The sequence below is a fragment of the Acinetobacter sp. WU_MDCI_Abxc222 genome (assembly GCF_025514755.1).
Lineage (GTDB): Bacteria > Pseudomonadota > Gammaproteobacteria > Pseudomonadales > Moraxellaceae > Acinetobacter > Acinetobacter geminorum.
The window spans coordinates 1-51243 of sequence record NZ_JAHPVG010000015.1; the positions used below are offsets into that span (position 1 = coordinate 1).

Consider the following 51243-nt stretch of genomic DNA (forward strand, 5'->3'; position numbering starts at 1 on the left):
AACTGTTTTTCAACAAGTTTCTATCTGCATCACCGCCGATGGATGTGCATTATAGACCATTACATTCCCTTTGCAAGGGGTATTTTAGCCTTTTTCACTTGAGTGCCGTTTTTTTCTACTATTTTGCAAAAAAAGTGATATATATGGCTTTTTTTTAGGCATTTCCAATACTTTTTTATTAATTTTTATATTCAAGAATTTGGCCTATCTTACATTTTATATGTCTTCAATACAGCTTATAGACATATATAGCCCCTTGATTCCTTAGAAACCATAGAGCAAATACTCTATTCCAAGCTATATTTCTTCTTATTTTTAACTTACTTCATTTATTATTAATTATGTTTAGATGGTTCCACGTGGAACGCTTAATTGATTTTATGATCCAAAAATAAAAAAAGCAGGATTACTCCTGCTTTTTTAACTATATAATGTTCTTAGTCAGTGAAAATTACACGTGCAATTGCTTTTTTACCTGATTGAATAATGAAGCTTCCTTTTTCTTTTACAGAGAAGCTTGCATCAACGGCATTCCAGTCAACTTTTACCGCACCACGAGCTACCGCATCTTTTGCCGCAGCTGCATTCGGATTTAGCCCCGCTACACGTAAAATCGTAGCAATAAAGATTTCTCCTCCAAACTCACCAAGTGAAATAGTCACTTCTGGTGTGTCTTCAGGTACTTCACCTTCTGTAATACGGTTACCAGCACTCTTATGGGCATTAGCAGCAGCTTCTGCATCATGGAAGCGTTCAACTAGCTCAAGCGCAAGAATACGTTTTACTTCTTGCGGATTACGACCAGCAGCAATTTCATCCAATAGAGCTTTGATCTCATCAAGAGATTTAAAGCTTAATAAATCAAAATAGCGTTCAATTAAAGAGTCTGGCATTGATAAAACTTTTTGGTACATTGCCCCTGGTGTATCAAATACACCAATATAGTTACCTAAAGATTTAGACATTTTATTTACACCATCTAGACCTTCTAGAATCGGCACAGTGATACACACTTGAGATTCTTGGCCATAACGGCTTTGTAAAGTACGACCCATAAGTAAGTTAAAGGTTTGGTCTGTACCGCCTAACTCAACGTCAGCTTCAAGCGCAATTGAGTCATAACCTTGAACTAAAGGATATAAAAACTCATGAATTGCAATCGGCTGATGATTGCTATAACGCTTTGTAAAATCATCACGCTCTAACATACGTGATACGGTTTGCTGGCTTGCTAATTGGATAAGGTCAGCAGCAGACTTTTGATTAAACCATTCTGAGTTAAAACGTACTTTTGTTTTATTCGGGTCTAATATCTTGAATACTTGTTCTTGATAAGTTTTAGCGTTAGCTTCTACTTGTTCACGTGACAACGGCGGACGAGTTGCGCTTTTACCAGTTGGGTCACCAATCATCGCTGTATAGTCACCAATTAAGAAGGTAACTTCATGGCCCAAATCTTGGAAAGTTTTTAATTTATTAATAAGAACCGTATGTCCTAAATGTAAATCTGGTGCTGTAGGGTCAAAACCAGCTTTAATTTTAAGAGGGCGATTCTCTTTAAGCTTTTTCAGTAAATCTTCTTCTGAAATAATTTCGTGCGTGCCTCGTTGGATGAGGGCAAGCTGTTCTTCGGCGGGCAAGAAATTTGACATCACAAAACCTAAACACATCAGTTATTCAATTTGTGCGATATACTAACATTTTTTCAGCGTCTTGCAGGGGAAGTTGCATATGAGCGCAATCTATATCGGCGTAATGACTGGCACTAGTATGGATGGTGTAGATATTGTAGCGGCTTCATTTGAGCCACTACAGCTTCATGCCACTCTTACAGTTCCATTCGAACCCGAGTTACGTGATGAGCTTATGGCATTAACTTTACCTGATGATAATGAAATTGACCGCATGGGTAAAGCTGATGTTGCTCTAGCCCAAATGATTGGTCATGGGATTAATACTCTCATTGAAAAGCACCAATTAGACCGTAGCCAAATTAAAGCAATTGGGTCGCATGGGCAAACTATTCGTCATCGTCCAGAACATGGATTTACGTTACAAATTGGCGATCCCAACATCATTACTGAAATCACTCAGATTCCGGTTGTTTCAGATTTCCGTCGTAGAGATATGGCAGCAGGCGGTCAGGGCGCGCCATTGGTTCCGGCTTTCCATCAAGCATTATTTCAACATCCAAGTATTCATCGTGTAATTTTGAATTTGGGTGGTATTGCTAATGTGAGTATGCTGCCTGCCAATAACAGTGACGGTGTATTTGGTTTTGATACAGGTCCTGCAAATATTTTGATGGATGCGTGGTGCCATCGCCATACAGGTCATCCATATGATGAAAATGGTGATTGGGCTGCCTATGGTCACCCTATTCGCTCTTTACTCGACCGTCTCCATGCACATGAATATTTTTCTAAAGAACCGCCTAAGAGCACAGGACGTGAAGACTTTAATATTGATTGGTTGGATGATCAGTTAATCGATTGGCGAAATGATTTAACTTATGATGAGTTAGAAGATACACCTGAAAACATCCAAGCAACCCTATTAAAACTCACTGTGCGTGCAATTCAAAAAGCAATTTATCGCTCTGAGATGGAAACAGGCGAAGTGTATGTTTGTGGTGGTGGTGCTTATAACTCTTATTTATTAGAGCAATTACGTTGGCGTTTACGTAAACATAATTGGTCTGTTCAACCTACCGATGTGTTAGGACTTTCCCCTACTTGGGTCGAGGCTACAGCATTTGCATGGTTAGCAATGCGCTTTGTAGATGGTTTAAGTGGTAATTTGCCAGCAGTAACAGGTGCTTCGGATTTCAGAATTCTAGGTACGATCACGGCGGTATAAAGCTATTTATCGATTTGATTGGTCAGATTCGACCTCATAGCACATTTACTGACCCGAAATGCTGTTATGTAAATGAGCATAAGAACTCATGATAAATGCCAACAAAAATGATTTAAGGCATGTTTTCATGGATCTGACCAAACGTATTCATCAATACACACGTGGGGTTTGGACATTCGATGTAATTGATTCAGGCCCTATACATGGTCCACTCGTTGTTTTATTGCATGGTTTTCCAGAAACTGCTCATAGTTGGGAGCAAACCTCTGAATTATTGCATCAGCATCAATTTAGAACACTTGCAATTCATCAACGTGGTTATAGTTTAAATGCTAGGCCTCAAAGCCGATTTCAATATTCATTGAGTGAACTTGTAGAAGATGTGGCAAGTTTCATTGAGCAGCTTGGCCAGCCAGTTTATTTAATTGGGCATGACTGGGGCTCGGCAATCGCTTCGGGCATTGCTATGAAGTATCCACAATATATTCAGCATCTCACTTTAGTTTCTGTGCCCCATCAAGCTGCTTTTTTAAAAGCTTGTTTAAGCAGCAGACAACTTTTTAAATCTTATTATTTTGCAATTTTTCAGCTACCCATTCTGCCAGAACTTTTATTTAAAAAGATACCTAAATTGGGTCGTAAGTTTCTAAAGTCATCAGGCATGACTGAACAGCAAATTGCTATATTCGAGACTGAATTTATAAAAGAAAATAGATTAACTACGGCGTTGAATTGGTATCGTGGCTTTTTTTGGGACAAACCTCAAAATCCGTTTAAAGCCATAGATGTTCCAACTCTTTTTATTTGGGGTAAACATGATATTGCCGTTACAGAAAAAAGCGCCGAGCTAAACTCACATTATTTTAAAAATAGTTATAAAGCAGTTTTTATGGATGCGTCGCATTGGATTCCATATCAGAATGCACCTGAACTTGTGCAATATTTTTTAGAATCTGTCTGTAAAAGATAATGATCTGATCAATAAAAAAACCTCTCAAAATAGAGAGGTTTTTTAAATTTTAAAATTCTTTTAAATCGAGAATGAAGAACCACAACCACATGTTGTTGTTGCATTCGGGTTTTGTACGATAAAACGCGAACCTTCAAGACCTTCTACATAGTCAACTACTGAGCCAATTAAATATTGATAGCTAAGTGAGTCAACCAGCATTTTTACATCGCCATTTACGAATTCTGCATCATCTTCATTTACGCTTTCAGCAAAATTGAAGCCATACGAAAACCCTGAACACCCGCCTCCTGTTACATATACACGTAACATGAGATCGTCATTCCCTTCACTATCACGGAGTTGGCGTACCTTATTGGCAGCATTATCTGTCAAAACTAGAGCTTGGGCATTCATGATGATTGTTCCTCGGATTTTGCTGTGCCTTTCAAAATAAAAAAGACCCTATATTGAGTATAGCATAATCAATATAGGGTCTGTCTTCGAAGTTTAAAGCGAATCTTGAGTATTTTTATCAAGATTATTTGTAATTCTCATCCTGTAAGCCACATTCGAAGTTTTTAGCATCTTGCTTACAACGGAATTGCCAAAGGAGTTTCATCATACGTTTATCGTATACACCACGTTGTGTAAGGTTAATTCGAGACTCCCGCATAAGCTTTTGGTAGCCTGGCTTATCGGCTGCTGGGACATCCATCCAGTATTTTTGTGGAATATCAGCTTTCATTTTACCCAAGATAGTAAAAGCACGTGGCAGCTGACCCGAAACCCATTCCCTAGATTTCTGACCAAAACCAGCTGGGAACTTATCAGGACGGATAATAATATTTCCTGTGACCTGTAAGATCGGATAATTCACGATCGCACCTTTTGTTCCTAAACCTTTTTGTAGTTCTAAAGGCTTAAATGCTGCTGCTGGCGCACCAATAATATCAACTTGATGATTATTAAATTTCGCACCAAAATTTGTTACATCAGCACTAACAGCCTGTGCCCCGACCTGCTGAACCATAATTTTTTGTGCTTCATCATAATCAAGCACAGCGATTTTTTTACCGGCTGCTTTCGCTACTGTATTGATGCTACGGTCATTTACTAAAAGGTAAGCATCACCAACGGGAATAATACCGACGACCTCATAGCGTCCATTAACCATATATTTACTAAAAGTTTGGCTCGCTAAGCCTTGCATGATTTTAACAGCAAGTTTGAGATCTGGAATCGCACCAATTGCATCTAATGAACCAGTAAATGAGTTGAATTGACGCCCGCGCATTCCTGACACGCTAATACCATCACATTTACCCGCTTTAAAATCTTCAGCAATCACGGCTTCATTCTGGTTTACTTTAAGCTCGATATCAGCTCCCCAGTTTTTAGCGGCAAGCTGATAATCCTTCATCAGCGCATAGACATCGCCATTTTTACCAACGAAGTCAAAAACACATACTGTTTGTTTAGCCTCGGCTGCAAAAGAAACTGTTGTAAGTCCCAGCGCAAGTAATAGCGTTTTGGAAAATTGCATATTCTTTTTCCTTTCCTTGTGGAGTTTTTGTTTTTCGATACCAAGAAATTTCACACCGATAAGGAGTGAATCGGATAGTCTTCATATAAAAATCATGTTGGAATATTTTTATAGACCGAATTTGCTTTTATGATTTTATTTCCATGAAAAATAGATAGCTATTAACCTACCTATTAGCAATTATTTTAATCACTCAAGTCCTTGATCCATTTTTATACCTTCATGTTTCCTTATGAAGTTTTTATCTAAATTTAGCTTAACGTCTTTCTAACTAACCACAATGGCAGAATTGACAGGACATAGAAAACAAAAAGCCTAGAACTCAGTCTAGGCTTTCTGAAGGAAATTAGGATTATTCACCAGGCATTGAACATTCAAAGTTAGCCTTGTCTACAGAACAACGTGCTTTTTTGAGTACAGACATCATTCCAGCATCGTAAACACCACGTTTAGTTAAGTCCATACGGCCATCACGCAACATTTTTTGATACTTAAGTTTATCTTCTGCACTTAAGTTCATTTTGTATTTACCAGGAATTTGCGCTTCTAAACGGTTGATCATTGCAAAGCTCTTCGGTAACTGTTTAACAAACCAGTCACGAGATTTTTGACCAAAACCAGCTGGGAATTTATCAGAACGTAATACTAGATCTGCTGTAACGTGTAATACAGGGAAGTTCCACATTACACCGTTTGCGCCTAAACCTTTATTTAATTCTAATGGTTTGTAAGCATAAGCAGGCGCACCTACCATATCTACCTGACCATTGTTAAATTTAGCAGCAAAGTTTGAGATATCAGAAAGAACTGCTTGAGCACCTACACGTTGCACCATAATTTTTTGTGCATCGTCATAGCCAAGTACAGCGAATTTTTTACCCGCAGCTTTTTCAACAGAGTTGATATTTTTGTCACGTACGAAAATGAATGCTGAACCTAGTGGAGAAATACCAGCAACTTCGTATTTTTTACCACCCATATTTGTGGTCATTTTTGCTGCATTACGCGCATCTAATACATAGGTAATTGCACGTTGAGCGATTTGGTTATTTGGAACACCACCAAGTGAGTCGATAGATCCTGCGAATTTGTTATATTGGCGTGCACGCATTGCTGTCATTGCCACAGCATCACACTTACCCGCTTTAAAATCATTATCAGCAACAGCCTCGTCCTGACGAGGAACTAAGTTAATTTCAGTACCCCAGCCTTTTGCAGCAAGAGCCCATTCTTCCATCATTTTATATGAGTCGCCTGCTTTTCCTAAGAGGTCGAATACACATACGGTACTCGCTGCTTGCGCTGAAGCAGAAAAACCAACAACAGAAGCGGCAGCCATAGCAAGTACGATTTTTTTCATTTTCTTCATCCTTCCACGGAACAGATTTTTTGTTTGAAGTTTCCTTTCAAACACAGATATTAATCATGTTTTTTAGAAAAAAATAGAGCTTTTACTCAAATATTTTTATCTCATTGAACCATTGTTTGTTCGATTTAATTTATTTATTAGCAGTAAAAATCACTAAGTTTCCGTAAGTTACTTTTTATATTCACAATTTTCATACCCATATTCAGCTTTGAAATATATGTAGCGTTTTTGTGTTTAAAAAATAAACTACTCACCACTAAGAGTACATTCAAAATTTGTCCGTTCAACTGTACAGCGGGCACGTTTCAGTACACTCATCATTGTTGCATCGTATACGCCTTGTTTTGTTAAATTGAGACGGCCTTCACGTAAAATTTTTTGATATTTAGTTTTGTCTTCTACAGAAAAGTTCATTTTAATTTTTGAGGATACGCCCATTTCTAGCCGTTTTACCATGGCAAAGTTCTGGGGTAATTGTTGTGTAAACCAAGCACGAGACTTTATACCGAAATCTGTGGGGAACTTATCACTTCGGGCAATTAAATCACCCGTAACATTAACCACGGGAAAAGTAAACATTGCTCCTTTCGTTCCAACCCCTTTGCCAATCTCTAAAGGTTTATAAGCATAAGCGGGTGCAGCAATCGCATCAACTTGGCCACTATTAAACTTTTTCACAAAATCGGTAATTTCTGAAGGAATAGGCTTAGCACCAACGCTTTCCACCATAATTTTTTGTGCTGCGTCATATTGCAAAATAGCAAATTTAGTCCCACGTACTTTTTCAATTGAGTTGAGGTTTTTATCTCTCACAAATAAATAAGCCAATCCAATCTGAACAATACCAACGACCTCGTAATTGGTTCCATTTTGTGCAGTAACCATACGATGTTTATTACGCTTATCTAAAACGTAACTGATGGCTTTTTGGGCAATTGCATTACTGGTTACTCCCCCAATAGCATCAATCGAACCTGCAAATTTATTGTAGTTTCGCGCCCGCATGGAAGTCATATAAGCGGCATCGCACTTACCTTCACGCAGTTTACGGTCAACTAAGCCTTCATCTTGAAATGGAATTAAAGTGATATCTGCTTGCCATTCTTTCGCTGCAAGCGCCCACTCTTCCATCATCTTATAGGATTCACCTGACTTGCCCAATAAATCAAACACACAAACATTTTGCCCTGCATGCACTGTCCCCACAGCACAGCAAAATGCTGCGCCAATCATCCCCAATCTTTTTTTCATTTGACTTTCCTTAGTCTAGTTTTATTAGCAGCTCATTAATCAACCAAATTTCAAACTGTTTTTATTTTAGCCATATTTTTTTAAAAGTATTCTATCTCGTTCAATATTTTGAAAATTTCGGATGAATAGCAAGATTTAGAATGTCTTGATATATGCAATTATTAACGACTGCTCACTAAAATCCGGAAAGTTTTGTTTTCATCGACAGTTCTCTTTAAAATACAGCATCCCTAACTCACCTCGATAAAATAAGATGATTCAATTTGACCAAGTTTCTTTACGCCGCGGTGGACGTGTTCTATTTCAAAAAGCGTCTATGCAATTACACCCAGGTTGGAAGATTGGTCTAACTGGGGTGAATGGTGCAGGTAAATCGACCTTATTTGCTGCATTACTTGGAAGTTTAGGTGCTGATGAAGGTTCACTCACTCGTCCTTCAGGCTGGACCGTGGCGCATATGGCGCAAGAAGTAAAAGCCCTAGATATGCCTGCAATTGATTTTGTTCTTTCAGGTGATGAAGAGTTTTGGGATATTCAAAATAAGCTTGCTCAACCAGATCAACTGAGTGATTTTGAATTGGCTAAATTGCATGGCCGCTTTGATGAAATTCATGGTTACTCAGCGCCATCTAAAGCTGCGCAGCTCATGGCAGGTCTGGGCTTTCTAGAAAATCAATTACGTTTGAATGTTGAGAGCTTCTCAGGTGGATGGCGTATGCGTTTAAATTTAGCGCGTACCCTCATGAGTCGTTCTGATCTACTGTTACTGGATGAGCCAACAAACCACTTAGATTTGGATGCAATTCTGTGGTTAGAAGATTGGCTTAAAGCCTATGAAGGTACACTCATTCTAATTTCGCATGACCGCGACTTTTTAGATGCGATTACAGATCACATTCTTCACATTGAAAATCAGGAACTCACACTTTACACGGGGAACTACTCTACATTTGAAACCACGCGTAGTGAACGTCTTGCCCAGCAACAACAAGCTTTTGAGAAGCAGCAAGAAACACGTGCTCATCTACAAAAGTTTATTGACCGTTTTAAGGCAAAAGCGACTAAAGCTCGTCAGGCACAAAGTCGTATTAAACAACTTGAGCGCATGCAGCAACTTGCACCAGCTCATGTTGATACGCCATTTACTTTTAGTTTCCGTGAACCGACTAAAATGAGTTCACCATTGCTGACTTTAGACAATGCCAGCATTGGTTATGGCGATAAACAAATAGCCGAAAAAATTAGATTACAAATTACACCAAACTCACGTATTGGTTTACTGGGTATGAACGGCGCAGGTAAGTCAACACTGATTAAAAGCTTGGTTGGTGATTTACCACTCTTGGCAGGTGAACGTAAAGCTTCCGAACTGCTTAACATTGGTTATTTTGCACAGCACCAGATGGATGCTTTAGATGGCAATGCTAGTCCAATGCTACAGCTTGCCCGTATAGCAGATAAACAAATTAGTGAAGCCACTCTACGTTCATTCTTAGGTAGTTTTGGCTTTAGCGGTGAACGCATGGATACACCATGTGAAAGCTTTTCTGGTGGAGAACGTGCTCGTTTAGCTCTAGCACTGATTGTATGGCAGCGTCCAAATGTTTTAATTCTCGATGAACCGACGAACCATTTAGATCTTGATATGCGTCATGCATTGAGCATGGCATTACAAGATTTTGAAGGTGCCGTTGTTCTGGTTTCCCATGAACGCCAACTTATTGCGAGTGTATGTGATGAGCTTCTTTTGGTACACGGCGGTAAATGTACTGAGTTCGAGGGTGATTTACAGGACTATGCTAAATGGCTACGTGAAGCACGTCAGCAACAAATCAATGCTCAGACTGCTGTAGCACAGAATGACTCATCCTCTGCCGCTCCAGCGCCGGCTAAAGTTGATAAAGAAGCACAGCGTAAAGAAGCAGCTCGCCGTCGTGAACAGACTCGACCTATTCGTAAAAATATTGAAAAGGTTGAATCACAAATTGAAAAGCTACAACCGCAGCTCGCCAAAATTGAAGAATCCTTAGCAGACACATCTTTATATGAGGCTGCACGTAAGGATGATCTACTCAAACTTATGAATGAGCAGACAGAGCTGAAAGCTAAACTTGAGCAACACGAAGAGCAGCTTTTGGAACTCATGATGGAATTAGAAGAAATGGAAGCTTCTTTTGATTAATCCATTTTCTAAAATAAAAAAGCCGATTTCTTAATCGGCTTTTTTATTTGTTAATAAGGCGTATAAAAAGCCCCTAATTCATTTAAATTGGTATTTATCGGTAAAGGCCACACATTGCTTGATAAGCTGTCAGCGATATATAAATCGTATCCGCCTCGACTTCCTGTTTGTCCTGCAAGAGACACCACCATGTAACGCTGATCTAAAGGAGCTGGATCGGAAGTATCATAATTAATATTGTTAAATGGCAAACGTGTAGTTTGTTTATTAGCCATATCATAAATATAGATCTGGTCATGAGGATTTGTTGGGCTATACCAGCGCACATATAAGAACCGACTTCCTTGCCACCATACTGGATAATATGAAGCGATATTGGTCAGCTGTGTATCATAAGCACCCGACTGATCAATACTAAAAATTCTAGAATTATTTCCAGCACCTTTTGCATACAAAATTTGAGTGGTATTCACCATCGGATAAGGCATCGATTCTTCTATATCCCAACCATTTTGAGTCACAGAAGTCATCGTCCGATCCGTCATTTTAATGATTTTTAGATCGCCATTTTGTTTAAAAATAATACGCTGGTTATCTATAAATTTAGGGTCTTCATCGCGCTTATTATTGCCTTGAGTTAAGTTAATAGGTAACTCAGTGCTTCCGACCTTCCACACATATACATCCCATGCATCACCATAATGCTGTCCAGAATTCACTCCCATAAACGTTAACCATTTTCCATCTGGAGAGAAATGGCCATTCATCATATGGTCAATTTTCCAATTTGCGCCGAGTAATGTGGTCTGCTGTGTTGTGAAGTTATAAAGATAAAGCTTACTGTCCCATGCCTCATAATTACTATAACGATGAAATACTAATTTTCCATAAAAGGTGGGGGCTATCGCAGCATGCAGTTGAAATAAACAATTAAAAAATATGATTCCAATGCATAAGAGTTTTTGTATTTTTTTCATAATTATATTTCCTATTGTTATTAGTAAGTACCGCATAGAGAATATAACTTCGAATAGTTTACTTGTTAAACAAAATACTTTTTTCGGATACAAAAAAGGGCTAATGATGATTAGCCCTTTACCATAAAAAATCAATTATCTAAATTTTTTATGATTTTCATTACGTATTTTGACTAAATTAATTGCTTCAGTTTTGGCTTGATCTAATTGTCCTTGCTCAACTAAAACAGTTACTTTATCAATTTCGGCAACAAGCTGATCTAAACCAGCTTGATACTCTTTTACCTTTACATTTTCTGATGGCAAACCTTCGAGTTTATGCGGCAAATATTGCTTAGAAGAAACTGCTGCTTCACGCATTACAACAAGTTGTTGTTTCGCATTAGCAGCATCTTTCGCTTCAGCAAATGCTTTAGTACTCTTAGCTAAAGTTTTCATATTCGTTTCTAGGTCTGCCGCCGAAACAGCAGAACTTCCTAAAACCGCACATGAAATTAAAAGACTAGCTAATAATTTCTGACTCATCATTCTCTCCCTAGACTGATTTAGAATCATGTTATGAATTAAGCATCAATATCCGCATTTAAAGCATTCTCTTCAATGAATGCACGACGTGGTTCAACATCATCCCCCATTAAGCAAGAGAACATACGATCTGCTTCAATCGCATCATCAATTGTCACCTGCAACATATTACGGTTTTCAGGGTCCATTGTTGTTTCCCACAGCTGTTCAGCATTCATCTCTCCAAGACCTTTATAGCGTTGGATCATCATACCGCGGCGAGAATCTTGCAAAATATGTTGCCAAACTTGATGGAAGTTAGCCACTTGAATACGGCGGTCGCCTTTTTGTAAAAAAGCACCTTCTTCAAGTAAAGTGAACCAACTCTTCGAGTTTTTGAGTAAACGTGCATACTCAGCTGAATTCAATAAAGCTGCATCAAGCAAATACGCATGCGGCAGATTATGAACATAGACAGTAATACGCGGCCAATAATGCGCAGATTTTTCACCTTGAGCATTTTCACGCTCAAATGCCTCTAAAGAGATTTCTGGACGTAAACTTGGCTGTAATCTGGTAATGATATCGCGTACCTGATCTGCCCATTGTTGTACATAAGCTTCATCATGGTTTTGATCACTCTTGAATGCTTCTACTTCAAGTAAAGCATCAAGTAAGCTAGCTGGATAACGTAAAGTTAAGCGCTGTAAGCTCTTTTGTGAAACCTGATAGTCCTGAATCACTTTCGCAAGTGCTTCACCTGTAATTGCAGGTGCTTCAGCATTGGTATGTAGAGATAGCTCATCAATCGCATTTGAGATGAGATAAGTTTCTAACGCATCATTATCTTTGATGTATTGTTCTTGCTTACCTTTCTTCAATTTATACAAAGGTGGCTGAGCAATATAAATATGCCCACGCTCAACCAATTCTGGCATTTGACGGAAGAAGAACGTTAACAACAAGGTACGGATGTGCGAACCATCGACGTCGGCATCGGTCATGATAATGATTTTATGATAGCGAAGCTTATCAGGGTTATATTCTTCACGACCAATACCACAGCCAAGTGCAGTGATTAAAGTACCCACTTCCTGACTAGAAATCATTTTGTCAAAGCGTGCACGTTCAACGTTCAGGATTTTACCTTTCAACGGTAAAATAGCCTGCATTTTACGATTACGACCTTGCTTAGCACTACCACCAGCAGAGTCACCCTCGACTAGATATAATTCAGAAAGTGCCGGGTCTTTTTCCTGACAATCTGCCAATTTACCTGGTAAACCTGCAATATCAAGTGCACTCTTACGACGTGTCATTTCACGCGCCTTACGTGCAGCATCACGTGCACGCGCAGCATCAATAATTTTACCGGCAATCGATTTTGCAGCTTGCGGATTTTCAAGTAAGTAAGCAGAGAACTCTTTGTTCATTGCTTGCTCAACCGCTGGTTTTACTTCACTCGATACCAGTTTTTCTTTAGTTTGAGATGAGAACTTAGGATCAGGTACTTTTACCGAAATAATCGCGGTTAAACCTTCTCGTGCATCATCGCCTGTCACATTGACTTTTTCTTTCTTGAGAATATTTTCATTTTCAAGATATTGGTTAAGACCACGTGTTAAAGCCGCACGGAAACCTGCTAAATGAGTACCACCATCCTTTTGAGGAATATTGTTGGTAAAACAACGTACGTTTTCTTGATAACTTTCATTCCACTGTAATGCAACTTCTACACCAATACCGTTTTCTGTATCTGCGGTGAAATGGAAAATCTCGTTTAGATGAGTTTTACCTTCGTTAATGTATTTTACAAACTCAGATAAACCACCTTCGTAGTCATATACATGCTCAAGGTTAATACGTTCATCACGTAAAACAATGCGCACGCCCGCGTTTAAAAATGAAAGCTCTCGTAAACGACGCGCTAGAATTTCAACGTTAAAAATGGTTTGACTAAAAGTTAGTTCACTTGGCCAAAAACGTACAGTTGTACCACTGCTATCCGTTTCACCAATCACACGTAATGGATATTGCGGATCACCGTGGTGATATTCTTGTTCGTGCACTTGGCCAGCGCGATTAATAATTAAATGCAATTTACTTGAAAGCGCATTTACAACCGAAACACCTACGCCGTGCAAACCACCTGAAACTTTATAGCTATTGTCATCAAACTTACCGCCTGCGTGCAAGATCGTAAGAATTACTTCCGCTGCAGACACCCCTTCTTCAGGGTGGATATCGGTTGGAATACCACGGCCATTATCGGAAACACTTACCGATTCATCTTCGTGAATCGTGACAATAATTTCGTCACAATGCCCAGCTAAAGCTTCATCGATTGCGTTATCGACAACCTCGAATACCATATGGTGTAAACCGGTACCGTCGTCTGTATCCCCAATATACATCCCCGGACGTTTACGAACTGCATCTAATCCACGTAATACTTTAATACTAGAGGAATCATAAGCCTTTTCATTGGTTTGTTCTGTTTGAGAGGCTGATTGAGACTCTGAACTCATGGTTTCTCCCTAGCAAATATAGGTTTATTCAAAGATGGGTAACATCAAAAAATTATGGTGACGCAAGACTAACTTGACCGGATTCAACATTGAATAATTGATATGAAATAGACAGATCATGTAAGTGTTTTTTTACCGATGCATGATCTAAAGTTGTCATAAAAACCTGGCTACCAAGTTGGCTTAATCGTTCAATTAAACGTTGTTGTGCGGTTAAGTCTAATTCTGCTGTCAGATCATCTAATAATACCACAGTTTCCTTATTACTCGCATGCAACATTGCAATTTGTGACAGTTTTAAGGCAATAATCAAGAGTTTTTTCTGACCTCTTGATAAAACAACGTCAGCATGTCCAAACGGGGTTTTTAAGCGCAAATCTGCGCGATGTGGACCATATTCGGTATAGCGTCGTTCGATGTCTTTTTGGTGTTGATTCAGCAAGTCTTGCATGAGTCCCTGCTCTGTATGAAAACCGGGACTATATTCCAGTTCAATTTCTAGATCAGGTAGCAATTGACTTAAATCATTTTGAAAAAAGACATTCCATTGTTCCACAATACTTAAACGCTGAGAGTGTAAAATTTCACCATAATCACTCAACATTTTATTCCACGGCTCTAAATCCGCTAGAGAAATATTCCGTCTGGTTTTAAGTAAAGTATTACGCTGCTTTAATGCACGAGAATAATATTGCCAAGCAAAATAAAACTCTGGTTCCACGTGGAACATCAGCCAATCTAAAAGCTGCCGCCGAGGTTTCGCCCCATGGTCAATAATATCTGTACTTTGTGGATCAATATGCTGCAAAGGAAGCAGTTTAGCGAGTTGTCCTTGTGTAGCCACCGTATCGCCATTAACCTTCATCAACTGCTCACCAGAGGCTAACTTTTGCATGCCAATTTTTTCAGTTGCAGATTGTGCGAAGACAATCGCATCGTCAGCAGAGTACTGAATATAATTTTTAGGTATATGGGTACGGAACGACCGCCCTGTTGCAAGCAAATGGATTGCTTCTAGTATTGAAGTTTTTCCTGAACCGTTAGCGCCATAAAATACATTAAACGGTTGCAACCCTTGGAGTGCAACCGTTTTTAAATTACGCACACGTTCAATATTTAAACGCGTAAGATGCATATTAGATAGCCAGATTATACACGCATCGGCATAACGACATAGGTTTGATCAGGATGTGCTGGATCTTGAACCAATACAGATTGATTTGCCTCAGTCATGCTCATATTTACATCATCACCATCAAGCACACCTAAAACATCCAGCAAATATTGTGCATTAAATGACATTTCAAGTGGTATGTTTTGATACTGAATCGCTAAATCTTCAATCGCTTCGTCTTGTTCTGGGTTATTTGCACGCAGCTGTAATGAATCTTGATTAAAATTCAAGAAAACACCACGTAACTTCTCATTACTCAAAATTGCAACGCGTTGTAATGATTGTTTGAACACATCATGGCTAATTAATACATGTTTATCGCCACCACGTGGAATCACACGACGATAATCAGGGAATTTTCCATCAATCAATTTAGTAGTAAAGCGAACAGTGATATCACCCTGCTCTTTATCACGACTTGGCGTATTAATCGTTACATTTAGTAATTCACGGCCAATAAGCAACGTTAATTGTTCATCTTCAATGCTAAGTAAACGCTGTAATTCCCCCACAGCTTTGCGAGGCACAATTGCTTGAACCAATTGAGATGAGGTAGAAGAAGCTGTAATTTCACAAAGTGCTAAACGGTGACCATCTGTTGTTACCGCACGCAATTGATTTTCATCAATTTCTAATAAAGTACCAGTTAAATAGAAACGTACATCTTGTACAGCCATCGCAAAAGCAGTTTTTTCAAATAAACGCTTTAACTCACGTTGAGTGACCTGTACTTGTGTACCCTGACTATTTTCAGTGGTCAATAATGGATAATCTTCTGCTGGTAAAGTACCTAAAACAAAACGACTATTACCAGATTTTAAAATACATCTTTGATCTTCAGTAATTTGTAAGTCGATCAATGCAGCTGTTGGCAATGATTTACAAATTTCCATCAACTTACGAGCAGGAACAGTTGTTTCACCTGCTTCAATGCATGCCCCTTCTGTTAAAACAGTACTGGCAACCAGCTCGACTTCTAAATCAGAACCAGTAATGGTGAGTGCCTGAGCATTAGCCTGAATTTTGACGTTTGAAAGAATATTCAATGTATGACGACGTTCTACCGCACCGACAACATGCGATAAAACATTGAGTAAGCTTTCTTTAGCGATTTTCAAACGCACGATTCATTCCTCTAGCAACTTGGAGCAAATATTTCATTTTTTAGCTGTGTACTATGCTGCACTTACGTAGACTTTGCAACAACGTCTTATTATTTCATTAACTCTGAAGTAAACGCAGTAGATTTTTATAATCTTCGTCAAAAATCGGATCTTCTTCTCGTAGACTCACAACTTTTTCACAGGCATGCATTACGGTACTATGGTCACGCCCACCAAAAGCCATTCCAATCTCGGGAAAGCTATCACCAGTTAACTCACGAGCAAGTCCCATTGCCAACTGACGTGGGCGCGCATAGATTCGAGTTCGTTTTGGGCCAACCAATTCTTTTAACGGAATACGGAAATATTCACTGACCACACGTTGGATATTTTCTACACTAATCGTACGTGCACGGATTGCCAACACATCTTTTAAAGACTCACGGACAACATCAAGATCGATTGGCGCACCTTTAAATCGAGAAATTGCTACAACTTTATTAAGTGCACCTTCAAGTTCACGTACATTAGCAACCACTTGCTGAGCAATAAATAAAGCACAGTTTCGAGGTAAATCAACACCGCTATTTTCGGCTTTCTTCAATAAAATTTCGATACGAGTTTCAATATCTGGCGGTTCAACGCCTACAGAAAGTCCCCAAGAAAAGCGAGAAACCAAACGCGGGTCTAACTCGGTCAATTCTTTTGGATAACGATCTGAAGTTAAAATAATCTGTTTAGATTCATCAAGTAATGCATTGAATGTATAGAAGAATTCAACCAAACTTGCTTCTTTACCTGCTAAAAGATGAATATCATCGACCAACAATAAATCTAAAGAACGGCAATTTTTCTTAAATTCTTCAACTTTGCCTTTTTGCAAAGAACTTACAAAATCCTGAACGAAGCTCTCAGAGGTCATATACATCACCCGTGCATTAGGCTTGGCTTGCAATAAAGCATTACCAACTGCCTGCATCAAGTGAGTCTTACCCAATCCTGTCGGACCATATAAGAATAAAGGGTTATGCTGTGAAGCACCTAATTGTGTTAATACCTTTCTACATGTTTCAGCAGCCATCTGGTTCGAACGGCCTTCAACAAATAAAGAAAAAGTAAATTGGGGGTTTAATAGTTTCTTTTTCGGTGTTTTTGCGTTCACTACGCTATTAGTAGTAGGTGAACTGGAAATAGAATCTGGTTCTTTTTTTACTTTAATACTTTGTTGGGGCGCAGTTTGCAAAGCAGCAGTTGTAGTTGCTGGCTGCTCACCTGAAGACAAAATACTACCAGGACGAGAATCAACTAAAATCTCAACCTGACGTACACGCCCTTCTGATAACTGTTCGGCCAATATAGAAATTAATTCTAAATGGTTCTCTTGAATGTAACGCGTCCAATAAGGATTAGGTGCATAAAGACGCAGTGTTCCTTCTACTTCTTCAGCAACTAATGGGCGAATCCACATCGCAAAGACGTTATCAGAGAGCTCTTGTCGCAAGCGAGTTAAGCAGTCTGTCCAAAGCATGTGTATCCCCTATTTCTGCGTTTTTAAATTCAAATAATCTAAAGATTAACCCTTCCTGATAAGAAGGGGTCGCCATTCTAACCAAGTTATCCACATCTGTCATGACGATTTCGTTTGATTTTGTCTAAAAAGAAATCTCTTGTGAATAAATTTAAATTCAAAAGGGCTTGTGTATAACTTTTTGCACAACCTGTGGATAAATTAGCACATAAACTTATCCACAATCCATAAATATAATAAAAACAGAGTTATCAACAATTCAAATATATGTTTTTTAAATTTAAAAGTGTGAAATCCACAGAAAAAGTGCTCCCTAATAAGAATAAATTTAAATTTCTAAATTTGAATTTATTTAATAGGGTGACGATCTTTTGTGGATAACTACAAAATATGAATTTAAATTCAAATATAGCAAATCGAAAGCAAAAGGATATCTTCTTTTGTTGATAAATATGTATATAAGATGTGCATATGTTAAAAGTTATAATAAAAATAGACAATTAGTTTGTGTATAACTTTTAAAACTATATTTTGCACTGAATTATGGCAAGGATAAAAAGAACTAAAGAGATTAAAAATTTGGGTTAAATACAAAACTTTCTTGGTTTTTCATTGACAGCGTAAACATTGCACAATAAAATCGCGGACCTTTATAGAAAGATCATTTTTGGGAGTTTCAATATGAAACGTACTTTCCAACCATCTGAATTAAAGCGTAAACGCGTTCATGGTTTCCGTGCTCGTATGGCAACTAAAGCTGGTCGTCAAGTATTAGCTCGTCGTCGTGCAAAAGGTCGTCATAGCTTAACTGTTTAATACTGTTACGCTGACCAGACTTGGGTGTGATGACACTTTACAGTTTTAGCACAGACGTTCGAATACGCTGTGCTGCAGATTATAAAAGTGTATTTGATGGTGCGCTTTTTAAAGTGCATCAACCCCATTTTTTATTTCTTGCAAAATTAACCGAACAGCCTAAAAGCCGTTTGGGTATTGTTGTTGCTAAGAAAAAAGTGCGCCGAGCGCATGAAAGAAATCGAATAAAACGTCTTGCTCGTGAGAGCTTTCGTCTACATCAGCCGAATTTTGGATCAGACATAGATGTTGTGGTGATGCCGAAAGTTGGTATAGAAACGATTACGAATGCTGAGCTATATCAACAATTAGACTTTGCTTGGCAAAAATTACAGCGCTTAGCAAAAAAACATTCTAAAGTTGGCACAACCTCGCAGAATTAAGAGATAGCCAATGGTCCGTTTTCTACGTTGGTTGATTCGACTGTATCAAATTGCGATTAGTCCGCTTCTTGGACCCCGTTGTCGTTATATCCCGACTTGTTCCCAATATGCGATAGAAGCATTGCAAACTCATGGTGCGATAAAAGGCGTTTGGTTATCTTCTAAACGGATTTGTCGTTGTCATCCGTGGGGAGGATCTGGATATGATCCGGTACCGCCAAAAGCAATTCGTTTTATTTCGTTTCATCAAATAGATTCTCAAACGCATCATGTTGCTGTACCCTTTCGTGATCGTTTACTGAAGCAAAATCTCTCTAACCATTTGGGGTAATAGATATGCAACAATGGGCCAGGTTTGCAATTCTCGGGGCCATGTTTGTCACCGCATATTTGCTCATTTTGGCTTGGCAAAAAGATTATGGAAATGCTGCAACTGCACCGCAACAACAAGCGGCAGCTGTAAGTTCGCATGAAGTATCTGCTGATTTGCCAAATGCTAAAAATGCAACAGTGGCTTCCGATGTGCCACAAGCAAATATTGCGCAGTCACAAACCACAGATGCAACTGCACCTGTGAATCAACAGCTTATTTCAGTACAAACTGACCTTTATCATCTTTGGATCAATCCAAAAGGTGGTGATATTGTTCGTATTGAATTACTCTCACACGACAAAAGCAAAGACAGCGATCAACCTTTTGTTATGCTTGAAAATGATGCCAAGCGTACATATGTTGCTCAATCTGGCTTAATTGGTTTGAATGGACCAGATAGTAGTCGTGGTGGTCGTCCATTATATGCTGTTGAAAAGACATCATATACTTTGGCTGATGCTAAAGGTGTACAGGACCAAAAGGGTCAATCTGAAAAAGTTTTAAACGTTCCAATGGTATTTAAAACACCTGAAGGCGTTGAAATCATTAAAACTTTTACCTTTACCCAGGGTCAATATCCAATTGTTGTAAAACATCAAGTGATTAACCGTAGCCAACAAAGCTGGCAAGGTCAGATGTTTGGACAATTAAAGCGTGATAATTCTGAAGATCCAGGTAAATCTTCTCAAGGTATTTTCACTCTAGGAACTTTCTTAGGTGGAGCTTGGGGAACGCCTGACGCACATTACAACAAGCTTAAATTTGCTAATTTCTCAGAAGAAAAAGTAAATACTGAAGCGAAAGGTGGATGGGTTGCGATTGTTCAGCATTATTTTGTAAGTGCTTGGATTCCTGGGAATCTTAAACTGACTCAAGCTAACGGTCAGCCTTATGTAGCTAAACTTGAATCTCGTCAGTCTGCGGATCAAATGAATATCATTGGTTTTACCTCACCAGTGATTAATGTTCCTGCTGGCACTTCAATGGAAGTTGATGCAAAACTTTATTCAGGTCCGAAAGTACAATCTGAATTAAAAGATTTAGCTGTTGGTTTAAATCAAACTGTTGATTATGGTTGGTTATGGCCAATTGCTAAGCTCTTGTTCTTAGGTCTTCAATTCTTCCATAGCATTGTGGGTAACTGGGGTTGGTCAATTATCTTACTTACTATTTTAGTAAAATTGATTTTGTGGCCTTTATCTTCAAAAAGTTATCGTTCTATGGCGAAAATGCGCGTGATTGCACCTGAAATGCAACGTATGAAAGAAGAGTTCGGTGAAGACCGTATGCGCTTCTCGCAAGAAATGATGGCTTTATACAAACGTGAACAAGTAAATCCACTTTCAGGTTGTTTACCGTTGTTGCTACAAATGCCAATTTTCCTTGCCTTGTACTGGGTACTTATGGAAAGTGTGGAATTACGTCATGCACCATGGTTAGGTTGGATTCAAGACTTGTCAGCAATGGATCCTTGGTTCATCTTGCCGTTAATCATGGGTGCTACCATGTTTGCGCAGCAAATGCTGAACCCGCAACCAGCTGATCCAATGCAGGCCAAAGTGTTCCGCATTATGCCGATTATGTTCACGGTATTTATGTTGTTCTTCCCAGCAGGTCTCGTACTGTACTGGATTGTGAACAACAGTATTACTATTTTACAGCAGTCGTTTATTAATAAGAGCGTTGAGAAAAGTCGTATCAATAAGACTGAATCAGCTTCTTAATCATTGAACTTTTGCTGAATAAATCCGCTTAAGATGGTAATCTTAGGCGGATTTTTCTTTGGCTGGATTTTAGGTTTTTAGGTGAATAATATGCAAAGTCAAACCACGATTGCCGCAATTGCAACGCCACCAGGGCGTGGTGGTGTGGGCGTGATTCGTCTATCGGGACCTAAAGCTTATGAAATTGCTCAAAACCTGACACAAAAAAAATTGCCTGAAGCGCGTATGGCGGGATTCCGTAAGTTTTATGATGTTGATGGCAGCATTATGGATGAAGGGATTGTTCTATGCTTTCCCAATCCGCACTCTTTTACAGGTGAAGATGTTGTAGAGCTACAAGGTCACGGCGGTCCAGTCATCCAAAATGCCTTGCTTGGGCGTCTATTTGAGCTTGGCGCAATCGCTGCAAAAGCTGGTGAATTTTCCATGCGAGCTTTTGAAAATGGCAAGATGGACTTAGTACAAGCAGAAGCGATTGCCGATTTGATTGATGCGACTTCACAAGCTGCAGCACGCTCTGCCGTCCGTTCTTTACAAGGCGCTTTTTCAACAAAAATTAATACAGTTTTAGAAAAACTGATTCATTTACGCCTGCATGTTGAAGCCGCAATTGATTTTCCTGAAGAGGAAATCGATTTCTTGGCAGATGGCAAAATTTTAGCTTTACTTGAAGATGTTCAGCAGTCGGTACATGCTGTTCAAACCTCTGCACGACAAGGTCAATTATTACGTGAAGGTCTACAAGTCGTTATTGCTGGTAAACCAAATGCGGGTAAGTCGAGCTTGTTGAATGCGCTTGCTGGTGTTGAGCGTGCAATTGTGACTGATATTGCTGGTACAACTCGTGATGTTCTACATGAAAAAATTAGCTTAAATGGTCTACCAATCACTCTAACGGATACCGCAGGTCTTCGTGAAACAGGTGACATTGTTGAAAAAGAAGGGATTCGTAGAGCAATCAAAGAAATTGAACAAGCTGATTTGTTATTGCTGGTTTATGATTTAAATCAAGGCGATGACCCATTAAAACTCGCTCAAGAGTATTTTGCGGAACATATTGAACCGCGTCGTTTAATCTTAATTGGTAATAAATGCGATTTAACTGGTCAATTAGCTGAAATAAGCGATTTTCAAGGGTTCCGGCATATAACCGTTTCTGCAAAACAAGAGATGGGCGTACAAGGCCTCGTAGATGCGATTACAGCGCATGTAGGCTTTCACCCTGAGGAAGACACCTTTATTGCAAGAACACGTCATTTAGACGCAATGAAGCGCACACAGCTCTATCTTTCAGAAGCACGCGAGCAACTTGTTGTGTTTAACGCAGGTGAACTGGTTGCTGAGTCACTACGCCTTGCCCAAAATGCTTTAGGTGAAATTACAGGTGACTTTAGTGCCGATGACCTATTAGGCAAGATTTTTGGTTCATTCTGTATCGGAAAATAATTAAAAAATTCTGAATGATGCACATGGCTGTGTCATTCAGTTACCTCGTTAACCGTATCTTTTTAGAACCTTTAAAAACTCATCTAGCTCATTTTGATCAACTTGTGCGTCTTTGAGCACGTGGTGATGTAAATGCTGTTCCATTAATTCACTCATCAAACCGTTTATTGCCCCTTTAATTGCAGCAACTTGTTGTAGTATTTCTATGCATGAAATATCTGGCTGTTCAACAGCATGCTCAATGCTGTTGATTTGTCCTTTTAGTCGTTTTACACGATTAAGTATTTTTTTATCCTGACCAATGTGGCTCATCTGTGTTCTCTTGTATAATTTAATATACTGGTAGGGAGTATATTGGGTTTAAATATTATGCAGGATCATAGTGTATCACGTCATCATCAACATCAGTTTGATGAAGGAAATCCACTTGCACAAAAACGTATTTTGATTGCAGCGATTTTAACAGCATCAATGATGGTGTTAGAAATATTCGGTGGATGGTTTTTTAATTCAATGGCGCTTCTGGCTGATGGTTGGCATATGAGTTCTCATATGTTGGCTCTCGGTTTAGCCTATTTTGCCTATCGTGCAGCTCGTCATTATTCCAAAGATCGTCGGTTTAGTTTCGGAACTTGGAAAATCGAGATTTTAGCGGGTTATAGCAGTGCAATTTTGTTGATGGTTGTCGCCATTTTTATGGCGTTTCAGTCGATACAACGTTTATTTAATCCACTTGAAATTTTTTATAATGAAGCTATTCCGATTGCAATTTTAGGTTTGGTCATTAACTTGATTTGCGCATGGTTACTTCATGATGATGGGCACCATCACCATCACCATCACCATCACCATCACCATCACGAGCATGATCATCATCATGATTTAAACCAAAAAGCTGCATTTTTACATGTGGTTGCAGATGCAGTAACTTCCGTTTTTGCAATCATTGCTCTTGTTGCAGGTAAATATTTCGGATGGGATTTTTTAGATGCACTTTTAGGAATTTTAGGTGCTATTTTAGTTGCAAAATGGTCTTTGGGCTTAATGAAAGAGACTGGGAAAACTCTTCTAGATGCAGAGATGGATCATCCGGTAGTTGAAGAGATCCGTGAAGTAATTGCTGAGTTTCCTAAACATATTGAAATTACGGATATTCATGTTTGGAAAGTCGCGAAAGGTAAGTTTTCTTGTATTTTGGCGCTCGAAACTGATGATATTTCTTTAACCGCAGACCAGATTCGTCAGGCTTTATCAATTCATGATGAAATTGTGCATATATCGGTAGAAATTAATACTCTAAAACCTATTTATGTTCCACGTGAAACATTGGCATAACTGAGTGTGAGTTTGGTTATAACTCGGTAATCGGTTCTGTTTTCAAAAAACTGAACTGATTAAAATAATCTCCTCTCCTACCTATGAGTCGGTTTTATGCTTAAAAAATTAGGAATATTGGCATTATTTAGCTTAACTGCAAGTGTGAGTTTTGCCAATGTGGATACTGTTCGGGAAAATATTACAAAACAATATCCTAATTTGAAAATCAGCAATATCCAGAAAACCGAAATGCCTGGACTATATAGTGCTAATCTCGATCAACAAATCATTTATGTTGGTGAAGATGGGCAACATATGTTTGTGGGTTCTATGATTCGGTTAAGAGACCAGAAAAACTTAACCAAAGATCTAGTTTTAGGACAGAACTCAATTGATTGGAAACAGCTGCCTTTAAAAGATGCAATTAAAACAGTCAAAGGTAATGGCCAGCATGTTTTAGCAGTTTTTTCTGATCCAAATTGTCCTTATTGTAAGCAGCTTGAACCTGAACTCGACAAGCTTAAAGACGTGACTATTTACACGTTCATCTATCCTTTAAAACCACAGTCTATTGTTGTTTCTAGACAAGTTTGGTGTGCACCAAATCAATCTTACTCATGGAAAAAACTGATTCAGCAAGGCGTTAAACCAACGGTTACGAGCTGTCCAAACCCCATTGACCGTAATTTGGAACTAGGAAAAAAACTAGGCTTTAATGGGACTCCTACCCTGATTTTTGCAAATGGCTTTAAACTGGTGGGTGCACGATCTGCTGAAGAAATTCAGGCCGTATGGAAAGAGTTAGGTCTTTAAAATAAATTTAAAAAAAGCACCATAAGGTGCTTTTTTTATAAATGAATTAAAGTTTAGCTTTTTCGTGCAATCAAGTTGTAGATAAAAAGAATAATGACTGCACCAATCACGGATGCGATAAAGCCAGCAGCTGAGTTTTCGCCGTAAAGTCCAAGTAAGCGACCACCATAAGTGGCTAAAAGTGAACCTGCAATACCAATCAAGGTTGTTACGATGAAACCTGCTTTATCATCCCCAGGATGCAAAGCACGAGCGATTAAGCCAGCAAAGAAACCAACTACAATAGCGACAATAAGTGACCACATATTTGTTCTCCAGTTGTTTTTTTGATGAAGTTAATGATTTTGCTTCATATTCTATCGTGCGGTAGAGCTGTCTATTTTGTCTGTAGCAGATTGCGACTTTTTGTGTCCTTTTTGTTCAAATCTAAAGTTTTATATAAAAAAATAGCACCTTACGGTGCTATTTCTCTGAAATTTATAAACCAATTTCACCAATAAACGGTAAATGGCGATATTTCTGGTCATAGTCTAAACCGTAACCTACAATAAACTTGTCTTCAACTTCAAAACCTAAAAATTTCACTTCTAGATCAATTTCACGGCGTGATGGTTTACTCACTAATGTGCACAATTGAATCGAATTTGGCTCGCGAGTTTGCAACATTTCCATCACTTTGCTTAAGGTATTACCTGAGTCGATAATATCTTCAACAACCAATACATCTTTACCGCGAATTTCACCATCAAGATCTTTCAAGATTTTAACATCTCGACTTGAAGTCGTACCGCCGCCGTAACTAGACACTGTCATGAAGTCGAGTTCATGCGGTTTGGTAATTGTACGGCACAAGTCTGCCATGAAAATAACAGAACCACGAAGTAGTCCAATAAGGACCAATTCTTTATCACTATTTGCATAGTGAGCGTTAATTTGCTCGCCGAGCTCTTTGACTTTTGCTTGAATTTCTTCGGTTGAAATCATGATGCTCATTGCAACAGTCATGGCAGATTCCTACAAGATATAAAAGAAAAAATAAAAAAGGTGTTGACCTGCAACACCTCGAAAATCTGAGTTAATGGTAAAATTTTAAAGCAAAATGACGTTTCATGCACCCTTTGATGGCGGTGAAATTTTATCATTTTGCGGATTATGTCGATCATGCTTTAATGCAAGAGTACATATTCCAAATAATAACAAAAACTTAACGGCTCGGTTTTTATTGGACAGTTTCTTTTTGATAAGCACGGTTTCCATAAATATAAGTCGCCTCAATATTACGGTCATCACCTAAAGTGAATAATGCAAACAGTGAATCTTCAACAGATTTAGATTTAGTCTGGCGAAGTTCCTGTAATGCTGTTGGCTTAAGATTTAGTACTACAAAGTCTGCTTCTTTACCGACATTGAAGTTACCTAACTGATCTTGCAAATCAAGTGCTTTTGCTCCACCTAAAGTTGCATGATAGAGCGCTTCATAAGCTGAAAGTTTATCGCCTTGTAATTGCTGAACCTTATAAGCCTCGTTAACAGTTTGCAGCAAACTAAATGATGTACCAGCACCGATATCTGTGCCTAAACCTACTTTCACTTGTTTTTCCCATGTTTTTTTCAATGGAAATAAACCACTGCCTAAGAACAAGTTTGACGTTGGACAAAATGCGATAGCCGATTGCGTATCATGCATACATTGCCATTCTTGATCCTCTAAGTGAACACAATGCGCAAATACAGAACGTTTACCAGTCAGGCCATAATGTTGATAAACATCTAAATAGCCTGCTTGTTCAGGAAATAAAGATTTCACCCAAGAGATTTCATCTTTGTTTTCGCTTAAATGGGTATGTACATATACATCTGGAAATTCTTGTTTTAACTGCCCTGCTCTTTCTAATTGCTCAGGTGTAGACGTTGGTGCAAAACGTGGCGTAATTGCATACAGAGCACGGCCTTTACCATGCCATTTTTCAATGAGCGCTTTTGTGTCGCTGTAAGCCGTTTCTGGCGTATCACAAAGTGCTTCAGGCGCATGGCGGTCCATGAGTACCTTACCAGCAATTAAACGCATCTGAACGTGTTCTGCGGCTTCAAATAAGGCATCCACAGACTCGGGGTGAACTGTACAGAAAACCAGTGCTGTGGTTGTACCATGTTTCAGTAGCTCTTGAACAAAGAACTGGGCAATTTCACTTGCATATGCTTTGTCTTGAAATTGGATTTCGGTTGGGAAAGTATAAGTATTAAGCCAGCTTAAAAGTTGTTCGCCGTAAGCTCCCACCATTTCGGTTTGTGGAAAGTGGATATGGGTATCAATAAAGCCAGGTACAATCAATTGTTCTGGATAATGTTGAATCTCAACTCCAGCAGGAAGATGCTGCTCTGCATCTTCCCATGCACCAAACCATTTGATTTTTCCATGTTCACTAATCAATACACCATCTTCCAAGTAACGCACTTGATTTGGAATATCAGTTGGCTCAGAGACAGTTTGCTGAATATCTAAAAAACGACCACGCACAACGGTGGTATTTGCGATCAATGACATGGAAAGCCTTTATATTTTCACTTTTTTCGATTGATTGTACCCCAGTTAGCCAAGATTTAAACGGTATAACGTTTACTTAGTCCCCATTCAGCTAAAATCCGTCGATAAGTTGTTGATGAACGGTCTGCTTCAAAATGTGCTTCCATCATTAAATCAAGCGGCAGTTCTTCTGGCTTTTGTGATTCGACCATATCTTGGTCTTCGGCAAAAATTTGGGCATTAAATGCATATACCTTTTCTAAATCACCTGTTTGATCAAAGTTACGGGTGAGTGGAACAAATAAACGGGTTTTATTACTTGAGATAGGACAACAGGCATTCAAAATTTTTAAGACCCCACCTTCTGGAAAATCGACCGTGAGTACGGCTGAAAAAGGTGGATAGACATCAAAGGTACGTTTCCACAAAAAGCCTTCTGGCTCGAGATGTTTTAGTTCATGCGGATAATTACTGACATTGCTGATATAGACCGTTTTTAAACCATAGTCGGTACGTTCAGTGTGATATTTAGGGACGACAGGGTTATCACGATTCGCAAAGGCGTTGTGATGCACCCATGCAAAATGAGCGACATCAATAAATCCTTCAAGCTGACGACCACTAGAACCACCAATATCCACAAAAGGCGGTAAAATCGCTTGATGTTCGGCATGCTCCCAAGTATCTAATACAGGAATATTGGCTTTAGCAATATCACGACCATGAATACTGGTCCAAATGAGGCCGTATCTTTGTACAACTGGAAATTTGGTCAGAGAAAAACGATCAGAAATTTTAGTTAGTTCGGGCTGAGCTGGTATTTGGGTACATTTCCCTTCGCTGTTATAGCGTAGACCATGATAAGGACACACAATCTCCTCACCATCTACCCAACCTTTGGTTAAAGGCACCCCACGATGTGGACAGATGTCTCGAACCAGATGAATTTCTCCACTTTCTGTCTTGTAGAGTGCCATATTGACGTCTAGTAGCGTGACTCGTTGAGGTGCAGTAGAGACATCTTGAGTACGTGCGATGGGATACCAATGGTTCGATAAAATTTCCCAATCTTTTGCATCAAAACTGCTGTTACACGGCATGGCAAGGGGCGTTAAAGTTGGAATCGCATTCATGGCATCACTCTTAAAAAAATCAGGGCTCTCGCGAGCCCTTAAAATCTAGGCTTTTTTCTTTTTAGGAGATGCAAAGAGCTTGCCAATATTGTTTTTTTTAATTAAAGAAACAAGAATAAAAGTATTAAATTACATAAGATTAAGTCATTATATTTTTGAATTTTTGTTCTAATTTAACTTTTAAAACTAAAGTTCATTATTCGCAATGCACTTACAATGCACTGATGGACTGCGTCGAAGGCACAATAAAAAAGCACTTTTAAAGTGCTTTTTTTAAAATTACTAGGCCTTTATTACTCAACAAAATAATGTGCTGCAAAGTGGGCATCATTACCAATAATGTCATAGCAATCTTCACGAATAGACATGCCTGCACATTGATGTCCAACCATCCATAAACCGAGTGTAGGCAGTTGTCCTGAAAATAATGGGGTATCTACCCATTTCTGTACGACATAACCGTATTTGTCATAGTCATCAAAATAAAAGCTACCAGAAGCCGCGCCTTGGTCATGGCCGTCTTGTAAAACTCGGATATTGGCCCCTTCCCTTGCCAAAATCGGCTTTTTCACCCATTTGCCAGACAAAGCTTGCTGCAGGTCATAGGTATGGGTTTCGACTAATAATGGATGGTTTGGATAACGCTTCCAAAGCTCAACCAGAATCGCTTTATTTGAAAGTAACATTTTCCAACAAGGTTCAATCCACTGTATTCGTGGATGGATATATTGAGAAAAGGCTTCTTCCCAGATCCATTCCCATGGGTAGAGCTTAAATATGTTTTGAATGGGGCGATTATGCAGATCGACAAAATTTTGACCGTTCCAACCTATATTTTCCATAGAAAGCTCGGAAACTTGTAGATGAGCTTGATAAGCAGTATCCATCAAATACTCTAGATTGCCCCAGTCTTCTCTTCCCGCTTCCTGACAAGCAGCAAAATACACATGGCTACCACGCGGTAAAATTGTCTTCCAGCGTTTAATCAGATCTTCATGAATGCTATTGAACTGGTCTCGGTTTGCAATGCCCGAGACTTGTTCTATCCACAACCACTGCGCGACAGAAGCTTCAAGTAAGCCAGTCGGGGTGTCGGCGTTATATTCCAGCATTTTGATATTTCGCCCATCGTAAGCGAAATCAAAGCGGCCATACAGCATCGGAGCATTTTGTTTCCATGAATGTTCAATATGGCTTATGGCTGTTTCTGAAATTTGGAAATAAGCAGGATAGTCGCCCCGTTGAATGAGGTCTCCTACTACCGATAAACACATCTGATGCAGTTCATTTGCCGCATCTTCCAGTTGTTCAATCTGTTTAAGGGTAAACTCATAAGCAACTCCTTCAGACCAGTAAATTGAGCCATCGAGGGAAGGTAAATTGAAATAATCAAAACCAATATTCTGATGCTCCACTTGCCAGTCTGGTCGTGGAGTAAATATTTTTCTTTTCATATTAAGTGAATGCCTAAAGACTTAGCCGCCGAAAGAAAAACCGCTACGACCAAAACCACCACGAATTGGGGATGAAAAAGACGAACTTTTCGCTGTGCTTGAAATAACTGGTCGGCCTACACTCAAATTGCTGTAAGGATGTAAGGTATTACCGTGGTAAGAAACTTCCCGATTATTTTGATAATACGCAGGACCTAAATAGCGACTACCAACATAGCTAGAACCATGTCCACTTGAGCTATTTTCTTCTTCACATGTTTCATTATTCCAGTCGCGAGTACAGTCATATTGGTTGTTATATACATCTTGTACTAAAGGACCATCATTATGGCTACATGCTGTGAGTAATAGAGGGACAACGACAAGATTAATTTTTTTAGAACGCATGAGACTCCACACATTTTAATAAGTATGTTCGGCATAAAATACCGAATAGCTGTTATCTATTATGTTTCTGATTAAGAAAGATAAATTTTAAGTTGGCATATGATATTGATCAGCGCTTTTAAAGTACAGAGCTTCTATGTACTATTACATGGTGGATGACTTTAGTATTTTTCCAAATATGACAAATATATATAATAATTATCAACAAGATTTTATTGATTTAGTGATGAAATCTCCTTGTTTATTAAAGATATTAGCTATGATTTCCGAATTGCATCCAAAAGTTTATTTAAGTGCTGGTGCTGTGAGAAATACTGTTTGGTCATATTTACATGGCAAAACTTATGATTTAAATACAAGTGATATGGATGTGATTTATTATAATGCTAATGAATATGATGATAGTTATCAAAAAGAATTGCAAAGTGATTTAAAAAGCAAATTTCCAAATCAAGATTGGGATGTTGTTAATCAGGCTTTGGTACATACATGGTACCGTAAAGATAATGGTGAAAAAATTCAACCATTAACTTCGATTGAGGAAGCATTATCATTATGGTCAGAAACAGCAACAGCTGTAGCAATACGTTTCGACACTTTCGGTAATTTAGAAATAATTGCACCTTTTGGCTTATCAGATTTATTTGAATTGAATCTACGTTGGAATTCAGCTCTAGTTAGTTATCAGACTTTTAAAAATCGTGTAGAAAGCAAAAATTGGTTACAACAATGGCCAAAATTAAAAATAGTCAATTCCTAATTTAAAAAGGGCTTTCTATGAAAGCCCTTTAATATTATGTAAGTAAAGATTCTATGAGATTTGTCGCTTATTATGACGTAAAGAAAGGTAAGCAGTGATTGCTAACACTATTACAATAAAGCTTAACGAGATCCAGATTGGCATGTGGAATACATCAAGCAACAACATTTTTGCACCAATGAACAATAAGATGATGCCTAAGCCGTATGGCAGGTAATGCAATTTAGTTGCAGCGCCAGCAAGTAAAAAGAACATTGCGCGTAAACCTAAAATTGCCATTAAGTTCGCCGTTAAAACAATAAACGGATCGCTAGTTACCGCGAAAATAGCAGGAATAGAATCTACGGCGAAAATCACGTCTGAAGCTTCAACCAAAATCAAAACTAGAAATAACGGCGTTGCCCATAATAAACCGTTTTGACGTACAAAGAATTTGTCACCTTCAAGCTGTGGTGTAATACGCATATGGTTACGTAACCATTTTAAGAGTTTGATATCTTCAATATTGGTTTCTTCTTCTTGGCCTTTTAAGAACTTAAAGCCTGTATATACCAAGAACGCACCGAAGATATAAAGTACCCAGGAAAACTCTTGAACGAACCATGCACCAATAAAAATAAAGAGGGTACGCAGTACGATTGCGCCTAATACGCCGTAGAGCAAAATTTTACGTTGTAGTACAGCTGGAATAGCAAACGCTGCGAAAATCATTAACCAGACGAAAACGTTGTCAATTGCGAGGGACTTTTCGAGTAAGTAACCTGCAAAGTATTCCATGGTTTTTTGGTTTGCTAAGGTCACCCCAACCGTTTGTTGTAGGTAAAGCCATAAACCACCACCAAATAAGGCTGCGACGCTTACCCACGCCACACTCCAGTAAGCAGCTTGCTTAATTGAGACATCCTGACCTTGCTTTTGCTTAAAGCCTAAAAAGTCAATCAGGAGCATGACAATGACTATGCCAAAGAATGCTACATACAGCCATAAATTGCCGATTGTTTCCATAAATCCTCCATACATCCGGCAATTGGGCATAAAAAAACCTCGACCAGTTGCCAGATGAATTAAACATCTGTTTCAACATGATCAAGGTCTTGCCTACATCATGAATTTCACGATGCTCAGATACCGACTTTTTAATAAAAGCGTATTGACGATATCTGACACATAACATTGCTGTTATGTTTGGAGGAGGCTACTCCCCTTGTCAAACTAAATTCTGTTTTGGATAAAACATATCCAAGTCCACATAGAATGGCAGATTTTTTTGTATTACGCAACTGAACTTAATGTCGTAGTTCTAATGCAAAAAGATCTATGGATTATTTAATCAAACCGCGGTCTAAAAGTGGTTTGCATATAATTTGGTAAAGGTGAATACAGAATGCGGTCAAAGCTGTACCGTAAGTATTCCAGAAGTAATAACCCGCTGTATTGACTAGTAGTGCGACAATAAAAGCCCCTAACATGTCTAAAGGGAAATGCACACCTAAATAAATACGTGACCACGCCACTACAAATGACAAAAATAGCAGAATAATTCCAATCATTTTGCGCTGAGCAAACAAATAAGACAGAGCAATAGTGCTGAAAATCAGCATGTGATTACTTGGAAAAGATGCCGTTGGTGCATGTTCAATAAACGTAGTACCCACACCCATTACAAACGGTCTGGAGTGATGGTAAAACAGAGAAATAACATAACCGACTAAAAGCGAAACACAGGTTAAAAAGACAGATTTAGTAACCCTATTTTTTAAATCTTGATCGCCATAAAACCATAAAAATGTAAGGATGAATAAAAGAATATAGAGGAGATCATTAGCGAAAAAGATAGCAAGACGAATGATAAATTGACTCGCATCCTGAGCTCCATTAATCACATGGAATAAGCTAAGGTTGAGTGTTTCTAAAGACATTCATATTCCAAACACGAACAAAAACGTGAGCTATGATAAAGAATTAAGCTTAAGGTCTTGATAAAGAATTGTCACAAAAATGAAATATAGCTCGTTTGTGAGTAAAGATTAAACAGCAGGTCTAGATAATTTTTAATGCGTGTTCTGGCCGTTAATATTAAAGTGTTAACGTGTTGGCACTTTATTCGAGAACGTTATTTTATGACTACTCAAGAAAAACAGAAAAAATTAAGTTTGAGGCCTTTATCTCCAAGAGATCCAAAACAGCAGCATAGAGCAGCAACTCCCCTCGAATTATTGTTCGATTTGATTTTTGTGGTCGCGATTGCAACAGCAGGTCAGCAGTTACATCATGCAATTATTGAAAATCACCTCTGGCATGCGCTGCCAAGTTATTTGATGGTATTTTTTGCGCTGTGGTGGGCATGGATGAATTTTTCATGGTTTGCCTCGGCTTATGATAACGATGATGCATTGTATCGATGCCTTACCTTTGTACAGATTGTAGGTTCATTGGTGATGGCAGCGGGTATCCCTGATGTATTTCGTAGTCAGGATTTTGATGTAATCATTATTGGTTATGTGATCATGCGAATGGCCTTAGTGACTCAGTGGCTCCGAGCTGCAAAACATGACCCAGCAAGGCGTATTACAGCTTACCGCTATGCTGTAGGCATTGTCTTGGTTCAGGTAGGTTGGTTAGTTGCTAATTTTGCACACATACTTTCTCTTCCTCTATTTTTATTTTTAGCAGTGATGGAGCTATTTATTCCCATCTATGCAGAAAAATATACTCCAACGCCGTGGCATCCTCATCATATTGTAGAACGTTATGCCTTACTCACAATTATTGTGTTGGGTGAGTCGATTGTCGGTAGTTTTAATGCCATACGTGATGCTTTAGCCGCTCAGTCAATGAATATCCCTGCCATTTTCTTGATGGTCGGTGGATTGATGTTGATGTTCGCAATGTGGTGGGCTTATTTTGATCGTAGTGAGCAACACCATCATGTAAAAGGTGTACGCCCATTTGTTTGGGGATACGGTCATTATTTTGTTTTTGTCAGTATTGCTGCGGTAGGTGCTGCGCTTGCTGCTGCCGTTGATGTTACAACTCATCATGCACATATTTCTGATTTATACATGGGAATAGTCGTTGCGGTGAGTGTGGTGCTCTATACCACCTGTATTTGGATACTTTATGAGTTTCAGTGTTTATCTGGAATCACGAAATGGTTTTATCCAATCACAGCGCTCATCATTTTATGTATTCCGTTTATTTGTAATAACGTGGGATATAGCGTTTTTGCGATGGGCATTGTCTATAGTTTACGTTTAATGGTTTCCAATAAATTTATGGCCAATATAGAGCCAGAAAAGATTTAAAAGTCACTGATATAAAAAATGGGTTTCAATTTGAAACCCGTTTTTTATTGAATTATCTAAAGCGGAAGTTAAGCAGCTTTTGCTTTTAATGCGCTCATTAATTTTTGATGTAAGCCACCAAAGCCACCATTAGACATAATCACAACGGCATCGCCCTCACCTGCTTCATTGACAATACGCTCAATAATTTCATCAAGTGAACGGCTCACTTGAGCATGGTTAGAAGCAGCTTCAATCACGGGTTGTAAATCCCAATCTAAGCCTTCTGGCTGATACCAGATGACTTCGTCTGCTAAGCGTGCTGAGTGTGCTAAGCCATCTTTATGACTGCCCATACGCATGGTGTTTGAACGTGGTTCAATAATGGCCCATAAACGGCGTTCACCTAAGCGTTTGCGTGCGCCATCTAAAGTTGTGTCAATTGCTGTTGGATGGTGAGCAAAGTCATCATAGACTTCAATACCATTGACTGTGCCTAACAACTCCATACGACGTTTTACACCGCCAAAGTTAGACAAAGCTTCACAAGCTTGTTCAAGCGTAACACCTACATGTTGAGCGGCTGCAATTGTTGCCAAAGCATTCGCTACGCTATGTTGACCGGTCATGCTCCACTTCACTTCGCCAACGACATTGCCATTTTCGAGTACTTTAAAATGACTGCCATCAATTGAAATGAGTTCGGCTGATAAAGCTGCTTTTTCATTCGCTTCTAAACTTGTACGAATCACTGGTGTCCAGCAACCCATTTCAAGCACTTCATCAATATGAGTTTCAGTAATTGGCGCAATAATCCGGCCTTCACTTGGAATGGTACGCACAAGATGATGGAACTGTTTTTGAATCGCTGCTAGGTCATCAAAAATATCGGCATGGTCAAATTCAAGGTTATTTAAAATCGCCGTTTTTGGATGATAATGAACAAACTTAGAACGCTTATCAAAAAAAGCAGAGTCATATTCATCGGCTTCAACGCAGAAGTATTTTCCACCGCCTAAACGAGCACTTTCACTAAAACCAAGTGGAACACCACCAATTAAAAAGCCTGGATTTAAACCAGCTTGATCAAGTACCCAAGCCAACATGGTCGTAGTTGTTGTTTTCCCGTGAGTACCTGCTACACCAAGGACATGTTTGCCTTGTAAAACATGATCTGCAAGAAACTGAGGGCCAGAAATATATGGCAAGCCTTCGTTCAGCATATATTCCACAGCATCAATACCACGTTTCATGGCATTGCCGACAATAACCAAGTCTGGATGAGGCTGTAAATGACTACGATCATAGCCTTGCATGAGTGTAATGCCTGCATTTTCTAACTGGGTAGACATCGGTGGGTAAACGTTTAAATCGGAACCGGTTACCTTATGTCCTAAATCACGAGCCAAAAGTGCTAAAGAGCCCATAAAAGTGCCACAAATACCCAAGATATGCAGATGCATTGCTCGCCTTCTCCACTGCTTTTGTACACAACATTAAAATGAATCGCTGTGTGTGCATTATTGATAAATTTGCCAGCAACGATAGCAAGGCTAAACTCGAAAAGATAGTCAAAAATCGTTGTTGTTCTATGTGTTTGAGGCCCTGATAAAACTACAGGTTTATTTTTTGGATTTAAGCTGAATTACAGTTTTATCTTTTATAATATTTTGTATCGTTAAAATACTTAAATCATCGTGATGATGAAGGATGTGCCTTTGAGCCCAACGGTTTTAGCTTTTACGCTATTAATTATTTCTAACTGCTTTATGACACTTGCATGGTATGGGCATCTTAAATTTTTGCACCATGCCCCATTGTGGCAAGCAATTCTATTCGGGTGGATTATTGCCTTACTTGAATATAGTTTTATGATCCCTGCCACTCGTATGCTAAGCGCACAAGGCTGGTTACTCGGTGAAATGAAGATCACTCAGGAAGTGGTTACCCTAGTTGTGTTTGTGCCATTTATGATTTTCTTGTTTAAGCAACCCTTTAAACTCGATTACTTATGGGCAATGTTATGCCTATTTGGTTGTGTTTATTTCGTATTTAGAAGCCAGTAAAAATTAATCAAAATCTTGTTTTCAGATAGATCGTTGTTAAATCCATCGGATTCATGCTTTTTCCTCATAAACTTGGGCTTTGGGGTGAGTGAAAAAACAGCTATAATATTGGCCTCATCTTTTTCTCTCATGCTTGGCTTGGTACAAGTCGAGTTTTACCATTTTTACGCTTTGGAAATGCCAATGAACGCGGTCGCAACAGATACCCAACCTTTAGTCGGAATTATCATGGGTTCCCAGTCCGATTGGGCAACGCTTGAACATACTGCCAATATGCTTAAACAGCTTGGTGTCCCATTTGAAGCGGAAGTGGTATCTGCTCATCGTACTCCAGACCGTTTATTTGAATATGCAGAAACTGCGCGTGATCGCGGTATTCAAGTGATTATTGCAGGCGCTGGTGGGGCTGCGCACTTACCAGGTATGTGTGCCGCAAAAACTGACTTACCTGTGTTGGGTGTACCAGTTAAATCATCAATTTTAAATGGTGTAGATTCATTACTTTCAATCGTACAAATGCCAGCAGGTATCGCAGTGGGTACTTTAGCGATTGGACCAGCTGGTGCGACCAATGCTGCGATTATGGCTGCACAAATCTTAGGTTTAACTCGTCCAGAAATCGCAAAAAATGTTGCTGATTTCCGTGCTGCGCAAACTGATAAAGTTGCAAGCAACAATATTCCGGGTCAGGTGTAAGAGGCTGAAATGGATAAAACTATCGGTATTTTTGGTGGTGGGCAATTGGGCCGTATGATGGCGCAAGCAGCTTTACCATTAAATATTCAATGTACTTTTTTTGAAGCAAATACAGATTGTCCAGCAGGTGTTTTAGGCCAAGTTTTTTCTAGTCAAGATGAGCAAGGTTTAAAGCAGTTTATTGAAAGTGCTGATGTTTTCAGTCTTGAGTTTGAAAATACGCCAGTTGAAGATGTGGATGTTTTGACACAAACTAAAACATTGCACCCTCCCCGTGTTGCTTTAGCAACTGCGCAAAATCGTTTGTCAGAAAAAGCATTGTTTGATGAGCTTAATATTCCTGTTGCGCCGTATCGTGCTGTAGATAGCTTAGAAAGCTTGAAAAAGGCTGTGGCTGAGCTTGGTTTACCGATCGTGCTTAAGACTGCAACTGGTGGATATGACGGCAAAGGCCAGTTTGTACTTCGTTCAGAAGACCAGATTGATACTGCTTGGGCTGAGCTTGGTCCTGCAAAAAGTCTAGTTGCCGAAAGCTTTGTTAAATTCTCTCGCGAAGTTTCAATTATTGCGGTGCGTGGCCAAAATGGTGAAGTAAAAACTTGGCCTCTGGCTGAAAACCATCATCATAATGGTATTTTATCGCATTCAATTGTTCCGGCACCAAATAGTGAAGCTTTGCAACCTGTTGCTCAAGACTACATTACACGTTTGCTGAATCATCTCAACTATGTTGGCGTGCTGACTCTAGAGCTATTTGTAACAGAACAAGGTTTGTGTGCAAATGAGATGGCACCACGTGTGCATAACTCAGGCCACTGGTCAATTGAAGGCGCGGTCTGTTCCCAGTTTGAAAACCATATTCGAGCTGTTGCAGGTCTACCATTGGGTTCAACAGACGTTGTTCGTCCAACGGTCATGATCAATATCATCGGTCAGCATCCTAAAACTGAAGATGTACTTGCCTTAAATGGTGCTCATCTACATCTTTATAACAAGTCTGAACGTGCTGGCCGCAAATTAGGCCATATCACTTTAATGCCTGTGGATAGTAATGAATTGACGAATTTATGCCGTCAATTGGCAGAAATTTTGCCAGAACCACTCGCTTTAACAGCAGATATGACCCTCTAAAAGTATATTTAATACTCTAAAAAGCGATCTTCGGATCGCTTTTTTATCTTTTAAATTTAAAAAATAATAGAACATGCATATTTTGAGTTGTGGATAACTCTAATTTGAACTTTTGAATTTAAAAAAAGCTACTGTAATTTGAATTTAAAACCACAAATAACTGTTTTGGGTGCTTTTGAATTTAAAATTAGTTATCCACAAAAGTATTTTTAAATTTAAATGATGGGGTTGGATGTACTTTTTTAAATTCAAAAATAGAGATCTATTGGTATAGGGTTTTGAATTTAAAATTTTTGACTGATTTTTAAATTTAAAAATACGGATTTCTGTGATGATTGGCTCTAATCTGTAATAAATAATAAAGCGATATAGAATAGAATTAAGGGGTAGAGGTGTTTTGGTTGTATTGTGGATAAAGTTATCCACAATACGGAGAGGTTTGTATTTTAAATTTAAAGAAGTACTTTTGAATTTAAACTTGAGTATTGTTTTTGAATTTAAAACTAATAATTTGGATCTAGAGAATTTTAAATTCAAAAATAAAGTAGAAAGTTTGAATTTAAAACATGGGAAATGAATTTAAAGTAGAGATTATGAATTCAAATTTACGTTTTCTCTCTGAAATTTTGGACTCATAATGGTATGGTACTTACAAATTTAAATTTAAAAATCGAACTAGGATAATATGCGACGTTTTTCTTGTATTGTTGGCTCTGTATTTTTAGCGATGACTCAGGCTCAAGCAGAGCTCGTAATTAATGGTTCTACAATATCTAGCAGTGCTACTGTTCCAGTAGTGACGAGCGAAGATTATACGCCTAATAATAATTTCCAAAGCTGTTTGGCAAATTTACGTTCTCAAGCAATTGCTGCTGGAGTATCGGGTACAACTTATGATCGTTATACCCAAAACTTGACCCCAGATTATTCAGTTATTGATAAATTAAACTATCAACCAGAATTTTCGACACCAATTTGGGATTATCTTTCTGGTCTAGTTGATGAAGAGCGCGTTGAGCTTGGTAAACAAAAACTGGCGCAACATCGAGATGTTTTAAACCGTGCTTCTCAAACCTACGGTGTGCCGCCGGAAACAATTGTAGCGGTGTGGGGTGTTGAAAGTAATTTTGGTGATATTTCTGGGAAATACCCTTTATTACAAGCACTTGGGACTTTAAGTTGTGAAGGGCGTCGACAAAGTTATTTCCGCACTGAGTTTTTTGCCACTATGCGTATTTTACAACGTGGTGACTTAACCGAAGATCAATTGAAAGGTTCATGGGCTGGAGCATTTGGCCATACTCAATTTATGCCATCTACTTATGAACGTTTAGCTGTTGATTTTGATGGAGATGGTCGCCGCGATTTAGTGTCGAGTACAGCTGATGCACTGGCTTCAACTGCCAATTTCTTAAATAAAGCAGGTTGGCAAACAGGAATGCCGTGGGGTTTTGAAGTCAAAGTTCCCCAAGGTATGTCAATTGATGGAGAAGGGCGACGTTCAAAGAAAGCTTTAAGTAGCTGGAGTGCACGAGGGGTAACCCGAATTGATGGTTCTCCACTTGTTCAAGGAGCTTTATCTGGCAATACTTCAGCGGGTTTAATGGCACCTGCAGGTGTAAATGGTCCAGTATTTTTAGTATTTAAGAATTTTGATGCTATCTACAGCTATAACGCTGCGGAAAGCTATGGACTTGCCATTGCACATTTATCTGATCGTTTAAAAGGTGCTGGTCCATTTGTTGCGTCTTGGCCAACTGATGATCCGGGAACTTCACGTGCAGAACGTCGTGAAATCCAACAGTTTTTGATTAATCGTGGCTATGATATTGGTGCAGTTGACGGCCTTATTGGAGATAAAACCCGCGTAGCTATTCGTCAGGAGCAAACTCGTTTAGGTTTAAACCCAACGGGACGGGCAGGGCAACAAATTTTACGTGCATTCCGTCAAGAACAAGCTCAGAAAATGATGCAATAAACTGAAAATAATAAAAAAGGTCTGCTCATGCAGACCTTTTTTATAGGTACTTATATAAGATGATTACTCTAATTTAACTGCTTCCAAAATATCAAAAATAACTGACGTAACATCTTGGCTTAAATCACGATCATTAAAGATTTCATACGCAGTGATCGTGACATCAGTATCACTTGGTAATTGCTTTTGCTCTTCTTCAATTAAATGTTCAATCGGTAACAGAGTCTGTTTTACTTCAAGATGGAGAATATCTTTATATTCGATATTTTCATCCTCAAGCTCGATTTCATGCTCATTGAAAAAGGGAATTAAAATAGAATGGAGGTATGGTTTAATTTCAATAATATCAAACAGTTCAATATCGCGAGTCTGTTCAATTGTGCTGATATGATCATTTACTTCAATCAGGATATGATAATAACTCATCTTGATCTCCATTCTATTTTCGTTAGCTCTTATGACCACAATAACATGACTTTGATATCAATTTCGATGTATCTACCTAGAAATAGATACATCATTTTATATCAAGCTTTTAATTACTGAGGTAAAGCACTTAATAGATCACGGTCAGCATCAGTAAGTCCAGTGATTTTTTTGTCACCATCTTTACGTACTGAGTACATCAATGCATTTGGTTGATCACTATGTTTTAAACCAAGTGCATGTCCTAACTCATGAGCAATCGTTAAGCGTAAATCATCAATAGACTTAAACTCATAAATCACAATTTGTTTGCCGTTGTAGATACCTTTTTTAAAGACATCCGCTTGAGCATTTTGCTTAAATTGGTTCAATGAATTATTAAACTCATTATTAATCTGATTAAAATGAGTAACTTTGACATTTAAGTCTTTAGCTTGCTGATTATATGCAGCAATTTCTTTCTTTAAAGCAACAGTTTGTTTTTGCAAATCTTTTTGAGTTTTAGCCAGAGATTTGGCACTATATTCAGGTGCTAATTTTCCTTGGTTAAGTTGCATCATTTGCTGGTCAAAATTTTTCAATTTTTCGTTCAAAATCTGCTTTTTACTTTCAAGGTTAGACTGAGTTTGACTTAAAGTTTGCTTCAATTGCTTAATTTGTTGCTGTTCATCAATTACACGTTGCTGTTCTTGTTGGAACTGAGCTGCGATTTTTTGGCGCTGTTCAGAACGGCTTTGGTTATTATCGTAAACTAAACGAATTTCTAACTTTGCATTTGGATCATAAGTAAAATAATCATGTCCAGTGCCTTGTTTCCAAATGTCCGCAGCTTGTTGACTAATTTGAATCAACTGGTCTTGGCTTAAACCAAAACGTGGATCAATATCAGCAATTTTATAAGTCAAATGTTGACCTGTTGTTTGCTGGATTTGAGTATGAGCTGGAGTTGCAAGATTAGCATTAGCCTGAAAAGTAGAAAAAGCGAAGGCTACGCCTAATAACAAAGATGTTAAACGCATAATCGAAGGGGAGATTTTAAAAAAAACGTATTATAAGAATATAAAATGAAAAATCAATCAAAAAACGTACGATTTTGATGAATAAATGAGACTTTAGTCTCATTATTTTTTACCAAATGCCAAATTATTTTTTAGAAAAAATTTAATATATTTGGTTTTATTTAGTTTTTTTAATTATTTAACTTTAATGATTTTTACTTAATTGGACCTATAAATTGAGCCTAATAAATCTAAATCTGAATCTGTTAATTTAAAGTTATGAATATCTTGCTCTTTTAAATAGGGATACATTAAAGATTTTGGGTTGGTAGTATGTTTTAGACCTAAAGCATGCCCAAGTTCATGAGCAAGGGTCAAGCGTAAATCATTTAAAGAAGCATAGCCGTAAATCTGGATTTGGTTTTGACTGAATAATCCTTTATGGAAGGGTTGAATATTAGTTTTTTGCTCTAACTTGAATTGTGTTTTTAAGGCACTTAAATCACTTTGCTCTCGATTTAGCTCTTTAATCTTTAAGTTAAGTACTTGAATTTTAAAATTTAGACTGTTGGATTCATTGCCTAAATTTTCTGATTTTTGCTCTAGTTGTTTTTGCCATTCTTTTAAATTATTGGCACTAGAGTAATGATGTTCTCCTTGATTAAAGCGCGTTACATCTTGTTGATATTGTTCAAACTCCGCTTTTAGACTGGCCTTTTTCTTGTTTAAATCACTTGATAGTTGAGCAACCTCTTGTTTATTTAGAATAATTTCTTCATTTTTAATACGCCACGCTTCCTGCTTTTGCAAAAGTGCATCCAAATTGTTTTGTTGTTCATCTTTAAATATTTGATGATCATCATAGATTAAGTTAATTGACAATTGAGCCTGTGAATCATAAATAAAATAGGTCTTTCCAGTTTCTTTTTGCCAGATTTCAGCAGCTTGCCGACTTACCTCAACTAGTTGTTCTTTAGTAAGTTGAAACCGCGGATCAATAAAAGCAATTCGGTATTTTAAAGGCTGATGAGATGAATGAATTGGCAGATTGCTTTGAGCAAAAAGTGTTGTTTGTAAGCCCATGCATAAGCATAAGCTCAATCCCCACCATAGAAATTTTTTCATGGCAAAATAAAAAAATATAAATAAATCCTATTGTTAGCTACTTAATTTAATTCGTCAAAATGATAAAAATCTCAATAGATTGGGTGGCGTTTGTGATATTGATCGAGAAATTAAAAAAGATGTTCTCAGACTTGGCAATAATCAAATAATTAATGTAGTAAATAACAGTGGTTTTTTAACAAAAAAATATTATTTAAAATTAAATATTTAGTTTTTATCATTGATCTTTCTGACAGAAATATTTCAATAATAACATTAAAAATATTATTGTTAATTTTTGTAACAAATAAAAAACCGCGCCTAAGCGCGGTTTTTTATTAAAGAAACAAATTATTTTTTGTCATCTTTAACTTCAGTGAACTCAGCATCTACAACGCCATCATCTGCTTTTTGTTGACCCGCATCGCCACCTTGGAATGCATTTGGATCAAAGCCTTCAGCACCACCAGCTTGTTGCGCTTGTTCATAAGCACGTTGAGTGATAGGCATCAAGATGTTTTGTAAAGCTTCAGTTTTTGCTTTGATATCTTCTACATCATTTTCTTTTGTTGCTGCTTCAAGTTCAGAAACAGCAGTGCTTACAGCTGTTTTTTCATCTTCAGTAACTTTATCACCAAGATCTTTAACAGCTTTGTTCGAGCTTGAAATTAATGCATCAGCTTCGTTACGAGCTTTTGCAAGTTCTTCAAACTTACGATCTTCTTCAGCATTCGCTTCAGCATCTTTAATCATTGCTTCGATTTCAGCATCAGACAAACCTGAGTTCGCTTTAATCTGGATCGATTGCTCTTTACCAGTGCTCTTATCTTTAGCAGATACTTTCAAGATACCATCAGCATTGATGTCGAAAGATACTTCAATTTGTGGCACACCACGTGGAGCAGGTGGAATATCGCCTAATTGGAAGTTACCCAACAATTTGTTTTGTTGAGCCATCTTACGTTCACCTTGGTAAACTGAAATGTCTACAGCAGGCTGGTTGTCAGCAGCAGTAGAGAACACTTGTGATTTCTTCGCAGGAATCGTCGTGTTTTTCTCAATGATTGGTGTTAATACACCACCCATTGTTTCAATACCTAAAGTTAATGGTGTTACGTCTAATAAAAGAACATCAGTTTTGTCACCAGACAATACCGCGCCTTGAATCGCAGCACCGATAGCAACTGCTTCGTCAGGGTTCACGTCTTTACGTGGCTCTTTGCCAAAGAATTCTTGTACTTTTTGTTGTACAAGTGGCATACGAGACTGACCACCAACCAAGATCACGTCAGAGATGTCAGAAGTCGAAAGACCAGCATCTTTAAGCGCGATTTTACAAGGCTCAATTGTACGAGCAACTAAATCAGCAACTAAACCTTCAAGTTTCGCACGTGTTACATTGATCACTAAGTGTTTAGGACCAGTTGCATCAGCAGTGATGTATGGAAGGTTGATTTCAGTTGCATTTGATGAAGAAAGCTCGATTTTTGCTTTTTCAGCAGCTTCTTTCAAACGTTGTAACGCAAGTGGATCATTTTTCAAGTTCACACTTTGTTCTTTCTTAAATTCTTCAACTAAGAATTCAATTAATGCGTTATCAAAGTCTTCACCACCAAGGAAAGTATCACCGTTTGTTGATAACACTTCGATTTGTTGGTCGCCATCAAGGTCTGCGATTTCAATGATTGATACGTCAAAAGTACCACCACCTAAGTCGTAAACTGCAACTTTACGGTCGCCTTCTTTTTTGTCCATACCGAACGCAAGTGCAGCAGCAGTTGGTTCGTTAATGATACGTTTAACGTCTAAACCAGCGATTTTACCCGCATCTTTAGTCGCTTGACGTTGAGCATCATTAAAGTAAGCAGGAACAGTAATAACTGCTTCAGTAACTGTTTCACCTAAATAGTCTTCTGCAGTTTTCTTCATCTTTTTCAAGATTTCAGCAGAAACCTGTTGAGGCGCTAATTTTTTATCGTTTACTTCAACCCAAGCATCGCCATTGTCTGCTTTGATGATTTTATAAGGTACAAGACCGATATCTTTTTGTACCGCTTGATCTTCATAACGACGACCGATTAAACGCTTAATAGCGAATAATGTATTTTTCGGGTTAGTTACTGCCTGACGCTTAGCACTTTGACCTACTAAGATCTCGCCATCTTTATAAGCAATGATCGATGGAGTTGTACGTGCGCCTTCAGCGTTTTCGATTACTTTTACTTTATCGCCTTCAAGTACAGCAACGCATGAGTTGGTAGTACCTAAGTCAATACCAATAATTTTTGCCATGTGACGTTTTCCTCAAAAATTCTTTTGCAATGTTTTTGCTTGTTATCCGATATGAGAGTGAATCTATTTTTTTCAAGCGTTTTAGCGAAAAAAAATCTAAAAACTCTCAAAAAATTATTTATTGACCAACCATAACCATAGCAGGGCGCAATAAGCGACCGTTTAATGTATAGCCCTTTTGTAAAACGCTACCGATTTCATTTGCTTTAGCATTTGGGTCAATACCGACAGCTTGATGTAAATCCGCATTGAAGCCATTTTTCGTATCAGCTTCTACAACACCAAATTTTTCAAGTGTGGTTAACAGCGACTTCAAGGTCAGTTTAATACCTTCAAGTACTGGCGTTTCTTCATCGCCAGCTGCTTGAATTGCACGCTCTAAATTATCAACAGAATCTAGTAATTCTTTTGCAAATTTTTCAAGCACAGTCTCTTTATGCTTGTCAGACTCACGTTGAATACGCTCTACACTTTTTTGTGCTTCATAAACTGCATTCGCAGTACGTGCTTTTTCAAGTTTTAGGCTTTCTTCTAATTTGGTGATTTGCGCTTGTAAAGATTCAACGGTAACGTCGTTTGCTTGCTCTACACCTTCAGCCTGAGTTTGCTCATTAGATTGCTCTGCTTGCTCGTGTTGAATGTCTTGAGCTTGCTCATTTTGCTCATTAGCCATTGATGATCTCCGTTTAAATGGGTTTTTAAACATGTACAGTCCTTTTGGCATCAGCATTTACTGGGTAAAACCTGAACTGCCATGCATATGCTGTAATTCATTAATAGGGATGAAGTATGGGCATTGCCTAAAAATTCAAGCGTACACGGCAATTTAAAACTTTTAATTTTGCGGTTTTAAGTAAAAATTTAAATTTTCGATCATAAAAGCAATAAATTCCTGGGTTATTTTGGGCAAATGTTGTCTTGAAGCATATACTACCGACAAACTTAATTCGGGAGCCGAAAAGTTTTTAAATAAAGGCACCAATCGTTTTTCTTTTAAATCTTTTTTAACTAATAAAGTCGGTAACATTGCCACACCTTGAGCATGTACACACATGTCATAAACAGCATTTACATCATTACTTTTAAAGGTGACGTTTAAAGGATAGTTTTGAGGTTGCTGTTCAGTATCAAAAAGTGTCCAAAATTGATGTTGGCTATGGTGAGCTAAACATTCATGTTGAATAAGTTGCCTTGGATGGGAGAGGGGGCTGTGTTGCTTTAAATAATCAGGATGAGCACAGAATACAGACTCGATTTGACAAACTGGTCTCGCAATTAATCCATCTGCAACTTTTTGCGTTATACGTAAGGCTAAATCGACCTGAGCATCAATTAAGTCCATTGTATTTTCAGTAAGATATACATCAAATTGAATATGCGGATGTTGCTGTTTAAATTGGCGGATACATTCCCCAACCCCTAATTGAAATAAAAATAAACCACAAGTGAAGCGAATCGTACCGTTATGTTGTTCTGGTGCGGCTAACTCTTGTAAAAGTTGCTGTTGTTGTAAAATATTCTCACAGTAGAGTAGGGCTTTTTCACCTGCTGGGGTGAGAGATATTTTTCGGGTATTTCTTTGAAATAGTCGAGTTGAGAAGGTGTGCTCAAGGTGCTCAAGATAGCGAGAAACCATTGCACGGGAATAATTTAGATGTTCTGCAGCTTTGGTTAAATTGCCATGTTGAGCAATAGAAACAAAGACTTGTATGGCTTTTAATGTATCCATATGCTTTATCATTGTTACAATATATGCAACAGTTTATCTTAATTTAGTGCATTTATCTCACAAGAATTGCAATTTAAAGTATTTCTCATGAAATTGGAGATACATAATGAAATTTTTTAAATTAACTGCTTCTGCCCTAGCAACTGCGACTGCTTTAACGGGAGCTCCCTCAGCTTTTGCGCAAGATTTGAAAATCCAAAGTTTTCTGGCGAAACCCGAACATTTTGGCGTGACTTCTACTTTAATTGAAGGTGATAAAGACGTTCTGTTGGTGAATGCACAATTCTCAAAATCTGAAGCATTACGTATTGCTGCTGATATTCTCGATAGCGGTAAAACACTAAAGACAATTTTCGTAAGTTATGGCGATCCGGACTATTACTTTGGCTTAGATGTATTTAAACAATACTTCCCAAGTGTACAAATCATCGCTACACCGGAAACTGTTAAACATATTCAAGATACTCAAGCGCTTAAAGTGAAGTATTGGGGCCCACAAATGGGTGCAAATGCGCCTAGCCAAATTATTGTGCCTCAAGCTTATACTGCTAAAACTTTAAAACTAGAGAATGAGTCGATCGAGATCAAAGGTAAAAAAGAACTTACTTATTTATGGATTCCTTCTTCGAAAGCTGTTGTAGGCGGTATCCCAGTATCTTCAGGTATTCATTTGTGGATGGCAGATACACCAAAAGTTAAAGATCGCAATGAAGTGATTCAAGCTTTAGAAAGTATTAAATCACTCCAACCTCAAACAGTTGTTCCAGCTCATATGGTTGAGGGAGCTCCACAAGGTTTAGATGCGGTTAACTTTTCTATCGACTATCTCAAGAGCTATGAAAAAGCGGTTAAAGTAAGTAAAAATGCGAGTGAGCTAAGTCAGCTCATGCAGAAACAATATCCAACATTAAAGAGTGTGGATAGCCTAGAGCTAGGCGCAAAAGTTGTAAAAGGTGAGATGCAATGGCCGTAATTTAAATCGAAACACCATCAATTTTTTAAAAAAGCCGTGGTTCATCCCCGGCTTTTTTTATGAAATAAGACATTTTCAAGTAAAAAGTCTCTGTAACATTCTACGCACCTTATATAGCGTTTCTATAAAGAGAAAATTTTTAACGAGAGTAAAAGGCTAAGATAAAAATTAGAAATTGATAAAATTAAACAAAAGCTTAAGTTACAGCTTCTATATAAAAGGTAGAGGTGCGGCTAAGGAAGAGGTTTTAATAAAAAATTGCACAATTTGTACTTCTATTACTACAAAAGACAACCAATGATACGCACGCCAGAAAAAAAAATTGTGAATTATAGGCAGCGCGAAGATGAACTTTGCATTTAAATGTTTGTCGTAATGAAAGGAAAGTGATTATGAAAAAATTAGGTCTTATCTCTGTAGTACTTGCTGGTGTTGCTTTTACAGCTGTTGGTTGTGCATCTGAAGCTGGTTTAAATGCATCAGGTTCAGCTCAAACTAGCGCTAGCCCATCTGGCGTACAAGCTGGTGTGGGTGTAGATGCTGGCGTTTCTGGTCAAGCTCAACCAGGTCAAGTTGATGCTGGTGCTTCTGGTTCTGTTTCAGGTTCTGCAACTGCTCAGTAATTCTTAGCGATAAGAACAGTTAAAAGGTTATAGAGTGCATATATTTAAGATGCCAATTTATATATGAAATGAGCTGCTACTCATTATTCTATAATCAAGAGAATGTGGATTTCTCAAAAAAGCCCCGAAAGACTTATCTTTTGGGGCTTTTATGTAGTCATAAATTTAATCATCATGACGATAATCTCGACGGTTATGGTCACGATCCTCTACTCGCTTCTTATCCCACTCGTGGTGTTTTTTATCCTCTTTATGGCGTCTTTTTTCCCATTCACGACGATTTTTGTCTTGTTCGCGAGCATCCTTACGTTGTTGTTCGTATATTCTTTTACGCTCTTCCCAACGTTTTCGTTCCCAATCACTATAGCGACGTCCATCATTGCGGTCGTAGCGATCATCATCATGATCATGGTAACCGTAACCACCGCGGTAATAAGGATCATCTGTATAAGCTACACAGCCTACAGTTAAGAGACTGGTTGCTAATAAAGTAACAACTAGTTTTGCTGACATAGTAGTACCTCTTTTTATCTGTTAACAATAATTGGCAAAAAAGTCCTGTTTAAAACGACAGATTTGTTAATGACATTTGCTTTAAATCAGATTAGCGTAATTTGGTTTTTACCTTTGTATCTTGATTACATGAGTTGTATGCGAATATAGTCAAACAACAACAGAATTCTGTAGAAAATATGAAGGATAAGAGGAATTCATGGAGATAGGCATGACAGCATTTAATCAAAAAATTCAAACATTGCTAGATAAGGGCCAGGGGCCTGCTGCTCGAGCTCTTGATAAGTTACCTCGATTAGCTCAAGAATCACTTGCCAAAATCCTTGGATATACCTACCAATACCCAGATCTCGACTCATTTACTAAATGTATGATGGCCGTACAAATTAAACAGGGGCGTATTGGTTTTATTGGTCCAGATCCTATTGAGTCTAGACGGCAGTTTGATACACAAATGCTAGCTATACGCCAGAAATCAACGGAAATTGATTCAGTAGAAGACATTCGTTTACCGCTCCAAAGTGGGACTGTTTTCGCAAGACACTATCATCCGTCCCCGAATAAAAAATTACCTCTTATTGTTTTCTATCACGGGGGAGGGTTTGTTGTGGGTGGTTTAGATACTCATGATGAGGTTTGTCGTATATTGGCAAAATATGCAAAAGTACAAGTTCTCAGTATTGATTATCCTCTTGCACCTGAAGTTTCACCTCAACATTTAATTCAGTCATGTGAAGATGCCTTAGCTTGGGTATATCAAAATCGCAGACAACTAAAAATATTAAAAAATCGCATTGCTGTAGCAGGAGATAGTGCTGGCGGAAATATCAGTACGGTTGTCGCTCAACGATCAGTAAACAAACCTTATGTTCCACAAGCACAACTTCTTATTTATCCTACAGTAGATTTTAAAAGTCGACATCCTTCTTTCTATGCTTATAACGAAGGATTGGTTTTAACAGATAATGATATTAATTATGTCACTCAATATTATGCAACTCAGCATAATATAGAATTAGATGATCCAATTATTTCTCCAACCTATGGTAATTTGAAAAAGAACCCGCCAGCTTTCGTGATTACGGCTGGTCATGACGTATTGCATGATGAAGCGAAAATTTATAGCTATAAGCTAAGACAAAATGGCGTCAAAATGCATTATGAAGAATATCCAGACCAAACCCATGGTTTTATAAATTTGACACCTATTTCTAAAAAGGCGAAAAGATATACTATCGAGATCAGTAAGAACTTCAGAAAGTTCTGGGATAAAAATAGTTAAACAAAAGCCTAGTCCATGTTTCACGTGGAACGTGGACTAATAGTCAAATCTAAAATATAAAGTGCTAAATAAAAGATAATAAATACTCACTAGAATTCTTTTATATAGATGATTAAATTTATTCTTCATTAAGTTTTGCATTTTATTGTAGGAAGATATGAAAAAATTATTAATGTTATGTTGTTTGGGTATGAGCAGTCATTCAGTATGGGCTGACACTTTAGTTGAAATGCAAACAAATTTAGGCAATATTGAAATACAACTTTATGATGATAAAGCACCAAAGAGTGTGAAGAATTTTAAAGACTATATAAAGTCAGGCTTTTATAAAGATACGATATTTCACCGTGTAATTCCGGGCTTCATGGTGCAGGGTGGTGGCCTTACTGCAAATATGCAGGAAAAGACTACGCGAGCACCTATCAAAAATGAAGCTGGGAATGGAATTGCTAACACACGCGGAACGTTGGCGATGGCTCGTACTGCAAATCCTGACTCAGCAACTAGTCAGTTTTTCATTAACGTTACAGATAATAATTTTTTAAATCGTTCTTCGGGTAATCCGGGTTATGCAGTTTTTGGAAAAGTAATTAAAGGAATGGATGTGGTTGACCGTATTGTTCAGGTCCCTACATCAAACTATGGCATGCATCAAAACGTACCAAAACAGTCTATAAAGATAGTAGATATAAAGTTTAAAACTCTTCAAAAATAAATTAACTATATAAATCATATATTTGTTTGTTTTTGAGGTTTTATTTGGCTGAAAAAGAACCGGTCGAACGTGCATATTTATAAAAGTGCTTGCGTACCAGTTTTTTTTCCCTATAATGCACTCATCCCGACGCGATACACGAGAATATCTTAGCTTACAGGGTTAAGATGAAAGCTTAGTATTGCGTTGAATTCTGTCTCTGACGAAGAGCAGAAAAATCATTAAGAGAATTGAAGAACAACTTGTGTGGATTTTTACTGATTGATTAATCGAAATAATTTTCATTGATTGATT

Annotated in this window: 47 protein-coding genes and 1 pseudogene; 20 read left to right on the forward strand and 28 right to left on the reverse strand. The window is 38.2% G+C overall.

Going from position 1 to position 51243, the window contains the following annotated elements:
- Positions 1-437 precede the first annotated feature (437 nt).
- Positions 438-1670, reverse strand: coding sequence for a tyrosine--tRNA ligase (tyrS, locus tag KTJ10_RS16325; protein ID WP_017481201.1), 1233 nt, complete (start codon positions 1668-1670; stop codon positions 438-440).
- A gap of 61 nt (positions 1671-1731) precedes the next feature.
- Between tyrS and KTJ10_RS16330 the strand changes: the two genes are divergently transcribed.
- A complete protein-coding gene (locus tag KTJ10_RS16330) occupies positions 1732-2859 on the forward strand; it encodes an anhydro-N-acetylmuramic acid kinase (RefSeq protein ID WP_017386211.1) in 1128 nt (375 codons plus the stop codon).
- A gap of 127 nt (positions 2860-2986) precedes the next feature.
- A complete protein-coding gene (locus tag KTJ10_RS16335; protein WP_262442442.1) occupies positions 2987-3829 on the forward strand; it encodes an alpha/beta fold hydrolase in 843 nt (280 codons plus the stop codon).
- 60 nt (positions 3830-3889) lie between these two features.
- On the opposite strand, the gene erpA is transcribed toward KTJ10_RS16335, so the two are convergent.
- From erpA to KTJ10_RS16355, 4 genes are all read right to left on the reverse strand, one after another.
- On the reverse strand, positions 3890-4225 hold the full coding sequence (erpA, locus tag KTJ10_RS16340; RefSeq protein ID WP_002115421.1) for an iron-sulfur cluster insertion protein ErpA: 336 nt from the start codon (positions 4223-4225) through the stop codon (positions 3890-3892).
- 124 nt (positions 4226-4349) lie between these two features.
- On the reverse strand, positions 4350-5354 hold the full coding sequence (locus KTJ10_RS16345; protein ID WP_199114273.1) for a putative solute-binding protein: 1005 nt from the start codon (positions 5352-5354) through the stop codon (positions 4350-4352).
- A gap of 352 nt (positions 5355-5706) precedes the next feature.
- The gene (locus tag KTJ10_RS16350; RefSeq protein ID WP_002115480.1) at positions 5707-6714 is read right to left on the reverse strand and encodes a putative solute-binding protein; all 1008 of its coding nucleotides are present in this window, start codon (positions 6712-6714) and stop codon (positions 5707-5709) included.
- Positions 6715-6969: 255 nt separating this feature from the next.
- Positions 6970-7974: a putative solute-binding protein gene (locus KTJ10_RS16355; RefSeq protein ID WP_262442443.1), complete on the reverse strand. Its 1005-nt coding sequence runs from the start codon at positions 7972-7974 to the stop codon at positions 6970-6972.
- A gap of 253 nt (positions 7975-8227) precedes the next feature.
- Here KTJ10_RS16355 and KTJ10_RS16360 point away from each other — a divergent pair, with 253 nt between their 5' ends.
- The gene (locus KTJ10_RS16360; RefSeq protein WP_086375815.1) at positions 8228-10156 is read left to right on the forward strand and encodes an ATP-binding cassette domain-containing protein; all 1929 of its coding nucleotides are present in this window, start codon (positions 8228-8230) and stop codon (positions 10154-10156) included.
- A 50-nt stretch (positions 10157-10206) separates the two neighbouring features.
- Here KTJ10_RS16360 and KTJ10_RS16365 read toward each other — a convergent pair whose 3' ends face one another.
- The 6 genes from KTJ10_RS16365 to dnaA form a co-directional block, all read right to left on the reverse strand.
- Entirely contained in the window at positions 10207-11133 is a 927-nt protein-coding gene (locus KTJ10_RS16365; protein WP_032012808.1) for a hypothetical protein, read from the reverse strand.
- A 135-nt stretch (positions 11134-11268) separates the two neighbouring features.
- A complete protein-coding gene (cybC, locus tag KTJ10_RS16370; protein WP_032012809.1) occupies positions 11269-11661 on the reverse strand; it encodes a cytochrome b562 in 393 nt (130 codons plus the stop codon).
- A gap of 35 nt (positions 11662-11696) precedes the next feature.
- Positions 11697-14165 (reverse strand): DNA topoisomerase (ATP-hydrolyzing) subunit B, encoded by a 2469-nt coding sequence (gene gyrB, locus KTJ10_RS16375; protein ID WP_032063553.1) that lies wholly within the window; start codon positions 14163-14165, stop codon positions 11697-11699.
- 52 nt (positions 14166-14217) lie between these two features.
- Positions 14218-15300 (reverse strand): DNA replication/repair protein RecF, encoded by a 1083-nt coding sequence (gene recF / locus KTJ10_RS16380; protein WP_069122201.1) that lies wholly within the window; start codon positions 15298-15300, stop codon positions 14218-14220.
- A gap of 14 nt (positions 15301-15314) precedes the next feature.
- Positions 15315-16463, reverse strand: coding sequence for a DNA polymerase III subunit beta (dnaN, locus tag KTJ10_RS16385; RefSeq protein ID WP_069122199.1), 1149 nt, complete (start codon positions 16461-16463; stop codon positions 15315-15317).
- A gap of 97 nt (positions 16464-16560) precedes the next feature.
- The gene (dnaA, locus tag KTJ10_RS16390) at positions 16561-17970 is read right to left on the reverse strand and encodes a chromosomal replication initiator protein DnaA (RefSeq protein ID WP_017399672.1); all 1410 of its coding nucleotides are present in this window, start codon (positions 17968-17970) and stop codon (positions 16561-16563) included.
- Positions 17971-18651: 681 nt separating this feature from the next.
- Between dnaA and rpmH the strand changes: the two genes are divergently transcribed.
- The 5 genes from rpmH (at position 18652) to mnmE (ending at position 22751) form a co-directional block, all read left to right on the forward strand.
- Positions 18652-18786 (forward strand): 50S ribosomal protein L34, encoded by a 135-nt coding sequence (gene rpmH / locus KTJ10_RS16395; RefSeq protein WP_000831329.1) that lies wholly within the window; start codon positions 18652-18654, stop codon positions 18784-18786.
- A gap of 29 nt (positions 18787-18815) precedes the next feature.
- A complete protein-coding gene (gene rnpA / locus KTJ10_RS16400; protein ID WP_005063921.1) occupies positions 18816-19208 on the forward strand; it encodes a ribonuclease P protein component in 393 nt (130 codons plus the stop codon).
- Between the two features lie 10 nt (positions 19209-19218).
- Positions 19219-19539, forward strand: a complete 321-nt coding sequence (yidD, locus tag KTJ10_RS16405; RefSeq protein WP_003656027.1) for a membrane protein insertion efficiency factor YidD — start codon at positions 19219-19221, stop codon at positions 19537-19539.
- Positions 19540-19544: 5 nt separating this feature from the next.
- Entirely contained in the window at positions 19545-21305 is a 1761-nt protein-coding gene (gene yidC / locus KTJ10_RS16410; protein WP_069036319.1) for a membrane protein insertase YidC, read from the forward strand.
- Between the two features lie 90 nt (positions 21306-21395).
- Positions 21396-22751, forward strand: coding sequence for a tRNA uridine-5-carboxymethylaminomethyl(34) synthesis GTPase MnmE (mnmE, locus tag KTJ10_RS16415; protein ID WP_262442444.1), 1356 nt, complete (start codon positions 21396-21398; stop codon positions 22749-22751).
- 48 nt (positions 22752-22799) lie between these two features.
- Here the strand turns inward: mnmE and KTJ10_RS16420 are convergent, their stop codons facing one another.
- A complete protein-coding gene (locus tag KTJ10_RS16420) occupies positions 22800-23063 on the reverse strand; it encodes a metal/formaldehyde-sensitive transcriptional repressor (protein WP_002115414.1) in 264 nt (87 codons plus the stop codon).
- A gap of 57 nt (positions 23064-23120) precedes the next feature.
- Between KTJ10_RS16420 and dmeF the strand changes: the two genes are divergently transcribed.
- Both dmeF and KTJ10_RS16430 read left to right on the forward strand, forming a co-directional pair.
- The gene (gene dmeF, locus KTJ10_RS16425; protein ID WP_262442445.1) at positions 23121-24086 is read left to right on the forward strand and encodes a CDF family Co(II)/Ni(II) efflux transporter DmeF; all 966 of its coding nucleotides are present in this window, start codon (positions 23121-23123) and stop codon (positions 24084-24086) included.
- A 96-nt stretch (positions 24087-24182) separates the two neighbouring features.
- The gene (locus KTJ10_RS16430) at positions 24183-24881 is read left to right on the forward strand and encodes a DsbC family protein (protein WP_262442446.1); all 699 of its coding nucleotides are present in this window, start codon (positions 24183-24185) and stop codon (positions 24879-24881) included.
- Between the two features lie 53 nt (positions 24882-24934).
- Here KTJ10_RS16430 and KTJ10_RS16435 read toward each other — a convergent pair whose 3' ends face one another.
- From KTJ10_RS16435 to KTJ10_RS16460, 6 genes are all read right to left on the reverse strand, one after another.
- Positions 24935-25186 carry a GlsB/YeaQ/YmgE family stress response membrane protein gene (locus KTJ10_RS16435; protein WP_000269732.1) on the reverse strand — a complete coding sequence of 84 codons (252 nt, stop codon included), beginning with the start codon at positions 25184-25186 and terminating at the stop codon, positions 24935-24937.
- A 172-nt stretch (positions 25187-25358) separates the two neighbouring features.
- Positions 25359-25886 carry a hypoxanthine phosphoribosyltransferase gene (gene hpt, locus KTJ10_RS16440; protein WP_004795560.1) on the reverse strand — a complete coding sequence of 176 codons (528 nt, stop codon included), beginning with the start codon at positions 25884-25886 and terminating at the stop codon, positions 25359-25361.
- A 214-nt stretch (positions 25887-26100) separates the two neighbouring features.
- Positions 26101-27426: a guanine deaminase gene (guaD, locus tag KTJ10_RS16445; RefSeq protein WP_262442447.1), complete on the reverse strand. Its 1326-nt coding sequence runs from the start codon at positions 27424-27426 to the stop codon at positions 26101-26103.
- A gap of 56 nt (positions 27427-27482) precedes the next feature.
- Positions 27483-28538, reverse strand: a complete 1056-nt coding sequence (locus KTJ10_RS16450; protein WP_262442448.1) for an aromatic ring-hydroxylating oxygenase subunit alpha — start codon at positions 28536-28538, stop codon at positions 27483-27485.
- A gap of 293 nt (positions 28539-28831) precedes the next feature.
- Positions 28832-29992 (reverse strand): glutathionylspermidine synthase family protein, encoded by a 1161-nt coding sequence (locus KTJ10_RS16455; protein ID WP_262442449.1) that lies wholly within the window; start codon positions 29990-29992, stop codon positions 28832-28834.
- 21 nt (positions 29993-30013) lie between these two features.
- Positions 30014-30379 (reverse strand): hypothetical protein, encoded by a 366-nt coding sequence (locus tag KTJ10_RS16460; protein WP_262442450.1) that lies wholly within the window; start codon positions 30377-30379, stop codon positions 30014-30016.
- A gap of 136 nt (positions 30380-30515) precedes the next feature.
- On the opposite strand from KTJ10_RS16460, the gene KTJ10_RS16465 reads away from it, so the two are divergent.
- A complete protein-coding gene (locus KTJ10_RS16465) occupies positions 30516-31139 on the forward strand; it encodes a nucleotidyltransferase family protein (protein ID WP_086265142.1) in 624 nt (207 codons plus the stop codon).
- A gap of 51 nt (positions 31140-31190) precedes the next feature.
- Here KTJ10_RS16465 and KTJ10_RS16470 read toward each other — a convergent pair whose 3' ends face one another.
- Positions 31191-32144 carry a TerC family protein gene (locus KTJ10_RS16470; protein ID WP_262442451.1) on the reverse strand — a complete coding sequence of 318 codons (954 nt, stop codon included), beginning with the start codon at positions 32142-32144 and terminating at the stop codon, positions 31191-31193.
- Positions 32145-32461: 317 nt separating this feature from the next.
- The gene (locus KTJ10_RS16475; RefSeq protein ID WP_262442452.1) at positions 32462-33058 is read right to left on the reverse strand and encodes a phosphatase PAP2 family protein; all 597 of its coding nucleotides are present in this window, start codon (positions 33056-33058) and stop codon (positions 32462-32464) included.
- Between the two features lie 135 nt (positions 33059-33193).
- Between KTJ10_RS16475 and KTJ10_RS16480 the strand changes: the two genes are divergently transcribed.
- Positions 33194-34444 carry a low temperature requirement protein A gene (locus tag KTJ10_RS16480; RefSeq protein ID WP_262442453.1) on the forward strand — a complete coding sequence of 417 codons (1251 nt, stop codon included), beginning with the start codon at positions 33194-33196 and terminating at the stop codon, positions 34442-34444.
- A 68-nt stretch (positions 34445-34512) separates the two neighbouring features.
- Here KTJ10_RS16480 and mpl read toward each other — a convergent pair whose 3' ends face one another.
- Complete coding sequence (gene mpl, locus KTJ10_RS16485; protein WP_032038268.1) at positions 34513-35886, reverse strand: UDP-N-acetylmuramate:L-alanyl-gamma-D-glutamyl-meso-diaminopimelate ligase; 1374 nt, start codon at positions 35884-35886, stop codon at positions 34513-34515.
- A 240-nt stretch (positions 35887-36126) separates the two neighbouring features.
- Between mpl and KTJ10_RS16490 the strand changes: the two genes are divergently transcribed.
- From KTJ10_RS16490 to KTJ10_RS16505, 4 genes are all read left to right on the forward strand, one after another.
- Positions 36127-36489: a DMT family protein gene (locus KTJ10_RS16490; RefSeq protein WP_075384089.1), complete on the forward strand. Its 363-nt coding sequence runs from the start codon at positions 36127-36129 to the stop codon at positions 36487-36489.
- Between the two features lie 183 nt (positions 36490-36672).
- Positions 36673-37185 (forward strand): 5-(carboxyamino)imidazole ribonucleotide mutase, encoded by a 513-nt coding sequence (gene purE, locus KTJ10_RS16495; protein ID WP_000994663.1) that lies wholly within the window; start codon positions 36673-36675, stop codon positions 37183-37185.
- Between the two features lie 9 nt (positions 37186-37194).
- A complete protein-coding gene (locus KTJ10_RS16500; RefSeq protein WP_126645893.1) occupies positions 37195-38316 on the forward strand; it encodes a 5-(carboxyamino)imidazole ribonucleotide synthase in 1122 nt (373 codons plus the stop codon).
- Positions 38317-39001: 685 nt separating this feature from the next.
- Positions 39002-40294, forward strand: a complete 1293-nt coding sequence (locus tag KTJ10_RS16505; protein ID WP_199114252.1) for a lytic murein transglycosylase — start codon at positions 39002-39004, stop codon at positions 40292-40294.
- 63 nt (positions 40295-40357) lie between these two features.
- On the opposite strand, the gene KTJ10_RS16510 is transcribed toward KTJ10_RS16505, so the two are convergent.
- The 6 genes and pseudogenes from KTJ10_RS16510 to KTJ10_RS16535 form a co-directional block, all read right to left on the reverse strand.
- Positions 40358-40732, reverse strand: coding sequence for a hypothetical protein (locus KTJ10_RS16510; protein ID WP_014207668.1), 375 nt, complete (start codon positions 40730-40732; stop codon positions 40358-40360).
- A gap of 101 nt (positions 40733-40833) precedes the next feature.
- Positions 40834-41842: pseudogene (locus KTJ10_RS16515) on the reverse strand (M57 family metalloprotease).
- Positions 41843-41937: 95 nt separating this feature from the next.
- Positions 41938-42843 (reverse strand): matrixin family metalloprotease, encoded by a 906-nt coding sequence (locus tag KTJ10_RS16520; protein ID WP_199978464.1) that lies wholly within the window; start codon positions 42841-42843, stop codon positions 41938-41940.
- A 330-nt stretch (positions 42844-43173) separates the two neighbouring features.
- A complete protein-coding gene (dnaK, locus tag KTJ10_RS16525) occupies positions 43174-45114 on the reverse strand; it encodes a molecular chaperone DnaK (RefSeq protein WP_002115449.1) in 1941 nt (646 codons plus the stop codon).
- Positions 45115-45232: 118 nt separating this feature from the next.
- The gene (gene grpE, locus KTJ10_RS16530; RefSeq protein ID WP_002115470.1) at positions 45233-45787 is read right to left on the reverse strand and encodes a nucleotide exchange factor GrpE; all 555 of its coding nucleotides are present in this window, start codon (positions 45785-45787) and stop codon (positions 45233-45235) included.
- Between the two features lie 162 nt (positions 45788-45949).
- Positions 45950-46843: a LysR family transcriptional regulator gene (locus tag KTJ10_RS16535; protein WP_252150837.1), complete on the reverse strand. Its 894-nt coding sequence runs from the start codon at positions 46841-46843 to the stop codon at positions 45950-45952.
- Positions 46844-46949: 106 nt separating this feature from the next.
- On the opposite strand from KTJ10_RS16535, the gene KTJ10_RS16540 reads away from it, so the two are divergent.
- Both KTJ10_RS16540 and KTJ10_RS16545 read left to right on the forward strand, forming a co-directional pair.
- Positions 46950-47816, forward strand: a complete 867-nt coding sequence (locus KTJ10_RS16540; protein WP_199978462.1) for an MBL fold metallo-hydrolase — start codon at positions 46950-46952, stop codon at positions 47814-47816.
- A gap of 392 nt (positions 47817-48208) precedes the next feature.
- The gene (locus KTJ10_RS16545; protein ID WP_000733015.1) at positions 48209-48439 is read left to right on the forward strand and encodes a hypothetical protein; all 231 of its coding nucleotides are present in this window, start codon (positions 48209-48211) and stop codon (positions 48437-48439) included.
- A gap of 165 nt (positions 48440-48604) precedes the next feature.
- On the opposite strand, the gene KTJ10_RS16550 is transcribed toward KTJ10_RS16545, so the two are convergent.
- The gene (locus KTJ10_RS16550; protein ID WP_086265132.1) at positions 48605-48952 is read right to left on the reverse strand and encodes a hypothetical protein; all 348 of its coding nucleotides are present in this window, start codon (positions 48950-48952) and stop codon (positions 48605-48607) included.
- Between the two features lie 211 nt (positions 48953-49163).
- On the opposite strand from KTJ10_RS16550, the gene KTJ10_RS16555 reads away from it, so the two are divergent.
- Complete coding sequence (locus tag KTJ10_RS16555) at positions 49164-50234, forward strand: alpha/beta hydrolase (protein WP_199964144.1); 1071 nt, start codon at positions 49164-49166, stop codon at positions 50232-50234.
- Between the two features lie 157 nt (positions 50235-50391).
- Positions 50392-50949 (forward strand): peptidylprolyl isomerase, encoded by a 558-nt coding sequence (locus KTJ10_RS16560; RefSeq protein WP_262442455.1) that lies wholly within the window; start codon positions 50392-50394, stop codon positions 50947-50949.
- Positions 50950-51243 lie beyond the last annotated feature (294 nt).

Bases quoted from the DNA above. Each gene is read 5' to 3' on its own strand.
- dnaK (WP_002115449.1), bottom strand. From the start codon at position 45,114: ATGGCAAAAATTATTGGTATTGACTTAGGTACTACCAACTCATGCGTT.
- KTJ10_RS16355 (WP_262442443.1), bottom strand. From the start codon at position 7,974: ATGAAAAAAAGATTGGGGATGATTGGCGCAGCATTTTGCTGTGCTGTG.
- purE (WP_000994663.1), top strand. From the start codon at position 36,673: ATGAACGCGGTCGCAACAGATACCCAACCTTTAGTCGGAATTATCATG.
- KTJ10_RS16465 (WP_086265142.1), top strand. From the start codon at position 30,516: ATGTACTATTACATGGTGGATGACTTTAGTATTTTTCCAAATATGACA.
- KTJ10_RS16540 (WP_199978462.1), top strand. From the start codon at position 46,950: ATGAAATTTTTTAAATTAACTGCTTCTGCCCTAGCAACTGCGACTGCT.
- tyrS (WP_017481201.1), bottom strand. From the start codon at position 1,670: ATGTGTTTAGGTTTTGTGATGTCAAATTTCTTGCCCGCCGAAGAACAG.
- KTJ10_RS16555 (WP_199964144.1), top strand. From the start codon at position 49,164: ATGACAGCATTTAATCAAAAAATTCAAACATTGCTAGATAAGGGCCAG.
- dmeF (WP_262442445.1), top strand. From the start codon at position 23,121: ATGCAGGATCATAGTGTATCACGTCATCATCAACATCAGTTTGATGAA.
- KTJ10_RS16345 (WP_199114273.1), bottom strand. From the start codon at position 5,354: ATGCAATTTTCCAAAACGCTATTACTTGCGCTGGGACTTACAACAGTT.
- KTJ10_RS16470 (WP_262442451.1), bottom strand. From the start codon at position 32,144: ATGGAAACAATCGGCAATTTATGGCTGTATGTAGCATTCTTTGGCATA.
- KTJ10_RS16520 (WP_199978464.1), bottom strand. From the start codon at position 42,843: ATGAAAAAATTTCTATGGTGGGGATTGAGCTTATGCTTATGCATGGGC.
- yidD (WP_003656027.1), top strand. From the start codon at position 19,219: ATGGTCCGTTTTCTACGTTGGTTGATTCGACTGTATCAAATTGCGATT.
- KTJ10_RS16480 (WP_262442453.1), top strand. From the start codon at position 33,194: ATGCGTGTTCTGGCCGTTAATATTAAAGTGTTAACGTGTTGGCACTTT.
- dnaA (WP_017399672.1), bottom strand. From the start codon at position 17,970: ATGCTTTGGACAGACTGCTTAACTCGCTTGCGACAAGAGCTCTCTGAT.
- grpE (WP_002115470.1), bottom strand. From the start codon at position 45,787: ATGGCTAATGAGCAAAATGAGCAAGCTCAAGACATTCAACACGAGCAA.
- yidC (WP_069036319.1), top strand. From the start codon at position 19,545: ATGCAACAATGGGCCAGGTTTGCAATTCTCGGGGCCATGTTTGTCACC.
- cybC (WP_032012809.1), bottom strand. From the start codon at position 11,661: ATGATGAGTCAGAAATTATTAGCTAGTCTTTTAATTTCATGTGCGGTT.
- recF (WP_069122201.1), bottom strand. From the start codon at position 15,300: ATGCATCTTACGCGTTTAAATATTGAACGTGTGCGTAATTTAAAAACG.
- hpt (WP_004795560.1), bottom strand. From the start codon at position 25,886: ATGACTGTTGCAATGAGCATCATGATTTCAACCGAAGAAATTCAAGCA.
- mpl (WP_032038268.1), bottom strand. From the start codon at position 35,886: ATGCATCTGCATATCTTGGGTATTTGTGGCACTTTTATGGGCTCTTTA.
- KTJ10_RS16500 (WP_126645893.1), top strand. From the start codon at position 37,195: ATGGATAAAACTATCGGTATTTTTGGTGGTGGGCAATTGGGCCGTATG.
- KTJ10_RS16435 (WP_000269732.1), bottom strand. From the start codon at position 25,186: ATGTGGTCACTTATTGTCGCTATTGTAGTTGGTTTCTTTGCTGGCTTA.
- KTJ10_RS16330 (WP_017386211.1), top strand. From the start codon at position 1,732: ATGAGCGCAATCTATATCGGCGTAATGACTGGCACTAGTATGGATGGT.
- mnmE (WP_262442444.1), top strand. From the start codon at position 21,396: ATGCAAAGTCAAACCACGATTGCCGCAATTGCAACGCCACCAGGGCGT.
- gyrB (WP_032063553.1), bottom strand. From the start codon at position 14,165: ATGAGTTCAGAGTCTCAATCAGCCTCTCAAACAGAACAAACCAATGAA.
- KTJ10_RS16365 (WP_032012808.1), bottom strand. From the start codon at position 11,133: ATGAAAAAAATACAAAAACTCTTATGCATTGGAATCATATTTTTTAAT.
- KTJ10_RS16560 (WP_262442455.1), top strand. From the start codon at position 50,392: ATGAAAAAATTATTAATGTTATGTTGTTTGGGTATGAGCAGTCATTCA.
- KTJ10_RS16360 (WP_086375815.1), top strand. From the start codon at position 8,228: ATGATTCAATTTGACCAAGTTTCTTTACGCCGCGGTGGACGTGTTCTA.
- KTJ10_RS16505 (WP_199114252.1), top strand. From the start codon at position 39,002: ATGCGACGTTTTTCTTGTATTGTTGGCTCTGTATTTTTAGCGATGACT.
- guaD (WP_262442447.1), bottom strand. From the start codon at position 27,426: ATGTCATTGATCGCAAATACCACCGTTGTGCGTGGTCGTTTTTTAGAT.
- KTJ10_RS16430 (WP_262442446.1), top strand. From the start codon at position 24,183: ATGCTTAAAAAATTAGGAATATTGGCATTATTTAGCTTAACTGCAAGT.
- KTJ10_RS16550 (WP_086265132.1), bottom strand. From the start codon at position 48,952: ATGTCAGCAAAACTAGTTGTTACTTTATTAGCAACCAGTCTCTTAACT.
- KTJ10_RS16420 (WP_002115414.1), bottom strand. From the start codon at position 23,063: ATGAGCCACATTGGTCAGGATAAAAAAATACTTAATCGTGTAAAACGA.
- KTJ10_RS16460 (WP_262442450.1), bottom strand. From the start codon at position 30,379: ATGCGTTCTAAAAAAATTAATCTTGTCGTTGTCCCTCTATTACTCACA.
- rpmH (WP_000831329.1), top strand. From the start codon at position 18,652: ATGAAACGTACTTTCCAACCATCTGAATTAAAGCGTAAACGCGTTCAT.
- KTJ10_RS16455 (WP_262442449.1), bottom strand. From the start codon at position 29,992: ATGAAAAGAAAAATATTTACTCCACGACCAGACTGGCAAGTGGAGCAT.
- rnpA (WP_005063921.1), top strand. From the start codon at position 18,816: ATGACACTTTACAGTTTTAGCACAGACGTTCGAATACGCTGTGCTGCA.
- erpA (WP_002115421.1), bottom strand. From the start codon at position 4,225: ATGAATGCCCAAGCTCTAGTTTTGACAGATAATGCTGCCAATAAGGTA.
- KTJ10_RS16535 (WP_252150837.1), bottom strand. From the start codon at position 46,843: ATGGATACATTAAAAGCCATACAAGTCTTTGTTTCTATTGCTCAACAT.
- KTJ10_RS16335 (WP_262442442.1), top strand. From the start codon at position 2,987: ATGGATCTGACCAAACGTATTCATCAATACACACGTGGGGTTTGGACA.
- KTJ10_RS16450 (WP_262442448.1), bottom strand. From the start codon at position 28,538: ATGAATGCGATTCCAACTTTAACGCCCCTTGCCATGCCGTGTAACAGC.
- KTJ10_RS16510 (WP_014207668.1), bottom strand. From the start codon at position 40,732: ATGGAGATCAAGATGAGTTATTATCATATCCTGATTGAAGTAAATGAT.
- KTJ10_RS16490 (WP_075384089.1), top strand. From the start codon at position 36,127: ATGAAGGATGTGCCTTTGAGCCCAACGGTTTTAGCTTTTACGCTATTA.
- KTJ10_RS16350 (WP_002115480.1), bottom strand. From the start codon at position 6,714: ATGAAAAAAATCGTACTTGCTATGGCTGCCGCTTCTGTTGTTGGTTTT.
- KTJ10_RS16475 (WP_262442452.1), bottom strand. From the start codon at position 33,058: ATGTCTTTAGAAACACTCAACCTTAGCTTATTCCATGTGATTAATGGA.
- KTJ10_RS16545 (WP_000733015.1), top strand. From the start codon at position 48,209: ATGAAAAAATTAGGTCTTATCTCTGTAGTACTTGCTGGTGTTGCTTTT.